This is a genomic window from Celeribacter sp. PS-C1 (assembly GCF_019429625.1).
GTDB lineage: Bacteria > Pseudomonadota > Alphaproteobacteria > Rhodobacterales > Rhodobacteraceae > Celeribacter.
The window spans coordinates 1-57671 of sequence record NZ_JAHXRW010000010.1 but is presented as its reverse complement, the minus strand read 5'-3'; the positions used below and the strand labels follow the sequence as shown (position 1 = coordinate 57671).

General features: G+C 59.3%; 50 protein-coding genes. 31 read left to right on the top strand and 19 right to left on the bottom strand.

Annotated features, from left to right (window positions below; translation table 11 throughout):
- The first annotated feature begins 9 nt into the window (after nt 1-9).
- The gene (locus tag J5Y17_RS14525; RefSeq protein WP_219785984.1) at nt 10-996 is read left to right on the top strand and encodes a D-glycerate dehydrogenase; all 987 of its coding nucleotides are present in this window, start codon (nt 10-12) and stop codon (nt 994-996) included.
- Nucleotides 997-1019: 23 nt separating this feature from the next.
- Here J5Y17_RS14525 and J5Y17_RS14520 read toward each other — a convergent pair whose 3' ends face one another.
- Nucleotides 1020-1451 (bottom strand): hypothetical protein, encoded by a 432-nt coding sequence (locus tag J5Y17_RS14520; protein WP_219785982.1) that lies wholly within the window; start codon nt 1449-1451, stop codon nt 1020-1022.
- A 471-nt stretch (nt 1452-1922) separates the two neighbouring features.
- On the opposite strand from J5Y17_RS14520, the gene J5Y17_RS14515 reads away from it, so the two are divergent.
- Both J5Y17_RS14515 and J5Y17_RS14510 read left to right on the top strand, forming a co-directional pair.
- Nucleotides 1923-2120: a CsbD family protein gene (locus J5Y17_RS14515; RefSeq protein ID WP_219785980.1), complete on the top strand. Its 198-nt coding sequence runs from the start codon at nt 1923-1925 to the stop codon at nt 2118-2120.
- Between the two features lie 3 nt (nt 2121-2123).
- Entirely contained in the window at nt 2124-2636 is a 513-nt protein-coding gene (locus tag J5Y17_RS14510) for a pyridoxamine 5'-phosphate oxidase family protein (RefSeq protein WP_219785979.1), read from the top strand.
- 50 nt (nt 2637-2686) lie between these two features.
- On the opposite strand, the gene J5Y17_RS14505 is transcribed toward J5Y17_RS14510, so the two are convergent.
- The 3 genes from J5Y17_RS14505 to panC form a co-directional block, all read right to left on the bottom strand.
- Complete coding sequence (locus J5Y17_RS14505; RefSeq protein WP_219785977.1) at nt 2687-3604, bottom strand: pirin family protein; 918 nt, start codon at nt 3602-3604, stop codon at nt 2687-2689.
- A 334-nt stretch (nt 3605-3938) separates the two neighbouring features.
- Nucleotides 3939-4760, bottom strand: a complete 822-nt coding sequence (panB, locus tag J5Y17_RS14500; protein ID WP_219785975.1) for a 3-methyl-2-oxobutanoate hydroxymethyltransferase — start codon at nt 4758-4760, stop codon at nt 3939-3941.
- A gap of 37 nt (nt 4761-4797) precedes the next feature.
- Nucleotides 4798-5646 (bottom strand): pantoate--beta-alanine ligase, encoded by an 849-nt coding sequence (panC, locus tag J5Y17_RS14495; protein ID WP_219785974.1) that lies wholly within the window; start codon nt 5644-5646, stop codon nt 4798-4800.
- A 199-nt stretch (nt 5647-5845) separates the two neighbouring features.
- On the opposite strand from panC, the gene J5Y17_RS14490 reads away from it, so the two are divergent.
- The gene (locus J5Y17_RS14490) at nt 5846-6298 is read left to right on the top strand and encodes a hypothetical protein (protein ID WP_219785972.1); all 453 of its coding nucleotides are present in this window, start codon (nt 5846-5848) and stop codon (nt 6296-6298) included.
- An 84-nt stretch (nt 6299-6382) separates the two neighbouring features.
- On the opposite strand, the gene J5Y17_RS14485 is transcribed toward J5Y17_RS14490, so the two are convergent.
- The 8 genes from J5Y17_RS14485 to xdhA all read right to left on the bottom strand — a co-directional run bounded on the left by J5Y17_RS14485 (nt 6383) and on the right by xdhA (nt 16240).
- Nucleotides 6383-6733, bottom strand: coding sequence for a carboxymuconolactone decarboxylase family protein (locus J5Y17_RS14485; RefSeq protein WP_219785971.1), 351 nt, complete (start codon nt 6731-6733; stop codon nt 6383-6385).
- Between the two features lie 175 nt (nt 6734-6908).
- Nucleotides 6909-7994: a BMP family ABC transporter substrate-binding protein gene (locus J5Y17_RS14480; RefSeq protein WP_219785970.1), complete on the bottom strand. Its 1086-nt coding sequence runs from the start codon at nt 7992-7994 to the stop codon at nt 6909-6911.
- A 43-nt stretch (nt 7995-8037) separates the two neighbouring features.
- A complete protein-coding gene (locus J5Y17_RS14475; RefSeq protein WP_219785968.1) occupies nt 8038-8964 on the bottom strand; it encodes an ABC transporter permease in 927 nt (308 codons plus the stop codon).
- Nucleotides 8964-10049: an ABC transporter permease gene (locus J5Y17_RS14470; RefSeq protein WP_219785967.1), complete on the bottom strand. Its 1086-nt coding sequence runs from the start codon at nt 10047-10049 to the stop codon at nt 8964-8966. Before J5Y17_RS14470 ends, J5Y17_RS14475 begins: the two co-directional genes overlap by 1 nt.
- Entirely contained in the window at nt 10046-11560 is a 1515-nt protein-coding gene (locus J5Y17_RS14465) for an ABC transporter ATP-binding protein (RefSeq protein ID WP_219785965.1), read from the bottom strand. The genes J5Y17_RS14470 and J5Y17_RS14465 overlap by 4 nt, the downstream gene beginning before the upstream one ends.
- The gene (gene xdhC / locus J5Y17_RS14460; RefSeq protein ID WP_219785964.1) at nt 11557-12480 is read right to left on the bottom strand and encodes a xanthine dehydrogenase accessory protein XdhC; all 924 of its coding nucleotides are present in this window, start codon (nt 12478-12480) and stop codon (nt 11557-11559) included. Before xdhC ends, J5Y17_RS14465 begins: the two co-directional genes overlap by 4 nt.
- Nucleotides 12477-14879, bottom strand: a complete 2403-nt coding sequence (gene xdhB, locus J5Y17_RS14455) for a xanthine dehydrogenase molybdopterin binding subunit (protein ID WP_219785963.1) — start codon at nt 14877-14879, stop codon at nt 12477-12479. The genes xdhC and xdhB overlap by 4 nt, the downstream gene beginning before the upstream one ends.
- On the bottom strand, nt 14879-16240 hold the full coding sequence (gene xdhA, locus J5Y17_RS14450) for a xanthine dehydrogenase small subunit (RefSeq protein ID WP_219785962.1): 1362 nt from the start codon (nt 16238-16240) through the stop codon (nt 14879-14881). Before xdhA ends, xdhB begins: the two co-directional genes overlap by 1 nt.
- A gap of 238 nt (nt 16241-16478) precedes the next feature.
- Here xdhA and dnaE point away from each other — a divergent pair, with 238 nt between their 5' ends.
- A complete protein-coding gene (dnaE, locus tag J5Y17_RS14445) occupies nt 16479-19997 on the top strand; it encodes a DNA polymerase III subunit alpha (RefSeq protein WP_219785961.1) in 3519 nt (1172 codons plus the stop codon).
- Nucleotides 19997-20974: a hypothetical protein gene (locus tag J5Y17_RS14440; protein ID WP_219785959.1), complete on the top strand. Its 978-nt coding sequence runs from the start codon at nt 19997-19999 to the stop codon at nt 20972-20974. Before dnaE ends, J5Y17_RS14440 begins: the two co-directional genes overlap by 1 nt.
- Nucleotides 20975-21077: 103 nt before the next feature.
- Here the strand turns inward: J5Y17_RS14440 and J5Y17_RS14435 are convergent, their stop codons facing one another.
- Nucleotides 21078-21290, bottom strand: a complete 213-nt coding sequence (locus tag J5Y17_RS14435) for a SlyX family protein (RefSeq protein WP_219785958.1) — start codon at nt 21288-21290, stop codon at nt 21078-21080.
- 143 nt (nt 21291-21433) lie between these two features.
- Here J5Y17_RS14435 and hisS point away from each other — a divergent pair, with 143 nt between their 5' ends.
- Genes hisS through hisG form a run of 3 tightly spaced genes read left to right on the top strand, consistent with a single transcriptional unit; the run spans nt 21434 to nt 24713 of the window.
- A complete protein-coding gene (gene hisS / locus J5Y17_RS14430; RefSeq protein WP_219785957.1) occupies nt 21434-22918 on the top strand; it encodes a histidine--tRNA ligase in 1485 nt (494 codons plus the stop codon).
- Complete coding sequence (locus J5Y17_RS14425; RefSeq protein ID WP_219785955.1) at nt 22918-24015, top strand: ATP phosphoribosyltransferase regulatory subunit; 1098 nt, start codon at nt 22918-22920, stop codon at nt 24013-24015. Before hisS ends, J5Y17_RS14425 begins: the two co-directional genes overlap by 1 nt.
- Complete coding sequence (gene hisG, locus J5Y17_RS14420) at nt 24015-24713, top strand: ATP phosphoribosyltransferase (RefSeq protein WP_219785954.1); 699 nt, start codon at nt 24015-24017, stop codon at nt 24711-24713. The genes J5Y17_RS14425 and hisG overlap by 1 nt, the downstream gene beginning before the upstream one ends.
- A 31-nt stretch (nt 24714-24744) precedes the next feature.
- Here the strand turns inward: hisG and lepB are convergent, their stop codons facing one another.
- Nucleotides 24745-25269: a signal peptidase I gene (gene lepB, locus J5Y17_RS14415; RefSeq protein WP_219785952.1), complete on the bottom strand. Its 525-nt coding sequence runs from the start codon at nt 25267-25269 to the stop codon at nt 24745-24747.
- A gap of 110 nt (nt 25270-25379) precedes the next feature.
- A complete protein-coding gene (locus tag J5Y17_RS14410; protein ID WP_219785950.1) occupies nt 25380-25799 on the bottom strand; it encodes a DUF1489 family protein in 420 nt (139 codons plus the stop codon).
- A gap of 140 nt (nt 25800-25939) precedes the next feature.
- Between J5Y17_RS14410 and J5Y17_RS14405 the strand changes: the two genes are divergently transcribed.
- The 15 genes from J5Y17_RS14405 to J5Y17_RS14335 all read left to right on the top strand — a co-directional run bounded on the left by J5Y17_RS14405 (nt 25940) and on the right by J5Y17_RS14335 (nt 45965).
- Nucleotides 25940-28204: an adenosylcobalamin-dependent ribonucleoside-diphosphate reductase gene (locus J5Y17_RS14405; RefSeq protein WP_219785949.1), complete on the top strand. Its 2265-nt coding sequence runs from the start codon at nt 25940-25942 to the stop codon at nt 28202-28204.
- Nucleotides 28205-28592: 388 nt separating this feature from the next.
- Entirely contained in the window at nt 28593-29330 is a 738-nt protein-coding gene (locus J5Y17_RS14400) for an SDR family oxidoreductase (protein ID WP_219785947.1), read from the top strand.
- Between the two features lie 125 nt (nt 29331-29455).
- Entirely contained in the window at nt 29456-30544 is a 1089-nt protein-coding gene (locus tag J5Y17_RS14395; protein WP_219785946.1) for a substrate-binding domain-containing protein, read from the top strand.
- Between the two features lie 225 nt (nt 30545-30769).
- Nucleotides 30770-32395 carry an IclR family transcriptional regulator gene (locus J5Y17_RS14390; RefSeq protein ID WP_219785945.1) on the top strand — a complete coding sequence of 542 codons (1626 nt, stop codon included), beginning with the start codon at nt 30770-30772 and terminating at the stop codon, nt 32393-32395.
- A 247-nt stretch (nt 32396-32642) separates the two neighbouring features.
- Complete coding sequence (locus J5Y17_RS14385; protein ID WP_255572106.1) at nt 32643-33422, top strand: EthD domain-containing protein; 780 nt, start codon at nt 32643-32645, stop codon at nt 33420-33422.
- 670 nt (nt 33423-34092) lie between these two features.
- Complete coding sequence (locus tag J5Y17_RS14380) at nt 34093-35070, top strand: ABC transporter permease (RefSeq protein ID WP_219785944.1); 978 nt, start codon at nt 34093-34095, stop codon at nt 35068-35070.
- Between the two features lie 42 nt (nt 35071-35112).
- Nucleotides 35113-36171, top strand: a complete 1059-nt coding sequence (locus J5Y17_RS14375; RefSeq protein WP_219785943.1) for a substrate-binding domain-containing protein — start codon at nt 35113-35115, stop codon at nt 36169-36171.
- Nucleotides 36172-36258: 87 nt separating this feature from the next.
- Nucleotides 36259-38799, top strand: a complete 2541-nt coding sequence (locus tag J5Y17_RS14370) for an ATP-binding cassette domain-containing protein (protein ID WP_219785941.1) — start codon at nt 36259-36261, stop codon at nt 38797-38799.
- A gap of 32 nt (nt 38800-38831) precedes the next feature.
- A complete protein-coding gene (locus J5Y17_RS14365; RefSeq protein ID WP_219785939.1) occupies nt 38832-39596 on the top strand; it encodes an SDR family NAD(P)-dependent oxidoreductase in 765 nt (254 codons plus the stop codon).
- A 55-nt stretch (nt 39597-39651) separates the two neighbouring features.
- Entirely contained in the window at nt 39652-40779 is a 1128-nt protein-coding gene (locus J5Y17_RS14360) for an alkene reductase (RefSeq protein WP_219785938.1), read from the top strand.
- A 69-nt stretch (nt 40780-40848) separates the two neighbouring features.
- Complete coding sequence (locus J5Y17_RS14355; RefSeq protein WP_219785937.1) at nt 40849-41307, top strand: nuclear transport factor 2 family protein; 459 nt, start codon at nt 40849-40851, stop codon at nt 41305-41307.
- Between the two features lie 401 nt (nt 41308-41708).
- On the top strand, nt 41709-42740 hold the full coding sequence (locus J5Y17_RS14350; protein ID WP_219785936.1) for a TRAP transporter substrate-binding protein: 1032 nt from the start codon (nt 41709-41711) through the stop codon (nt 42738-42740).
- A gap of 90 nt (nt 42741-42830) precedes the next feature.
- Complete coding sequence (locus J5Y17_RS14345) at nt 42831-43415, top strand: TRAP transporter small permease subunit (protein WP_219785935.1); 585 nt, start codon at nt 42831-42833, stop codon at nt 43413-43415.
- Between the two features lie 2 nt (nt 43416-43417).
- A complete protein-coding gene (locus tag J5Y17_RS14340) occupies nt 43418-44755 on the top strand; it encodes a TRAP transporter large permease subunit (RefSeq protein WP_255572105.1) in 1338 nt (445 codons plus the stop codon).
- Between the two features lie 40 nt (nt 44756-44795).
- Nucleotides 44796-45965 carry an NADH:flavin oxidoreductase/NADH oxidase gene (locus J5Y17_RS14335; protein WP_219785934.1) on the top strand — a complete coding sequence of 390 codons (1170 nt, stop codon included), beginning with the start codon at nt 44796-44798 and terminating at the stop codon, nt 45963-45965.
- 108 nt (nt 45966-46073) lie between these two features.
- Here J5Y17_RS14335 and J5Y17_RS14330 read toward each other — a convergent pair whose 3' ends face one another.
- Nucleotides 46074-46889, bottom strand: coding sequence for an IclR family transcriptional regulator (locus J5Y17_RS14330; RefSeq protein ID WP_219785933.1), 816 nt, complete (start codon nt 46887-46889; stop codon nt 46074-46076).
- A gap of 17 nt (nt 46890-46906) precedes the next feature.
- Entirely contained in the window at nt 46907-47716 is an 810-nt protein-coding gene (locus J5Y17_RS14325) for an IclR family transcriptional regulator (protein ID WP_219785932.1), read from the bottom strand.
- Between the two features lie 336 nt (nt 47717-48052).
- Between J5Y17_RS14325 and J5Y17_RS14320 the strand changes: the two genes are divergently transcribed.
- The 3 genes from J5Y17_RS14320 (at nt 48053) to J5Y17_RS14310 (ending at nt 52407) form a co-directional block, all read left to right on the top strand.
- On the top strand, nt 48053-49639 hold the full coding sequence (locus J5Y17_RS14320; protein ID WP_219785931.1) for a GMC family oxidoreductase: 1587 nt from the start codon (nt 48053-48055) through the stop codon (nt 49637-49639).
- Between the two features lie 91 nt (nt 49640-49730).
- Entirely contained in the window at nt 49731-50825 is a 1095-nt protein-coding gene (locus J5Y17_RS14315) for a substrate-binding domain-containing protein (protein ID WP_219785930.1), read from the top strand.
- Nucleotides 50826-50898: 73 nt separating this feature from the next.
- Nucleotides 50899-52407, top strand: a complete 1509-nt coding sequence (locus tag J5Y17_RS14310; RefSeq protein ID WP_219785929.1) for an aldehyde dehydrogenase — start codon at nt 50899-50901, stop codon at nt 52405-52407.
- Between the two features lie 67 nt (nt 52408-52474).
- Here J5Y17_RS14310 and J5Y17_RS14305 read toward each other — a convergent pair whose 3' ends face one another.
- Together J5Y17_RS14305 and maiA are read right to left on the bottom strand one after the other, a co-directional pair.
- Nucleotides 52475-52951: a MarR family winged helix-turn-helix transcriptional regulator gene (locus tag J5Y17_RS14305; protein ID WP_219785928.1), complete on the bottom strand. Its 477-nt coding sequence runs from the start codon at nt 52949-52951 to the stop codon at nt 52475-52477.
- A gap of 83 nt (nt 52952-53034) precedes the next feature.
- Complete coding sequence (gene maiA, locus J5Y17_RS14300) at nt 53035-53655, bottom strand: maleylacetoacetate isomerase (protein ID WP_219785927.1); 621 nt, start codon at nt 53653-53655, stop codon at nt 53035-53037.
- Between the two features lie 218 nt (nt 53656-53873).
- Here maiA and hmgA point away from each other — a divergent pair, with 218 nt between their 5' ends.
- The 4 genes from hmgA to J5Y17_RS14280 form a co-directional block, all read left to right on the top strand.
- Nucleotides 53874-55175 carry a homogentisate 1,2-dioxygenase gene (gene hmgA / locus J5Y17_RS14295; RefSeq protein WP_255572112.1) on the top strand — a complete coding sequence of 434 codons (1302 nt, stop codon included), beginning with the start codon at nt 53874-53876 and terminating at the stop codon, nt 55173-55175.
- Between the two features lie 83 nt (nt 55176-55258).
- The gene (gene fahA / locus J5Y17_RS14290) at nt 55259-56527 is read left to right on the top strand and encodes a fumarylacetoacetase (RefSeq protein WP_219785925.1); all 1269 of its coding nucleotides are present in this window, start codon (nt 55259-55261) and stop codon (nt 56525-56527) included.
- 2 nt (nt 56528-56529) lie between these two features.
- Nucleotides 56530-57480: an MBL fold metallo-hydrolase gene (locus J5Y17_RS14285; RefSeq protein ID WP_219785924.1), complete on the top strand. Its 951-nt coding sequence runs from the start codon at nt 56530-56532 to the stop codon at nt 57478-57480.
- 7 nt (nt 57481-57487) lie between these two features.
- On the top strand, nt 57488-57671 hold a 184-nt coding region (locus tag J5Y17_RS14280; protein WP_304518554.1), incomplete at its 3' end, for a CoA-transferase.

Here is a 57671-nt window from a genome sequence, read left to right as displayed (position 1 = left end):
GTTGCGGTCATGGCCAAGGGACGTCTGAAGGTTGTGGTGACACGGGCATTGCCGGAACAGGTCGAAACTCGGATGAAAGAGCTCTTTGATGTCGAGCTCAATCACACGGACGAAAAGTTGGACAAAGCGGCGCTGGTTAAGGCGATGCAGCGGGCCGATGTTCTGGTCCCCTGTGTGACGGATCGGATCGATGCGGGCATGTTGGGACAGGCGGGGGAGCGCCTGAAACTGATCGCCAACTATGGGGCGGGTGTCGATCATCTCGATGTCATCACGGCTCAGAACCGGGGCATTCTGGTATCGAACACGCCCGATGTGGTGACCGAGGACACAGCGGATATGGCGATGGCCCTCATGCTTGCCGTGACGCGCCGCATCCCCGAAGGTCAGGCGGCGATGCAATCCGGTGTCTGGGAAGGATGGGCTCCGACCGCCTTTTTGGGACAAAGGCTGACGGGCAAGCGGCTTGGCATTCTGGGCATGGGGCGGATCGGTCGGGCCTTGGCACTTCGCGCGCGGGCCTTTGGTTTGTCGGTGCATTACCACAATCGCACCCGGCTGCGACCAGAGACCGAAGCGGCTTTTGAGGCGACCTGGTGGGACAGTCTCGACCAGATGCTGTCTCGCGTTGACATCCTGTCGATCAACTGCCCGCACACGCCTGCGACTTATCACCAGATCAACGCGCGGCGCCTTAAGCTGATGAAACCGACCGCAGTGATCGTTAACACCTCGCGTGGCGAGGTGATCGACGAAAACGCCCTGACCCGTGGCTTGCGGGCGGGCGAAATCGGAGGCGCGGGTCTCGATGTGTTCGAGCACGGGCATCAGATTAACCCGCGTCTGCGCGAACTTCCCAATGTGGTGTTGCTGCCGCATATGGGCTCGGCCACGCTTGAGGGACGGATTGAGATGGGCGAAAAGGTGATGCTCAACATCCGCACCTTCTCCGACGGCCATCGCCCTCCGGATATGGTCGTGCCCGCCATGTTGTAATGTGCTGATGGGCGATCAGGGGCCTACGGTTCGTCACAGGACTGAACACCAAGCCGGATTAATTCCGCGCCGCTGATCTTGTAATAGCCGTTCACCTTGGTGTGGCCCTGTTCGAGATACCACTCCTTGATCGGGGCCGGATAGAACTGAGCAATGAAGATGCTCCATTCCTTGAACTGCTCTCTTGTGAGCTTGCCCGCAAAGCGTTGCGGGCCGTGAAAGCCAAAACGCGCGTCTCCGACGACGCAAGTGTTTTCCAGTCCGAGATACATCGTGCAAGAAGAGAGGCAGAACCCCTCGCGTATTTCGATTTTCGTCCCCTCTGCCTGCAACTGCTTGATCTGTTCGAACCGCTTTCTGACGCTGCCTCCGGGGTCATTGCGGACGATCAGTGTGTTTTCATCCGCCGCATGTGGAGGCGTGTTGGCCCACGCGGGGGGCGTGGTGACACTCATGAAAAATGCGGCTGTTGACACGCAGACATGAGCCACCTGTCTGGGGACGTGAATAGTCATTTCGCACCTCGAAAGGATTCAGTGAATTGATATTTCAGTGAATTATGCGGCGACCTCAGAGGTCATCCGCGCAGGTCTTTCAAAGGACTTTCTGGCCAAAAAGAGAGTTTGGCCTAAGAACCAGCTTACACGAAATTGGGAGATTTCGGTAGCTATGGTGGAGAATTCGTGGGTCTTTTCTGCGGTGCAGAAGGGGGCAGAGCGCATCATCGCAGCCCATCTTCGAGATTTTGCACGAAAATAAGTCAATCCGACCTCATGTGTCTGATTGTTGATTCTATAAGAACAGCCGGACACGCAAAGTTTGCGAGGCTTCTGACCTGACCGTCTCAAGATAGTCTCTGCGATTAGGTCGGAACTCTCGTCGGGGCGCAGACGTTTTATTCCCAGACAGAGAAAGGAGGCTCTCAAATGAATTGGGACCAAATCGAAGGCAAGTGGAAAGAAATGCAAGGCCGCGTTCGTGAGGAATGGGGCCAATTGACCGACGACGATCTTTCCGAGGCGCAAGGCAATCGCGAACAGCTTGAAGGCAAGCTTCAGCAGCGCTACGGCAAGACGAAGGAAGAGGCGCGCAAGGCTGTCGACGATTTCCTAGCGAAGGTGTAAGCCATGTCGCGTCTGGACGAATTCCGCGAAAACCCCGCTCATATGCTCTGGCAAGAGCTTGGCGATCTGCGCGCCGGGATGCTCGGCATCGCAAGCGCGCAGGACGCCATGCAGCCGATGAGCCATTTCCCGGATGCGGCCGCTGGCAAGCTCTGGTTCATCACCTCGGATGAGACCGATCTGGTGCGCCACGTTGGCACCGGCGATCAGGCGCAGTTCTGCGTCACCTCGCAGGACCAATCGTTTTTCGCCTGCCTGACAGGGGCGATCCGCCAAAGCACGGACAATGAGAAACTTGATGAGCTTTGGTCGCCCGCGGCGGCTGCTTGGTTCGAGGGTGGGCGTGACAACCCGCATGTCTGCCTGTTGGAGATGACGCTGTCGGAGGCTGCGCTTTGGGCGGCGACCGGAAATCCGCTTGCGGTGGGGTTCGAGATGCTCAAGGCCAATGTGGCCACGGACACGATACCGCAGGTGGGCGAACACGTCGTGATCGCATTCCCGCACGCGGCCTAACCGACAAGATTGAAAGCAAGCGCGCCATCCTCTGGCGCGCTTGTTTTATCTCAGTGATCGCGCTGATCGCGAATGAAGGTGCCGTTGTTCAATTCCTCGAACGCCTGTATCAACTCCTCACGCGTGTTCATCACAATCGGGCCGTGCCACGCCACCGGCTCTTTGATCGGCTGACCGGAAATCAACAGGAACCGCACGCCCTCTGGCCCGCTGTTTACCACGATCTCATTGCCCGTGTCGAAATTCACCAGCGTCCGGTTTCCTGACATGTCGCGGATGTTGACCTCTTCGCCATTCACCTCTTTTTCGACCCGCACGCCGTAGGGCTGCGAGGCATCGCGGAAACTCGCGCTTCCGGCGAAGATATAGGCGAAGGTGTTGGCATAGGTATCGACAGGCAAGGTCTTGCGCGTGTTCGGGGGCACAGACACATCAAGATAGAGCGGATCGGCGGCGATACCATCGACCGGCCCGCGCTTGCCCCAGAACGATCCCGTAACGATCTTCACCTTGGTGCCATCGTCGTCGATGATCTCGGGGATGTCGCTGCCTTGGATGTCCTGATAGCGCGGCGCGGTCATCTTGAGCGAAGAGGGCAGGTTCGCCCAAAGCTGAAATCCGTGCATCTGCCCAGTGGCATTCCCGCGCGGCATTTCCTGATGCATGATGCCGGAGCCGGCCGTCATCCATTGCACGGACCCTTTGCCCAAAACGCCCCGGTTGCCAAGGCTGTCGCCATGTTCAACCTCGCCGTCCAAGACATAGGTGATCGTTTCGATGCCGCGATGCGGATGCCAGGGGAAGCCCTTTTCGAACTTCTTGGGATCATCGTTGCGGAAATCGTCGAACAACAGAAACGGATCGAACTCGCGCGGCTTGTGAAAGCCGAAGGCGCGATAGAGATGCACGCCCGCACCTTCGAGCGTGTATTGACCTTCAGAGGTCGATTTAACGGGACGGAATGTCATGGTGAGACTCCTCTATGTTTGTCTCATCATGTGGGCATTTGGGTGTGTGCGTAAACGGCTTTGTGCGAACGGGTTTTGTGCGGAGGCGCGCAGAAAGGCGTCGAATGAGTATTTTACCTGCAATGAAGAGGTGCGCCCCGACCGCCAGTTCATAGCGCAGTGGCGTCTCCGGAAGGGTTTCGGCCCACGGGCCGGGGCGTCTTCATCGCAGACGGTCATCTGCTCTCCAGCCTGTACCGTCCCCTTTTGTCACATATGAACCTTAACGCGCGGCTAACGGGTCTTCATTGCGGCCCAAATACTCAAAGAAAAGCGCCCCGAAGGGCGCTCAATCTTATTTCTTTGAACCGTAGACGTTGTCCTGCGTCGGGAAAGCGCGGGATTTGACGTCTTCGGCATAGGAGGCGATGGCGTCCTCAATGGCCTCGCCGACCGCGCCAAATTTCTTGACGAATTTCGGCACCCAGTCGTTCAGGCCCAGCATGTCTTCCATCACCAAAATCTGTCCGTCACAGGTTTTCGAGGCGCCGATCCCGATGGTCGGCACGGTAATGGCTTGTGTGATTTTCTCCGCGAGCGGTTCGACCACGCCTTCGACCACCACAGCAAAGGCGCCAGCTTCCGCGACGGCCACTGCGTCGTCGATATGGAATTGCCACTCGTCTTCATCGCGGCCCTGGGTTTTGAAGCCGCCCATAATGTTGGTGGATTGCGGCGTCAGGCCGATGTGGGCCATCACCGGAATGCCGCGCTCGGTGAGGAATTTGATCGTCTCAGCCATGCGCGCACCACCCTCGAGTTTGACGGCCTGACACTGGGTTTCCTTCATGATTTTCGCAGCGTTGCGGAAGGCCTGCGACGGGCTTTCTTCGTAGGTGCCAAAGGGCATGTCGACGACGACCAGAGCGCGTTTTGTGCCACGCACCACCGCTTTGCCGTGCATGATCATCAGTTCGAGAGACACGCCCACGGTGCTCTCCATACCGTGCATCACCATGCCGAGGCTGTCGCCCACCAGCAGGAAATCACAGTATTTTTCGGCAATCGCAGCGGTGTGCGCGTGGTAGGCGGTCAGCGACACGATGGGATCGGCGCCTTTCCGTGCGCGCAGTTGCGGCACGGTCACACGGCGGATGGTTTCGGTTTGAGATGACATGGCGTTTCCTCCTCACGCAGGGTCGTCGACCCTTTGTTTACATCGGGTGCGCGACCCTTTGGTCGATCAGTAGCACATCGCCAAAGCGGGCGGCCAGAAGGATCACCACGGGACGGGTGATCGCGCCCGGCACTTCGGCAAGTGTCTCGGCATCGCGTACATCGACGCTTTCCAGTTTGGCGCGCGGTTCGCGGGCGATGAAGTCGCGGATTTCTTGTTCCAGATCGGGCCCGGAGCGCCCATCGGAGACCTCGTAATCGGCAAAAGCCAGTGCTTTGTTCAGTATCAGTGCGGCTTGTCGATCTTCGGGCGTCAGGCGCACGTTGCGCGACGACATCGCCAGCCCGTCCACCTCGCGCACGGTCGGCACGCCGGTGATCTCGATCGGCATATCCAGATCGCGGACCATGGTCTTGATGACCTGAAGCTGCTGGTAATCTTTCTCGCCGAAAAACGCCTTATCTGCGCCGGTGGTGTTGAACAATTTCGTCACCACGGTGCAGACGCCTTTGAAATGGCCGGGACGCAGCGCGCCCATCAGCACTTTATCCAGATCTTCGGTCAGTACGGTGGTCTGTTTCAGCGGATGATACATTTCCTCGACGGATGGGCAGAAGACCGCATCGACGCCTTCGGCCTCAAGCATCGAAAAATCGCGAGGCTCATCGCGCGGGTAGGCGTCAAGATCGGCGGCCTCGCCGAATTGCGTAGGATTGACGAAGATTGAGGCGATGACACGGTCAGCGTTGGCCTTTGCCTCGCGCACCAGCGTCATGTGGCCCTCGTGAAGATAGCCCATGGTGGGCACCAAAGCGACGGTTTCACCCGCTGTCTGAAAGCCCCTGACGGCCTCGCGGATGTCCTGTTTCGTGCGACAGATCTTCAATGTCAGCCCTCCCGAAGCCTGCATTCGGGCGGAGACTACAAATTGCAGGACGGGGCGGCAAGCCGATCAGCGGAGGCCCGTAGCAAGAGATCTGCGGCTTTAACCTTTTACCACGGAATATTCGCCTGATTTCCGCATTCTTGACACGATTTGTTGAGAATTTGGCGACGGTAAATGTTAAATCGGGGGATTAATTCCTATGGGCACCTTTGGAAAAACGCTCAGCATTATTGGGGCTGTGGTGGGGATGGTGATCTCCGTTCTGGTCTATGCAGAAATTTCGAAAACTCAAAAAGGGGTTCAGACCGCCTTGGTGGACAGTTTTCAAGGCCCTTCTTTCTTCAACGGTTCCTCGAATGATGATCTGCCGAAGCTCACCACAGAACGGGTAGCAGCGCCGAAAAACGGTTCCGAAGCGCGCAGCTTCGAGATCGAAATTATCGACGATGTGGCGGATCTTGAAGACGGCGCGGGTGAGGCCGCTGTCGCCGAAGTTCAGGGGCTGCCCGAGGACGCCACACTGAGCGAAAAGGCGATGTATTATTTTGAACGTGTGAGCGCATGGCTCTTTGGTGAACGCGAAGAGAAGGTTCACATGGAGTGCAAAGTGAAGCGTGATGGGGGCAAGGTCTGCTCCGTCGTGCGCAAATAACGACGTAATCAATCTGCGAAAAGGATGCTCATCCCGATGCGATTGAAAAGGCGGCCCCGTTTGAGGCTGCCTTTTTCTTTTGCCTTAGGCGCCCTCTTTCAAAGCGGCCATCTCGTCCCAGCATTCCAACGCTTTGGCCGCATACATCAACACCGGTCCGCCGCCCATCTGGATGTTCATGGCCAGCATCTCGAGCAATTCCTCCCGCGTGCCGCCGTGTTTCATCAGGGCTTCGACGTGAAAGCCCACGCAGGGGTCGCAGCGCACGGAAATGGCCATGGCCAGCGCCAGCAATTCCTTGGTTTTATGATCCAGCACATCGCCCGCAAGTGCAGCCTTTGACATGGCTCCGAAGCCCTCCGGAATGTTCGGGTTGGCTTTGTTCAGGGCGCGCAAGGCTGTGCGCATGCTTTCGTTCTTTTCGACCCAAGACATGGGGTTCTCCTTGTTCGCTGTTCTTCATCAGGCCGTGCTTCGCATATGCAGCATGGCGCGGCTTTGATCCGGGTCAAAACATATTCCGATGTAAAAATATCTTTAGGAGCCAAATGCATATGAAAAAGGCCCGCACAGTTGGCGGGCCTTTCAGGATTGCGATATTTGGCCGCGCTTATTGCGGGATCTCGCCGGTCAGACCTTCGACGTAGAAGTTCATGCCAGCCAGCGTGCCGTCATCTGCGGTCTCGCCCTCGGCCAGCCAGACAGAGCCGTCCTGCTTGTTGATCGGGCCGGTGAACGGCTGATAGGAGCCGTCGGCGATCGAGTTCATGACTTCAAGTGCGGCGGCTTTCACGTCTTCCGGAACTGCGTCGGAAATCTCACCGATGCCGACCATGCCCGCGCCGATGCCGTCCCAGGTGTTGTCGCTTTCCCAGGTGCCGTCGATGACGGCCTGAGTGCGTGCGATGTAATAGGGGGCCCAGTTGTCGATGATCGAGGAGACGCGCGGCAGCGGGGCGTATTCACCCATGTCGGAGGCCTGACCAAAGGTGATCACATTGCCAGCCTTCTGGGCTGCGGCCTGCGGTGCGGTGGAATCGGTGTGCTGAAGGATCACATCGGCGCCTTGGTCGATCAGGGCCTGTGCAGCGTCCGCTTCTTTCGCCGGATCAAACCATGTGTAGGCCCAGACCACGGAGAATTCGACGTCCGGGTTCACTTTTTTGGCGTGCAGGTAAGCGGAGTTGATGCCGCGGATCACTTCGGGGATCGGGAAGGAGCCGATGTAGCCGATTTTGTTCGACTTGGTCATCATGCCTGCGATGGTGCCTTGAACGGCGCGGCCTTCGTAGAAGCGCGCAGAATAGACGCCCACGTTGTCGGCGGTTTTATAGCCAGTGGCATGCTCGAATTTCACGTCCGGAAATTTGGAGGCGACATTGATAGTCGGGTCCATGTAGCCGAAGGAGGTGGTGAAAATCAGGTCCGCGCCGGACAGCGCCATCTGGGTGATCGCACGTTCGGCATCGGCGCCTTCGGGCACGTTTTCCTGGTAGATGGTCTCGACCGCATCGCCGAAATGCTCTTCGACGGCCAGACGGCCCTGGTTGTGCTCATAGGTCCAACCACCGTCGCCGACGGGACCGACATAGATAAAGCCGACCTTGGTCTTGTCCTGCGCGAAGCTCGGCGCAGCCAAGCCCAGCGTAAGGGCGGAAGCTGCGGCGGCAGCGGTCAGCAACGTTCTACGTTTCATGGAAATCATCTCCCCTGTTGTGTGATGAATAAGGCTCGCGAAATTACGAGCTGTGAAAAATGCGCCCGAGCATCGCCGGCGCGTTGGAGGCACCATGGCGTCGCGCGGAAATGACGACAAGCACCAGAATTGTCGCAAGGAATGGCGACATCGACAAAAGCTCGACGGGGACTTTTGCGCCCGCCGCCTGAAGGTTGAGCTGCAACACGGTGATGCCGCCAAAGAGGTATGCGCCGATCAGCACGCGCCCTGCGCGCCAGCTTGCAAAGACCACGATGGCCAGCGCGATCCAGCCGATGCCGGCGGTGATCCCATCTGTCCACTGCGGCACGCGCACGAGGCTGATGTAGGCGCCACCAAGCCCCGCCATGGCGCCCCCGAACCCGATGGCAGCAAAACGCACCAGCTTGACCTTATAACCCAACGCGTGCGCGGCAGCGTGGTTTTCACCGACGGCCCGCAGGACAAGCCCCGCGCGGGTGAATTTGAGAAAGGCCCAGATTGCCACCACTGAGAGAAGGCTCAGGTACACCACGGCGTCATGCTGGAACAGGATCGGCCCAAGGAAAGGAATGTCCTGCAACAAAGGCACATGCAAATCCGGCAACGAGGGCGGTTTGATGCCCACATAATTCTGGCCCAAGAGTGAAGCGAGCCCGAGCCCCATGAGTGTCAACGCCAGACCCGCAGGCACCTGTGTGGTGAGGAAAATCTGGGTCAGGATCGCGAAGAGCATCGACAAAGCCATGCCGCCCAAAGCTGCCGCGACAAAGCCCAACGTCGGAGACCCGGTTTCGACCGCCGCGATAAAGCCGCAGACTGCGCCGGTGATCATCATGCCCTCGACGCCGAGGTTCAGCACGCCGGATTTTTCCGTCACCATTTCACCCAGAGCGGCCAAAAGGATCGGGGTCGAGGCGACCATGAGAGAGGCCAGAAGGATGACGGGATTGATGCCACCAAAGTCCATTACGCGCTCTCCTTTTTGACGATCATCACGCGGTAGTTCACTAGGATGTCCATGGCGAGAAGGATCATCAACAACATGCCCTGGAACACCTGGATTGCCGCCGAGGGCAGACCCAGCATGAACTGTGCCAATTCGCCGCCAATAAAGGTGAGTGCGAGGAGCAAGCCGGCCAGCAGGATGCCGATCGGGTTTAGTCGGCCGAGGAATGCAACGATGATGGCGGTAAAGCCGTAGCCTGCGCCAAAGTCGATGGAGATTTGACCTGCGGGACCCGTCACTTCGAACAGGCCGGCCAGACCGGCCAGCGCGCCCGCCGTGCCGAGGCAAAAGACGACCAACAGCTTGTCTTTGACGCCTGCAAACCGCGCCGCGCGGGGGCTTTCGCCGGTCAGGCGGATTTGGAAGCCGAGCATATGTTTGTTGATCAACACATAGGCCGCCACAACGGAGGCAAAGGCCGCGACCACCCCCCAATGCGCGCCTGTGCCTGTGATCAGCTCCGGGTTCGACATTGCGGGGATCTGGCTCAGGTTGCGCGAACCGGGAAAGCCGTTGCCCTCCGGGTTGCGCAGGAACCCGAGCGCGGCGGAGGCCAAAATCTGTTCCGCCACATAGACCAGCATCAGGGAGACGAGGATTTCATTGGTGTTGAATTTTGTCTTCAACAGCGCCGGGATCATCGCCCAGAGAAACCCGCCGAAGGCGCCCGCGATCACCATCAGCGGGAAAATCCACCACGCGTCGAGCGGATAAAGCGCTAAGCCCACGGCAGCACCGGTGAGCGCGCCCATGATATACTGCCCCTCAGCGCCGATGTTCCAAATGCCAGCCTTGAAGCCCAGAGACAGGCCGATGGCGATCAGGATCAGCGGTCCGGCTTTGACCAGCAATTGCGGGCGTGAATATCCGGCGAATTGCTCATTGAAGAGCGGATCCCAAAAGATCGTGCGAATGGCCGCGACCGGGTCCTTGCCCATGGCGGCAAACAGCAATCCGCCAAGGATCATCGTCAAAACGACCGCCAAGATCGGGGTGGCGATGGTCCAGATTTTAGAGGGTTCGGGACGTTTGACGAATGTAATCATAGCTCCGCCACCTCCATATCATGCGCGCCGCCCATCATCAGGCCGATTTCATCGACGGTGAGGCCTTTGGCGGGGCGCGGGGCGGTCAATGTGCCCTCGTTCAGGGCTGCGAAATGGTCGGAGATTTCCATCAACTCATCCAAGTCCTGCGAGATCACCACGAGGCCCGCGCCGCGTGCTGCCAGATCAAGGAGCGCCTGCCGGATGTCCGCCGCCGCGGAGGCATCGACGCCCCAGGTCGGCTGGTTCACCACCAAAATTTTCGGTTCCTGAAGCACTTCGCGTCCGATGACGAACTTCTGCAAATTGCCGCCGGACAAAGACCGCGCTGCCGAGCCTGGGCCGGGGGTGCGCACGTCAAAGGCTTTGATAATTTCTCGGGCAAAGTCTTCGGTCTTTTTCCAGTTCAGGAAATTGTTTTTGCTGAGCTTTTTGCGGATCGTAGCGGTCAGTGCCGCGTTTTCCGTCAGGCTCATGTTGGGGGCCGCGGCATGGCCAAGGCGTTCTTCGGGGGCGGCCAAAATGCCGATCTTGCGCCGCGCATTCGGGCCCAGATGGCTCACATCCTGACCTTCAAACATGACGGCACCCTTGCCAGTGCGGGCCTCGCCCGACAGCACCGACAGCAATTCGTCCTGACCGTTGCCTGCCACACCGCCGATGCCCAGAACCTCGCCGGCCCGCAGCGTCAGAGAGACGTTCTTGAGCTTTGTGCCAAAGGGGTTCGCGGGCGCGAAGTCGAGGCCCTTGACCTCCAACAACACATTGCCCGTCTCGCCGCCTTCGCGCGACGGCACATGCAGCGTCTGTCCCACCATCATCTCCGCCATGCTGCGCGCTGTGGTGACCTTTGGATCGCATTCGCCAACCACTTTGCCGAGGCGCAGGATCGTAGCCCCATCGCAAAGCGCGCGGATTTCTTCGAGCTTGTGCGAGATATAGAGGATCGAAGTGCCCTCGGATTGCAGTTTGCGCAGGGTCTTGAACAGAATCTCGACCTCTTGCGGAGTGAGCACCGAGGTTGGTTCGTCCATGATCAAAAGCTTCGGGTCCTGCAGCAAACAGCGGATGATCTCGACCCGTTGCCGCTCGCCCGCCGACAGGTCGCCAACAATCCGATCGGGGTCCAAAGGCAAGCCGTAGTTTTCCGAAACCTCGCGAATGGAGGCGGCCAACTCGCGCATTTTCGGCGGATTTTCCATGCCAAGCGCGACGTTTTCGGCCACGTTCAGCGCCTCGAACAGCGAGAAATGCTGAAACACCATGGCAACGCCTGCGGCGCGGGCGGCCTGCGGGTTCTGCGGCGCATAGGAGCTGCCGTGCAGTTGCATCGTGCCTGCGTCCGGCTTTTCCAGCCCGTAAATCATTTTCACAAGCGTCGATTTTCCCGCGCCGTTCTCGCCCAAAAGGGCATGGACTTCGCCGGTGCCGATGGAAAAACTGACATCGTCATTGGCGCGCACGCCGGGATATTCGCGGGTCAAACCCACGACTTTCAAAAGCTCCGTCACCCTGTCCGTTCCCCGTAAGATTCTGTGATCTCTCGCCCCGAGATTACTTGGGCCGCGACCCCAACCGCAATGGCTTGGGGATGTTTCCCAAGGTCAGGTTGCCCAATCGGACAGCAAATGCGTGCGATTTGGGCGTCCGCATGGCCAAGATCGCGCAGGCGGTTGCGAAAGCGCGCCCATTTTGTGTGCGACCCGATTAGCCCGGCGAAGGCAAAGCCATGTGTCAGCGCTCGGTGGCACAGCTCCAGATCGAGCGCATGGGAATAGGTTAGGATCAGGTGTTCGGCCTCTGGCGGCGCATAGGTCATGAGCGCTTCCGGGTGCTCGGACACTAGTTGCGTCACGCCTTCAGGGATCACGTCGGGGAAGCGATTGGCGGCGGTGTCGATCCAAGTGATCGCCAGATCGGGCAGGGGCGCGAGTGTTGCGACGATGGCCCGCCCGACATGTCCCGCGCCCCAGACCCAAAGGGGCCGCGTGGCGCGGGTGATCGGCTCGACCATCCAGTCGCCGTGAAGCTTCGGCGTCACATGACCCTGCGCGCGGGCCTCGGCGAGGGCTTTCTTGACCGCGAAAGGCATGGTGCCGGGGCCGCGCGCGAAAACATCCTCCGGGACGGCGGCCAGATTTTCGAACACCTCTGTCAAAAGCGTCACCGCCCCGCCGCAGCATTGCCCCATCGCGGGGCCAAGTGGCAGGCGTTGCAGACGCGGCGCGGAAAACGCGTGTTTCGCCGCCTCATATTCCAAGGTGCCGCCGCCAATGGTGCCGGACTGGCCAAATCCCTGCCGCGCTTGCCACACCAACATGGAGGCGCCGACTTCGCGCGGTGCAGATCCCTGCACCTCGGCCACAACCACGCGGGCGACGCGGTTGTGTTTGGCGAGTGCTGCGCTCAGGGCATCGCGATCAAAGCTCACGCTTTTGCCCTTTCAATCGCGGCGAGGCATTCCTCGGGCGTCGCGGGGGCATTGAGCGCCGGGTAGTTCGGGCCGCAAGCCGCGCAGGCGTCGGAGAGTGCCAAGAAGGCGGAAATCCCCAACATAAACGGCGGCTCGCCCACCGCTTTGGAGCGATAGATCGTCTCTTCGCGGTTGCGACCGTCCCACAGATCGACGTTGAGCACATCTGGAGCGTCGGAACAGGCGGGGATTTTATAGGTCGAGGGGGCGTGGGTTTTGAGCACGCCTTTGTCGTCCCACACAAGCTCCTCGGTGGTGAGCCAGCCCGCGCCCTGAACATAGCCGCCTTCGATCTGGCCCTTATCAATCGCCGGGTTCAGCGAGGCGCCAGCATCATGCAAAATATCCGCCCGCAGGATACGGTTTTCGCCTGTCAGCGTGTCGAGCGCGACTTCAGTGATCGCGATGCCGTGTGCGAAGTAGAAGAACGGGCGACCCTTGCCCGCAATCCGGTCCCATTCGATCTTCGGCGTCTTGTAGAACCCGGTCGCGGAGAGCGAGACGCGGTTCATATAGGCGAGGCTGAGCAGCTCGTCGAAATCCATCTCATGGACGCCGAAATGAACCTTGCCCTTGGCCCAAGTCACATCGCTTTCCCCAAATCGGTCGAGGATAAAGACTTCAAGCCGGGTGCGGATGCGGTCGCAGGCGTTCTTGACGGCCATGCCATTGAGGTCGGTGCCCGAAGAGGCGGCGGTGGCCGATGTGTTGGGCACTTTGGCGGTGTCCGTCGCGGTGATCTTGACCTTGTCCAAAGAGACGCCGAATTCCGTGGCGGCGACTTGCGCGACCTTCTGGAACAGGCCTTGCCCCATTTCCGTGCCGCCGTGGTTCAGGTGGATCGAGCCGTCGTTGTAGATATGAACCAGCGCGCCTGCCTGATTGAGGTGGGTGAGCGTGAAGGAGATGCCGAATTTAACAGGCGAAACACCCAATCCTTTTTTGATGATCGGGCTCTCAGCGTTCCATTTTTCGACGGCCTTTTTGCGTGCGGCATAGTCGGAGGTCTTCAAGAGTTCCTCGGTCATGCCGTGCAGGATAAAGTCCTCGACCTCTTGACCATAGGGCGTCAGCTTGCCGCGCGGCGTGACTTGCCCGCCTGCGTGTTGCGGATGGGCGTCCAGATGTTCGACGCTGCCCTCGGAGGTCGGTTCGCCCTCAAGCGACAGCACATGATCCTCCGGTACACCATCGCCCGCCGTGGGCGTGACCATCTCGTCGTAATAGTTGAGCTTGCGCACCTCAATGGGGTCTTTGCCAAGCTCATGCGCGATGTGATCGACCACGCGTTCGATGCCCAAAACACCCTGCGGCCCGCCAAAGCCGCGATAGGCAGTGTTGGACTGCGTGTTCATCTTAAGGCGATGACTCTCGATCCGCGCGTTCGGTAGGAAATAGGCATTGTCGGCGTGCAACATCGCCCGGTCGGCGACCGGCAGCGTCAGGTCCATCGACCAGCCGCCACGAGTGATTTGCAGGAAATCAATGCCGAGGATGCGGCCCTCGTCGTCAAAGCCGCAGGTATAGGAGATGCGGAAATCGTGGCGCTTGCCGGTGATCACCATATCGTCGTCGCGGTCGTAACGCATTTTACACGGCTTGCCGGTGTCACGCGCCGCGATGGCACAGGCAATGGCGAGCCAGTTGCCCTGGCTCTCCTTGCCGCCAAAGCCGCCGCCCATGCGCCGGGTTTCGACTCGCACGGCATGCATCGGCACATGTAGCGCATGCGCAACTTTGTGCTGAATTTCAGAGGGGTGCTGAGTCGAGGAATGCACCAGCATATCGCCGCCCTCTTGCGGCACGGCGGCGGCGGCTTGGCCTTCGAGGTAGAAATGCTCCTGCCCACCGATCTCGATGGTGCCTTCGATTCTATGCGGCGCTTCGGCGATGGCTGTCGCAGCGTCACCGCAGCCATAGATGCGCGGGCCGTCTTCGAAGCGGCTGTCGGCCTCCATCGCGCTGTCGTAATCCAAGAGCGCGGGGAGTTCCTTATACTCGATCTGGCCCAGTTTGGCGGCCTTGCGTGCGGCCTGATGCGAGGTGGCGACGACGAGGAAAATTGGCTGGCCGATGAATTGCACCTCACCGGAGGTCAAAAGCGGCTCATCCCCCAGAGAGGGCGAACAATCCGGCACATGATCGCCGAAATCTTCGGCGGTGTAGACACGCACCACGCCGGGGGCGGCGCGCACGGCGGACAAATCCATCGCGGTGATCTCACCATGCGCCACAGTCGAGAGACCAAAGGCCAGATGCAGTGCACCGGCGGGCAAGGGGATGTCGTCGATATACCGCGCCTGACCCGTCACATGGAGTTTCGCGGCGTCATGCGGAAGAGGGGAGCCAACAGACATTATGCGCCCTCCTTCACATCAAGAACCGAGGTGGTGAGGCCCTGGCTTTCGGCGAAATAACGTTTGAGCATGTTTTGCGCGGCGGTGAGGCGATAGGCGGCGGAGGCGCGCATGTCGCTCATCGGCGTGTAATCCGTGGCAAATGCGGGCAGGGCGGACTCGATCGTGTCCATGCTCCACGGTTGGCCAATCAACGCGTCCTCCACCTCTTTCGCGCGCGCGGGCGTTCCGGCCATGCCGCCAAAGGCGATGCGCGCGGCGGTGATTTTGCCCTCCGAGACCGTCATGTTGAAGGCGCCACAGACGGCGGAAATGTCCTGATCGAAGCGTTTCGACAGTTTATAAACCTTGAGGTCCGTGAGGCCGGATTTCGGCACCGTGATGCTTTCGACGAACTCGGACGTGCCGCGATCCTGTTTGCCGTAAGCGATGAAGAACTCCTCAAGCGCAATGCTCCGCCGCTCCTCTCCTTTGCGCAGGGTGAGCGATGCATTCGCGGCAATCAGCGGTGGCGGGCTGTCGCCAATCGGGGAGCCGTTGGCGATGTTGCCGCCAAGCGTCGCGGCGGCGCGCACTTGGGTGGAGGCAAAGCGGCGATACATCTCCGACAGAGAGGGCGAATAGGGTTTGAACAGCGCGATCAGATCGGCAATCGGGGTCATCGCGCGGATTTCAAACGCCTCATCCGTCTCGGTGATGCCCCTGAGGTCTTCGACCCCGTTCAGGAAAATCACCTCATCCAGATCGCGCATTTGTTTGGTGACCCAAAGGCCCACATCCGTGGCCCCCGCAATGAGCGTCGCGTCAGGGCGCAGCGCGTAGATCGCGGCCAATTCGTCGGCGCTCTCAGGGCGTTCGACAATGGCGGGCGCGGGGAAGGGGATGTGCTCTAACTCTTCCGGAATGGGTGCGGTTTCGGCCTTTTTCGCGGCGCGCAGAATGGGCGCGTAGCCGGTGCAGCGACAGAGGTTTCCGGCCAGAATATCCTCGTGATCGGTCTCGCCGCGTGCATGTGCGGTCGCCAGCGACATGACGATGCCGGGGGTGCAAAAGCCGCATTGGCTGCCGTGTTCTTGGATCATCGCGCTTTGCACCGGGTGCAGCGTGTCGCCTTTCGACAGACCCTCCACCGTGGTGACCGATTTGCCGTGAAGCTGCGGCAGAAACAGGATGCAGGCGTTCAGAGGTTTTTTGCCGCTCTCGTCCTCCACCATCACAGTGCAGGCGCCGCAATCGCCCTCGTTACACCCTTCTTTCGTGCCGGTGAGGCCGCGGGTGTCGCGCAGATAATCGAGGAGGGTTCGGGTCGGTGCGTCGCTTGCCGTGACAAGCGTGCCGTTTAGCCGAAAAGTGATCTCCATACGTCAGACCAGCCGCTTTCTTGTTCAAAACACGCGCCCGATGCGGCGGAAAGCGCGGGTGATTGCCAAAAGAAAACCGTTCCGAGGCAGATTATGCAAGGGATTCTCGCGCCCGGTCGCGTAGATTTTGTTCTTTTGATCAAAATATATGCGAGGCTGCGGCGCGCGAAACGAGCTGTGGAAAAGACACGTTTTGCTCTTGGCGAGGCTCGTCGCCATGCGTTAGCTTGGGCCGCAAATGAGCAGTCCGACCTTCATCCACCTCCGCGTTCACACCGAATATTCCCTTCTCGAAGGGGCGATGCGGCTCAAGAAATTGAGCGGCATGGTGACGGATATGAACATGCCCGCCGTCGCCGTCACGGACACCAATAACCTTTTCTGTGCGTTGGAATTTTCCGAATATGCCAAAGGCGCAGGTGTGCAGCCGATCATCGGCTGTCAGGTCGATGTCGCCTATCACGAGGCCGCCCCCGGTGAGCGTCAGAAATTGCCCGCGCCGGTGGTGCTTTTGGCGCAAAACGAGACGGGCTATGAGCATCTGATGAAGCTCAATTCCTGTCTCTACGTGGACAAACACGAGGGCATTCCGCAGGTCACCATCGAGGAGTTGGAGCGCTACTCTGGCGGGCTGATCTGTCTGACAGGCGGTTCGGACGGGCCGGTGGGGCGGATGATCCGCGAGAACCATGAGGATCAGGCTCGCGCTCTGTTGGAGCGTTTGAAGGCGATCTATCCGAACCGGCTTTACGTAGAGTTGCAGCGTCATCCGGGTGAGGATGGCGGGTCGACTGAGGCCGAGCGCCTGACTGAGCGGCCCTTTGTCGAATGGGCCTATGATCTGGGGCTGCCTTTGGTGGCCACGAATGACGTCTATTTCCCGAAAAGCGATATGTATGAGGCGCATGATGCGCTGATCTGTATTGCCGAGGGCGCTTATGTCGATCAGGTCGAGCCGCGTAGACGCTTGACGCCGCAGCACTATTTCAAATCGCCCGCGGAGATGGCGACGCTTTTTGCTGATCTGCCGGAGGCGCTTGAGAACACCGTCGAGATCGCGAAACGCTGCGCCTTCAAAGCCTACAAACGCGACCCGATCCTGCCGAAATTCGCGGATGACGAGGTTGAGGAACTACGCAAACAGGCCTGGGAAGGTCTGGACAGACGCCTTGCCGTGATCGAAGCGGCGGTGCCGCGCGAAGAGTATGAAGAACGGCTCAAATTCGAGCTGGGGATCATCGAACAGATGGGGTTCCCGGGCTACTTTTTGATCGTGGCCGACTTCATCAAATGGTCGAAGGACAACAACATCCCGGTCGGGCCGGGGCGGGGTTCGGGAGCTGGCTCTCTCGTTGCCTATGTGTTGACCATCACCGACTTGGACCCGCTGCGCTATTCGCTTCTTTTCGAACGGTTTTTGAACCCGGAACGTGTGTCGATGCCCGACTTCGACATCGACTTTTGCATGGACCGGCGCGAGGAAACCATCCGCTACGTGCAGGAGAAATACGGGCGCGACAAGGTGGGGCAGATCATCACCTTCGGTGCGCTTTTGTCCAAGGCCGCAGTGCGCGACATTGGTCGGGTGCTTCAGATGCCTTACGGGCAGGTGGACCGCCTGTCGAAACTGATCCCGGTCGAGGGCGTCAAGCCCGTGTCGATCAAACAAGCGCTCGAAGACGAGCCGAAACTGCGCGAAGAGGCCCGCAACGAAGAGGTCGTGGACCGGCTTTTGACCTATGGCCAACAGGTCGAGGGTTTGCTCAGAAACGCCTCCACCCACGCCGCGGGTGTTGTGATCGCGGACCGTCCAACCGACGAGTTGGTGCCTTTGTACCAAGACCCGCGCTCCGACATGCCGGCCACCCAGTTCAACATGAAATGGGTCGAGCAGGCCGGTCTGGTGAAATTCGACTTTCTGGGTCTGAAGACCCTGACCGTCATTCAGTCCGCAATGGACCTGATCTTCAAATCCGGGCGGCCCCTGCATGTTGCCGCAGATGGCACCGAGCTCTACGAGCCGCCAGAGGGCGGGGAGAACCAGATCAACCTCATCCCGCTGGATGATGCGGCGACCTATAGGCTCTACTCGGATGCGAAAACGGTCGCTGTGTTCCAAGTCGAGAGCTCGGGCATGATGCAGGCGCTTCGTCAGATGAAGCCGACCTGTATCGAGGACATTGTGGCGCTTGTGGCGCTCTATCGTCCGGGGCCGATGGAAAACATCCCGACCTATTGCGACGTAAAACACGGGCGCAAGGAATTGGAATCCGTCCACCCGACCATCGATCACATCCTCGCCGAGACGCAGGGCATCATCGTTTATCAGGAACAGGTGATGCAGATCGCGCAGGTCATGGCGGGCTATTCGCTTGGCGGCGCGGACCTTTTGCGTCGCGCGATGGGCAAAAAGATCAAAGAGGCGATGGACGCCGAGCGCCCGAAATTCGAGGAAGGCGCGGCGAAGAACGGCGTTGATAAAAAGAAGGCCTCCGAGGTTTTCGACCTTCTCGAAAAATTCGCCAACTACGGGTTCAACAAATCCCACGCGGCGGCCTATGCTGTGGTGTCCTATCAGACCGGCTGGCTCAAGGCGAACCACCCGGTGGAGTTCATGGCCGGTGTCATGAACTGCGATATTCACCTTACCGATAAGCTGGCGATTTATGCCGAAGAGGTGAAACGCGGGCTTGAAATCGAGATCGTGCCTCCCTGTGTGAACCGCTCTTTGGCGTCTTTTGACGTGGTGGATCAGAAACTGGTCTACGCGCTGGGCGCGCTGAAAAACGTGGGCTCCGAGGCGATGCAATTGATCGTGCGGGCGCGTGTTGAGGGCGGCAAACCGTTTGTCACGCTCTATGATTTTGCCCGGCGCGTCGATCTCAAGAAAGTCGGCAAGCGGCCCTTGGAAATGCTCGCCCGTGCAGGCGCATTCGATCAGCTCGACAGCAACCGCCGCCGGGTCTTCGACAGCCTTGAGCAGCTCGTGCAATATTCCGCCGCGATCCATGAGCAAAAGGCCTCGAGCCAAGTGTCGCTCTTTGGCGATGCGGGTGAGGACCTGCCCGAACCGCGCCTCTCGCCCGTGGGCGATTGGGTCGCGTCAGAGCGGTTGATGGAGGAGCATAAAGCCATCGGGTTTTACCTCTCCGGCCACCCGCTCGACGACTACGCAAGTGCCTTGAAACGCAAGAAAATCGGCACGATTGCCGAGGTGCAGGCCAAGGCAGAGGCCGAAGGCGGCGCGATCATGAAAGTGGGCGTCTTGGTGTCGGGGTTCCGTCCTATGAAATCCGGCAAGGGCACGCGCTATTTCCGCATGAATATCTCGGACAGCACCGGCCAATTGGCGGGCATCGCGATGTTCCCGAAAAAGGGCGAATATGAGCCGTCCTACGAGATTTTCGAGAAACACGATAAGCTGGTGATGACGCTCGAAGGCCGCTTCAACGACGGCCAGTTTGATCCGATGATCCGCTCCGTCGCGCCGATGGATGCGATTGTCGCGGATGCCGGTGGTGCGGGGCTGAAGATCTACTGCGAAGACACCAGCGCGGTCATTCAGGTCGGCGAATTGCTGACCCGCGTGACGCAGGAGGCGAAACAGCCGCCAAAAGGTGCGATTTCGTTCTGCATCATGGCGCCGGATTATCCCAACGAGGTGGACATCGACGTGCCGCAGCCCTTTGTCATCACACCAGAGGTGAAGGGCGCGATCAAATCCTTTGACGGCGTGATCATGGTCGAGGACATGTGATGCGCACTCTAGTGTTGGTCTCTTGTGCGCTGGGGCTTTCGGCCTGTCAGATCAAAACACCCGCGTTTCTCGCGCCGCCGACCGAGGTCGACGCGCCTGTCGCGAATGTGGCGACTGCAAGCGAGACGTCTGACGTTCTGACCTCCGAAGATGCCGATGCTGAGGAGGATGCGTTTGAGGGTGGGGAGCGCGCGGATGTGAAGCTCCTCGAAGAGACGCCGGACCCACTTTCGGCGGAGATCGTCGCAGAGGCCGACCGAATCCTCGCCGAAACCACTGAGGTGCGCCGCGCGGGGCTTGGCGGCATGTTCGCTTTTCTGAAACCGAAACACGTTGCGGCGCCGGTCGAAGAGGTGGCGCTTCCGGTGGAAGAGGGGTTCGAGGCGCGTCCGGAGACCCATGGTGTTGCACCCTCTGTTGCGGAGCCATCCGAACTCGCAGCCCCCAAACCTCTCTTTGGATTTCTGAAACCCAAGTCTGGTGATGGCCCGTCCTCGACCGTCAATTCCGGCGAGGTCCTGCCCTTTGGAGATGTCGGCATCAATTGCGAGATCCGACCCCGTGCTATGGGCCGGAAAGTCGATCAGTTCCCGCGTGAGGGCCGCCCTGTTTGGCAGCTCTACGACAGCGACCCCACAAGCACCGAACCGCGCAGCCAATATATCACAGGGTTCGCCGACGGCTGCGCCCGTCAGGTCACGGCGGCTTTAACAATGTTCGGCGCGGCGGGGCTGCATGAGGTTTTGCGCTATTCTGATCATTCCGAGCGCGATTGGTCGCGGGCGGACAAGACCTATGAGCGGATCAAGCGCCAGACCTGTGGTGTTGGTCGTGGCAAATATTGCCCGGCGGAAAGCCTCGATGCGCTGGAGCGTCAGGTCGCCTTCGTCTCCGTTTATCCTTATTTCGGGGCGGAGGAGGACTGGTTGGAGCTCTTGCTTCATGACGGTCAGGTGATGAGCGAGGAAATGCGGTGAGGGATCATGAGTGCCAGAATTTGCGGACGCATTCGAACGCGTTTGCGAGCAAACGCTGCCTCGAATGCCCTTGTCGTTACAGTTTGCGAGGCAAACTGTAACCTCACCAGTGCGGCGGGCGTTGATCGGCCAGAGGCACGGTGCCCTCGCTCTCCGACTGACGCAGCGCTTCGGCCTCCATCAACATCCCAAGACGCCGCTCGGCCTTCTCCAGAATACCTTCCTGCTGCGCCACGATGTCGGACAGTTCCTCGACGGTCTTGGTAAGATAGGCGATCTGTTCTTCCAAGGCGGTGATGCGGGTCTCGTCTGACATGGCGGGATCTCTCTCTTTTGGAGCCGGGAATGGCACAGATAAGCCTATGTCATAAGGATTTCATGCCGTCCACCGGCGTCGCGCCTTGCCCCTGAGCCGCCCGTGCGATATGCCGCCCGCGACAGTGAGCAAAAGGACCGGCCATGGCCAAGCCCAAGAAAACCCCGCGCCCCAAGGCAGAGACGCCCAAGGGCTTTCGTGATTACTTCGGCACAGAGGTGAGCGAGCGCAAACATATGCTCGATCAAATCGCTGAAGTCTATCACCATTACGGGTTCGAGGCGCTTGAGACCTCTGCGGTGGAAACCGTCGAGGCGCTGGGCAAATTCCTGCCGGATGTGGACCGCCCGAACGAGGGTGTCTTTGCTTGGCAAGAGGATGATTCCGACTGGGTCGCTCTGCGTTACGACATGACCGCGCCTCTGGCCCGTGTGGCGGCGCAATATCGTCAGGACCTGCCGTCCCCCTATCGTCGCTTTGCGATGGGGCCGGTGTGGCGCAACGAAAAGCCCGGTCCGGGCCGTTTCCGCCAATTCTACCAGTGTGATGCCGACACCGTGGGGGCGCCCTCGGTGGCCGCCGACGCAGAAATCTGCGCGATGCTCTCGGATTGCCTTGAGAAAGTCGGCATTCCGCGCGGCGATTACATTGTGCGGGTGAACAACCGCAAAGTGCTGGATGGCGTTCTGGAAAGCGCGGGCCTGCCGGACACCGAAGAGTTCGCCGCCACGCGTGGAATCGTTTTGCGGACCATCGACAAACACGACAAATTCGGCGACGCTGGCGTCATGGCTTTGCTGACCGAAGGGCGCAAAGACGAGAGCGGCGATTTCACCAAGGGCGCAGGTCTCGCCACGGCGCAGGTCGATCTGATCCTCGGCTTCGTCAACGGACGCCAGGACAGCAATGCCACCACGTTGGATCGCTTGGGCGAATTGGTCGGCGAGGCCAAAACCGGCCAAGAGGGCGTCGCCGAACTGCGCGAAATCGCGGAGCTGCTCGAAGGCCAAGGCTACGGCCCCGACCGCATCGTCATCGACCCCGCCGTGGTGCGGGGCCTGGGCTATTACACCGGCCCGGTTTATGAGGCCGAGCTGACCTTTGAGGTCACCGACGAGAAAGGCCGTGTGCGCGAGTTTGGCTCTGTCGCGGGCGGCGGGCGCTATGACGATCTGGTCAAACGCTTTACCGGCCAGGCCGTGCCTGCAACGGGCGCCTCCATCGGGGTCGACCGTCTCTTGGCAGCGCTGCGTGCCACAGGCCGGATCGGCTCCAAAGCGCAAGGCCCTGTCGTAGTCACAGTGATGGACCGCGACCGCATGGGCGACTATATGGCGATGGTCTCCGAACTGCGTCAGGCGGGCATTCGCGCCGAGGTCTACCTCGGCAACCCGAAGAACTTCGGCAACCAACTCAAATACGCCGACAAGCGCGAAAGCCCGGTGGCGATTATCCAAGGCGGTGACGAAGCCGAGCGCGGGGTCGTTCAGATCAAGGACCTGATCCTCGGCACGAAGCTGGCGGAAAGCGCCTCTGTCGAAGAGTGGAAAGACCGCCCGAACCAATACGAAGTGCCGCGCACAGACATGGTCGCGAAGGTGCGCGAGATCATCGAGAGCTATTCCTGATGGCTCGCGTCGAAATCACCAAAGCCGCCATCAAGGCCGAGGCCGCGCGCCTCAAAGCCTTCTTCGAGGCGGAGGGCGCTTTGCCCGTCGAGATGGACATTCTTCTGCCTGCCGAGGTGCTTTTGGACCTTTACGGCGAGGACATCCGCGCCCGCGCCTATATGACCCAAGACCCCGAGCGCGGCGAAATGATGCTGCGCCCGGACTTCACCGTGCCGGTGGTGCAGGAGCATATGTCGAACGGCGCCGAACCCGCGCGCTACACCTACGCGGGCGAAGTGTTCCGCAAGCAAGAAGACATGCCCACGCGCGCCAATGAATATTTTCAGGTCGGCTATGAAGTCTTCGATGGCTCCGATCCGGCGGCTGCCGATGCCGAGGTTTTCGCGAATTTCGCCAATGTGCTGTCCGACAGTGGCTTGCGCGCCGCGACCGGGGATATCGGCATTCTGAAAGCCGCCGTTGCGGGGCTGAAAACCACAGAACGCCGCCGTGCCGCTTTGCTGCGCCACATCTGGCGTCCGCGCCGGTTCCGCGCGCTGATGACGCGGTTTTCCGAGGCGGGCACCACGCTCCGCCTGCAAAACCTTGAGCGCGTGCGTGCCAATCTGGCCCAACCTGAGGCGCCTTTTATCGGTCTGCGCACGCAGACGGAGATCGACACGCGGATCAAGGCGCTCGAAGAGGACGCCGCCGAGCCGCCGATTTCCGCAGGTGAGATTGAACTTTTGGACGACATCCTGTCGCTCAAGGAAACCCTGCCGCATGTGCTGTCTCAACTGCGTGACATCACCGTGGACCTGCCGGCCATTTCCGATGCCGTCAGCCTTCTTAGCCGTCGTACGGATGCTTTGGCGAAGCGTGGTGTCGATGTCGACAGCCTCGATTTCGAGGCCTCCTATGGCCGCACCTCGATGGAATATTACGACGGCTTCGTCTTTGGTTTCTACGCCGAAGGACGCCCGGACCTGCCACCCGTGGCGACCGGCGGGCGCTATGACGCGTTGACTGCGGTCTTGGGGCAGGGGCGGTCCATTCCGGCCGTGGGCGGCGTGATCCGCCCGAATGTGCTTCTGAGCCTGAAAGGAGGCGCATGATGGTGGTCAAACTGGGCGTGCCCTCCAAGGGCCGGTTGATGGAAAAGACCTTTGAATGGTTTTCCGAGCGCGGCGTGATGTTGTCGCGGGCCGGAAGCGAGCGGGAATATTCCGGTGCGGTCGAGGGCATTGAGGGCGTTGAGCTTGTGCTTCTCTCGGCCTCCGAGATTCCGCGTGAACTGGCGGCGGGCCGAATCCACATGGGTGTCACCGGTTCCGATCTGGTGCGCGACAAACTTGCGAGTTGGGACAGCAAGGTGATCGAAATGGCGCCGATGGGCTTTGGCCATGCGGACCTGATCATCGCCGTGCCGAAGGCCTGGGTCGATGTCGATACGCTGGACGATCTCGATGCCGCCGCCGCCGCTTTTCGCGCGCGTCACGGGTTCCGCCTGCGCATTGCGACGAAATATCACCACCTGATCCGCGAGTTTCTGAAACAGAACGGCGTGGCGGATTACCAACTCGTCGACAGCCAGGGCGCGACTGAAGGCACGGTGAAAAACCTCACCGCCGAGGCCATCGCCGACATTACTTCGACGGGCGAGACCCTGCGCGCCAACCACCTCAAAATCCTGAGCGGCGACCCGGTGCATTGTTCTCAGGCCACGCTGTTCAAATCCCGCATGGCGCATTGGACGGATGACACCCGCGCGACGCTGGTGACGCTTAAGGATATGTTGGGGCTGGGGGACTGAGGATTAGAACTGACGGCGAGCGTCGCCCAGTTCATTCCTCTTCGAACACGCCGATCAAACTGTTCAACGCGATAAAACCGCGTCCCATCGGACTTGGGAGGCGACTGTCCGCAGCATTGTCGCGATTGTCGCCAAGGACAAAGACGTGGCCCTTTGGCACGGTAAAAAGGGCTGCCGTGTCGAGCCGCGTGTCGCTCACATCCAGAACTTCATAACTTGTCCCGTCCGGCAGTGTTTCGCGCGTGAGAGAGACGTCACATTCTGTTTGACCGTCGCAGGCATCTTGGGCGATCCGCATGTCATCTTTTCCGGTGAGGCGAAAGCTCTGTCCTCTTTCACGTTTCAAAGCCGTGCCATTCAAAAAGACCTCGCCCTCGATCAGCTGGATCTGATCTCCCGCCAGGCCAATGATGCGGAACAGAAAGACCAGACCGTTTTCCGCGAATGCAATGGACTGGCCGCGCTGTGGCTTCAAAGTGTCGTTGTAGAGACGCGCGATTGGACAGTCTCCCGGCGCGAAGGTCGGCAACATGGCACTGGAGCTTGTTTGAAACATGTGATGTTCGCCAAAAGCGCATTTTAAGCAGATGCAGGCTGCACTGGCGGGGGAGGTGAAAAGGGATGTGAAAAAAAGAACCGTCAGGAAACGCAACACTTTGAAAGCCTTTAAACGATCCCGATCTCGGCCAATGTCTGTGCCAATTCCGCAGGCAGCTCAGGTTCGCTCTTGCGACCCTGCGGCAGATCGGCGGGGGCGTCTTCGGGTTTGAGGTAGCGCCAGCCCTGAAACGGGCGGCGTTGGGCGTTTTGGGTGCGGATCAGCGGTTTCGCCAGCTCGATGCGACAGCGGCGCACGCCGTCATGGCCGATCACCTCATGCAGTCCGACGATGGTCTGACGCGCCTGAATCACGCCTTTGATCACCCAATAGAGTGAGCCTCCGTTCAGCAGTTTCTCTTCCTGCTTCGGCCACATGCGTGTCACATGCCCGCGGCTCGCGCCCGGGGTGGCTTCGATATAGGCGTTGAGCTCTTCGAATGTGTCGATGCCCACGCAGAGTTTTACGAGATTTATGTAGTCAGCCATCAGATTGCTCTAAGTGTGGTATAGATCATAGGTCGGAAGATTGATTCGACAAGCCGTTCCCCTGCGTGGTTGCGCCTTTGATCACACGGCATTAAGACCGACGCCCTCTCTATGACCCATCAAGACCGGAAAAGACTGCCATGACCCGCTTTGCCGCCCCCATCGCCGAACAGATTTGGGATATGAAATACCGCCTGAAAGAGGCCGATGGCACGGCGTTGGACCTCTCCGTGGAGGACAGCTGGCGCCGTGTGGCGCGGTCCTTGGCGTCTGTAGAAAAAGACAGCGCCGCGTGGGAAGAGAAATTCTACCACGCGCTCGAAGATTTCAAATTCCTGCCGGCGGGGCGCATTCTCGCGGGCGCTGGCACGGGCCGCGCGGTGACGCTGTTCAACTGTTTCGTCATGGGGACGATTCCGGACAGCATGTCGGGCATTTTCGATATGCTCAAAGAGGCCGCGCTCACTATGCAGCAGGGCGGCGGGATCGGCTACGATTTCTCCACCATTCGCCCGAAAGGCGCGGATGTGATGGGCGTGGCGGCGGATGCCTCCGGGCCTTTGTCCTTTATGGATGTCTGGGACGCGATGTGTCGGACGATTATGTCGGCGGGCTCACGTCGAGGTGCGATGATGGCGACCATGCGCTGCGATCACCCGGATATCGAGCGTTTCATTGAGGCGAAACAGGACGCAGCACGACTGCGGATGTTCAACCTCTCGGTGCTGGTGACCGACGACTTCATGGAAGCGGTGAAGGCCGACGGTCCTTGGGAATTGAAGTTCGGCGGCAAGGTCTATCACACCGTCGAGGCGCGTGATCTTTGGAACAAGATCATGAAGGGCACCTATGACTATGCTGAGCCCGGGGTGATTTTCATCGACCGGATCAACAAGATGAACAACCTGTCCTATGTCGAAACCATCGCGGCGACCAACCCCTGTGGAGAGCAACCTCTGCCGCCTTATGGCGCTTGCCTCTTGGGCTCGATCAACCTTGCGCGTCTGGTCAAAACGCCTTTTGAAAAGGGCGCAGAGATGGACGAGGCGGCGCTGTCCGATCTGGTCGCGACCGCCGTGCGGATGATGGACAATGTGGTCGATGCCTCGCGGTTCCCGCTGGAACAGCAGGCACAGGAAGCACAGGCGAAACGTCGCATCGGGCTTGGTGTCACCGGGCTGGCAGATGCTTTGCTGATGATCGGTCAGCGTTATGGCTCTGAAGAAGCCGCCGCGACCTGTGAGAAATGGCTCAAGATGATCGCGCGCGCTTCCTACCTCGCCTCCGCTGAGTTGGCGAAAGAAAAGGGCGCTTTCCCGCTGTTCGAAGCCGACAAATATCTGGCCTCTGGGTCGCTTGAGCATATGGATCAGGACGTCAAAGAGGCCATTCGTCAAAATGGCATTCGAAATGCGCTTTTGACCTCCATCGCGCCGACCGGCACCATTTCGCTCTATGCGGGCAATGTGTCCTCGGGGATCGAGCCGGTGTTTGCCTATGCCTACACCCGTAAGGTGCTGCAAAAGGACGGCTCGCGCACGGAAGAAGAAGTTGTCGATTACGCGGTCAAACTCTTCCGCGACAAATTCGGTGATGCGGAGCTGCCCGAGTATTTCGTCAACGCGCAGACGCTTGCACCGCTGGATCACGTCCGCATGCAGGCGGCGGCGCAGAAATGGGTCGACAGCTCGATCTCCAAGACGATCAACTGCCCCGAAGACATTGCCTTTGAGGACTTCAAAGAGGTCTATATGGAGGCCTGGGACAGCGGCTGCAAAGGTTGCACGACCTATCGCCCGAACGATGTGACAGGCTCCGTTCTATCGGTCTCCGAGAGTTCCGAGAAAGCGCCGGAGCAAGAGGTCGGTGCCGAAGTCGTCTATCTCTCCGAGCCGCTCGATCGTCCGCAACAGCTTGAGGGCAACACCTATAAGGTCAAATGGCCGGACAGCGAACACGCGCTCTACATCACCATCAACGATATCGTCGTCGGCGGGCATCGTCGCCCGTTTGAGATTTTCATCAACTCGAAGAACATGGAGCATTTCGCCTGGACCGTGGCGCTGACCCGGATGATTTCGGCCGTGTTCCGGCGCGGCGGCGATGTGTCTTTCGTGGTCGAGGAACTCAAGGCCGTGTTCGACCCGCGCGGCGGCGCGTGGATGAAGGGCAAATATATCCCGTCCATTCTCGCGGCCATCGGCGGTGTCATCGAAACACATCTGATCGAAACCGGCTTTATCGAAGGCGAAGGCATGGGCCTCAAAACCGACCCGCAAGCAGAGGTCGTGGCCGTCGGCGAACGCCCGCGCGGCAAGGCTTGTCCATCGTGCGGCCAATACGACATGCGCATGGTCGAAGGCTGCATGACTTGCGGGTCTTGTGGTCATTCGAAATGCGGGTGAGTTGCGGGGGATGTGAGGCCCGCCCATAGGTAACTGTTTACGGAGTGTTTTGGCCACTCCGACTAAGTTGACAAAACCACCGGAAGCTGAGGCTTTCGGTGGTTTTTTATTTCGTTTGTCTTGCGATGGTTTGGCGAGGTCTGCCGAGGGCCTTCGGCTTGGGGGCGCGACGTCGTCAGTGGCGCGCGCTTAAATGCGTCCTGCGCTTCGCGAGTATCTATCTAAAAGTTGCCCTAAAATAATTAAACATTTGCTATTCAATTTTCCAATGTTAAAAATGATTCTGGATGATGTCGGGCGAGAGGTCCGCTGTGAGGAGGCACATCCGCATCGCAGATTGCGTTTGGAGGCGTGGTCTTGCGGTGAAGATTTTTTAGGAGGAGAGATCATGAATGTTGCTGGCAAGGTCGTCTTGATCAGTGGGGCGGCTCGAGGCATGGGCGCGACCGAGGCGCGAGACTTCGCGGCGGCAGGAGCAAAGCTCGTATTGGGTGATGTTCTTGAGGATGAGGTGCAGGCTCTGGCGGCCGAGTTGGGAGAGGATGTTGCGATTGCGGTGCGTCTCGATGTTACAAAATCTGAAGATTGGCAGGCGGCAGTGGCCGCGGCGAAGGCCCAATTTGGGCGTATCGACGTGCTTGTGAACAATGCCGGGATTCTGCGGTTTTCTGATATTGTCAGCTGTTCGGATGATGAGTGGGAGCAGGTGATCGGCATCAATCTTAGCGGCACTTTCAAAGGTATACGTGCAGTTACGCCGCTCATGGAGGATGGCGGCGGCGGGTCTATCGTCAACATCTCTTCGACGTCCGGGCTCAAAGGGTTTTCCGGCGTTCCGGCCTATATCGCGTCGAAATTCGGCATTCGCGGCTTGACGAAGGCGGCAGCTGTCGAGCTTGCGTCAAAGGGCATTCGGGTGAATTCGGTCCATCCCGGAAACATCAACACAGACATGGTTGATGGGCTCTACGCAGATTATCGGCATGTTCCGATGAACCGTGTGGGCGAGCCCGGCGAGATCAGCAAGCTGGTGATGTTCCTGGCCAGCGATGACAGCTCGTTCTCCACCGGCGCCGAATTTGTTGCGGATGGTGGGGAAACCAGCGGCATGCCGAATTTGTTCTAAGCCTGCGCTGGAAGGTTATTCTCATTAAGTCATTAGTTAATGGCAAAATCAATTTGCCATTCATCAAAGGGTTCGGTGCTGAAAGAGGAGCGGCGCCGTGGCCTTCATCAAGGGAGGAAAGAGAAATGCACAAAACGTATCGGGCGACCGGTCTCGGAATTGCCGCGGCCACGGTTGCGACCCTTTGGGCGCAAGGCGCGCTTGCGGAGGACTTCGTCTATGTGAACGAACATGTCGACATTACGCCGTTGTGCGGGGAGGAGCCGATCCGTGTCGCTCTGGTCGATGGCTATGGCGGCAATTCGTGGCGCCGAACGGCCTTTGCCGAAATCGAGGACGAGGCCTCGAAATGCGAGAATATCGTCGAGGTGACCTACGCCGAAGCCGGAGGGGATTTGCAGGCCTATAGCGCCGCGATCAACGGGTTCGTCGCCCAAGGCTATGAAATCATCGTGGCCTATACGGACTTTGGCGATGCGGCGATCCCGGCCTATCGGTCCGCCCAGATGGCCGGGACGACGATGGTGCCGTATTTCTCGGATCTGAGCGGTCAGGTTGGGGTCGATTATGCTGCGAACCCGTTTGAGGATGCGTTCCGCGCCGGATCAATCTTTGGCGAGTGGGTTGGGGAGACCATCGGCGAGGGCAAGACGGTCTTCCTCGGTGGTCTGGCTGGATCTGCCTCGTCGGTGACCTTCCTCGAAGGCTATAAAGAGGGCCTGAAAGCCTATCCCGAGGTCGAGCTTTTGGATGACAATTTCATCGTCACGAACTGGAACCCTGCAGATGCGCAAAAAGCGGTGGCGGGTTTGATTGCGAAATATCCCGAGATTGACGCGATTGCGACGGATTACGGGGTGACCAGTCTTGCGGCCGTCAAAGCCTATCAGGCTGCAGGTTTGCCCGTGCCGGCGATGGCGTTCATTGCGACCAACAATGAATACAGCTGCAAATGGATGGAGGCCAAAGAGAGCGGAGATGTCTGGCCGCAACTCGCGCTGAGCGGAACCACCGCTGATGTTCGGTTTGCTTTGCGGGCGGGTCTGGCGGCGCGCAATGGGCTTGAGGCTCCGGAGCCGAGGGCGCTGGTTGCCTTCCCGTTTGCTGACAGCGCGGCCGGTGTCGATCCGCTCTGCGACCCAGAGCTGCCGCCGGATGCAGATCTGTCCTCGTCTTTGCCGATGGACAAAATGGTGGCGCTTTTTGAGCAGTGAGGCCGCATGACCTGACGCTCTGACATCGCCGGATCGCCTTTTACGGGCGATCCGGTTTTCTGTTTCGGTGAAACACGTGTTTCGATTTGCATGTTCTGCCGATGTCACGCGGCGGACAAAGCTGTTACCAAAGGGGAACCTACGTGCGGGATATGTTCTTGACCGTTCCGTGGAGTATGGTCGAATGACATCAACGAAGAGCTGGAACTTGGGTGGCACCACGAGATGACAAAGGAAAACGGCGCAGTTCGGGGCATCAAATCCGTCGAGGTGTTCGGAGATATCCTGTCCGGGATGATTCATGCGGGTGAGCGGACCTCTCTTGATGGCGTGGCGGATGCGTCCGGGCTATCGACCGCGAAGGTGCGGCCCTATTTGAACAGTCTTCAGCGGACCGGTCTCGGGGTTTATGATCCGATGTCCCGGCAATATTCCTTTGGTCCACTGGCCGCCTTGCTTGGTCAACGGCGTATCGAGGCGCTGGCGCGGCGCTACGGTTTTCTGGATGCGGCGCGTGGTATTGCGCGAGAACGCGACCTTTTCGCGGGTGTTGTGTTTTGGGCTGGGATTGGGCCAACCGTGGCTAGTGTGATCCCGTCCCGAATGGCCTCCGACAACAATGTGATGCCCGGCACAGTCTACAGTGTTACCGGCACCGCATCGGGACGGGTGTTCATGGCATTTTCCTCCGATCCGCGCGTGGCGGCGCGTGCAGAAGCAGAGCTGGCAGGCACGGCCTGTCCGCGCGGGGTTGGTGAACTGCGTGAGGATGAAGATTTCACGGAGGCTGTGGAGGAGGTGCGCCGGGATGGATACTGCTTCATTCGCGACGCTTATTTCCCAGGGTACAATGGCATGGCCGTTCCGGTCATGGATGAGGACGGGGAACTGGTCTGCGCAATCGTTGTGTCCGGGACCGCAAAGGTGTTTCCAAAGGAGATTGCGCGTCGTCTCGCGGAGCGCATTCGAACCGAACTGGCGGAGCGGATTGCGGCCAAGCCATCTACGATTTCGGCGCCAGAGGTGACGCGGATCGATCCGGTGCGCAAAGAGCTTTTTGAGCCGGTCGATGCCGCCGCGGATGAGCGGCGCGGGGTTGGCTCGGCAGAGACTGCGGTCCAGATTTTGCGCGCGATGACGGGGCGGGCGGGGCCGATGAGGCTCAAGGAAATCTGTGATCAGGCTGGGCTGGCCGCTGGCAAGGCGCATAGCTACATGGTCAGCCTGCGTCATGCGGGTCTGGTGGAAAAGGCGCCCGGCTCGACGCAATATCGCCTTGGGCCGTTGACGGCCGAGATGTTGCTTGTGCGTTTACACAGCTATGATGCTTTTGCTGCGGCGCGTGCCCTTGTGCGGCGCTTGTCGCGGCAAACGGGTTTGATGTGTTTTCTAACAACGTGGGGCAGTTATGGCCCGGTCGTCGTGCATATCGAACGTGGCCAGATGGCGCGCCATTCCGATATCTATCTGGGCCGCGGCATGCCGCTAAGTAGCTCTGGCACCGGGCGTTTGTTCCAGGCCAATCTCAGTCAACAGGTCTTGGCCCCAGCGGTGGCCGCCGAGATGGCAGTTTATCCGCAGTTGAGAGCGCGCGCGCCCAGTCCGGAGGATCTTTCGGTGATGCTGGAAGAGATCCGGCAGACGGGATATGCGACGTTCGAGACCGGCCCCGTTGTGGGGCTTCGCTCTCTGGTGGCGCCGGTGCGCAACCATGTGGGAGAGATGTGGTTTGCGGTGACCTTGACGGGCGCAATAGACCGGGTGCGCGCCGAGGAGGATGCTTTGCTAGAGCAACTTCTGTCGGGCGTTGCGGCGATCTCTGCCGATTTGGGATATGCTGTGCCCAAGTAAGGATGCGCTCGGGCTCCTGTCCTATCTCCCAATTTTCTTCCTCATTTCCATCTGGTGACAGTCAGGTGCGGATTGCGGCTGCCTGAAACGCTTTCGGGCAGGGAGAAAGAGCGCCAGTCATTTCTAAATAATTTGCTTTAAGCAAAGTAATTTGCAAATATCATAATTGCCCGCCGCTGAATTGAGGCGTTTCTGAAGGTTCTCGGGCTGACCGATTGGAGCTATTTGGAGGGGTGTGTTTCTCGACATGAGTGCAGATCTGCGTCTGAGCGGAGGGCTGGGTGATGAGCCCGTTTTTAAACTTTCTGAACTTACGAGGAGGAGTTCGCACATGATGACAAGGTTTGGTCTGCTGACGAAAAAGCAGGGAATGCCGTCACAGGATTTCAATCAGCATTGGGAGGGTGTTCATGGGCCGATGGCCTCCAGATTTTCTGGCTTGCGCGGGTATTGGCAGCATGCGGTGACCGACAAGGAACAATTCGGCATCAGCCATGCGCGGGGAATGGATTGGGATCTGGACGGGTTCTCGGAGCTTTATTTCGATGATGAAGACGCGATGATCAGTGCGGTGAATGATGACTCTTTTGCGCCGGCTTTGTCAGATGAAACTGATTTTCTGCAAGATGTTAAGATTGTCGCTTGTGAAAAGCACAAGGTTGTCGAAATGGACTTGGATGATGGCCCTTACATCAAGAGAATGACGCTTTTGAAGCGGTTGCCGGGGGTAAGCCCCGAGCGCTTTCGTCAGGAGTGGCTTGAGACCCATGCAAATTTCGTGCGCCGTTGGCCGGGTGTGTTGGGGTATCATCAAAATCTTGTGGTGGGTCGATATCATGGGTCGCGCACTGAGCAGGCAAGTCATGATGAGGTGCCAGTCGATGGGATCGTTGAGTTCTGGTTTCGGGACAAAGAAGCTGCTGCAGAGCTCTACGCCAAAGACATCGTGACGGAAACGCAGGAACACGCGAAGGTCTTTCTTGATACGATCACGCCCTACTTTGTGGAGAGCCGTCAGATCGTTTGATCATGCGAATCGCTCCGTGATTCGTGATGTCTGTTATTCGATATAGCTGAATCGATAATTCTGGCGTCCGGGATACCGGGCGCCATTTTTAATTTTGGGGGTTGCGCATGAGAGTGGATGCAAAAATTAGGCATTAGAACATCAATTCTACGATCTCATATAATTTTTCAGGCCGTGCATTTTTGGCGCCAGAATTCATGTGATGGGTTCGTTTCGCATGAGGGGTGACGCGCCATTTGTGTGGTGTGTGGGTGGTTGGATTTGTCGGTGGATTGGGTGTCCTATTTTTAGTTAAGCATTTGTTTTAAATAATATTATATAATTTCATTTGTCGCATTTTGGTTGCGTTGAAGCGTCTTCGGAATGGCCAAATTTAGCGCGTTTCCGTAGCGCTCTGAGGGGCTTTTAATCCATGCGTCTTCTCCCGCCCTGCAGGTCCTGAAATCCGAAAATTTAAAAAATTATACGATAATGGCAAATTTATTTGCGCATTACAAATAGTGTGCTACCCATGATGTGAGGGGCGCACACCCCTCAAAGGGAGGAAATCAGACCATGGCGACAGACCGCCTGGCGTGGTCCGCAAGCGCGGGCCGTGCCCCGAATTCTGCTGGCCTATGGCTGGCAGATGCGTCGCCGGTCTTTGCGTGTATCTGAGGGAGGACGCGTGATGAAAACTGCAAACAATGCACCCTATGGCACAATGCCGCCCAGCCTGTTCAGCCGTGATCGGCTGTCGTTCGAGCTTGGGACCGTGTTGCTGTCGACGCTGGCGCTGATCGTGCTGTGCATGATCTTCGCGCCCTCGAGCATCACCTCGGGCGCGCTTGCGGGAAGTCTGCCCTTCGCGGCCGTGGCGGTGATCGTCAGTCTTGGGCAGATGCTTGTGGTTCAGCAGGGTGGTTTCGACCTGTCTGTTCCCGGCGCCATCAGCCTCGCGGTTGTGATCTCGACACATTACCCTGCGGGCAATGACGCGGAACTCTTGCCCGCCGTCTTGCTGGCGCTGACCTTCGCGCTTGGCGCAGGTCTGTTCAACGGCATCTTGATCGGTGTCGTGCGTCTCAACGCTATCGTGGCCACCATTGGCACGAACGCGCTGCTTTACGGCGGTGTTATCGCGATTTCCGGAGGTGTGCCGCGCACGACTACGCCGCTTTTGTCGCGCATCGCAGGCGGTGAGTTTCTGGGGCTTGGCTATACGGTTTGGTACGCGCTCGCCATCGTTCTCTTGGTGTCGATCGTGCTCAAAAAGACTGTCGCAGGCCGCCGGTACGAGGGCATTGGTGCCAATCCGGCGATGGCACGTACCGTGGGTCTGCGCGTTCGTTCCTACGAAATTTCCGCTTACGTCAGCGCGCAGCTGCTCTACTGCCTGGCCGGGATTCTGCTGGCTGGTCTGACGAGCCAGCCGACCGCCTTTCTCGGCAACAGCTACCTGCTGCCCTCCGTGGCGATTGTCGTGCTCGGTGGGACATCCTTGATGGGCGGACGGGGCTTTCCCGTACCGACGGCGCTGGCAGCATTCTTCCTGACCCAACTGGGCCAGTTCTCGATCACCATCGGCGTGCCGTTCTCGGCCCAGACCATCATCCAAGCGCTCGCGCTGGGTCTTGGCATCGCGATCTATTCGTTCCGCCGCAACTGATCCCCGATTTTCACCGACACGGACTTTAGAGGAGGAGACACCGTGACACTTACATCCAGAAAGATTGCTTTCGCGGCCACAACGGCCCTGACCCTTGCCGCCACCGCGGCCTTTGCAGAGGACGTCCCGCCCTGGTGCGGGCCGGAGAGCGCAACGCTGGCCTTGCTCGACGGCAGCGGCGGCAACAGCTGGCGCCAGATCACCAGCGCCTCTGCGCGCGAAGAGGCTGAGAAGTGCCCGAGCATTACCGATTTCTTCTACGCCGACGGCCAGGGCGACACGCAGAAATCCATTTCCGACATCAAGAGCTTTGCGGCTCGTGGGGTCGACGCCATGGTGGTCTTTGGCGATGCCGGTCCTGCTGTGCTTCCGGCGCTCACCGCGGCGCATCGCGCAGGTGTGACGGTCGTGCCCTATCGTCAACAGGTCGGCGGCGAAGAGGGGGTGAACTACGCCAAATTCGTATCGGCCTCCTTCGTGAGCGATGGCGTGAATTTCGGCAACTTCATCAAGCGCGAATTCCCTGATGGCGCGAAAATGCTGTTCCTCAGCGGACCGGCGGGCAACAGCGTCGGGCTTGAGATGCTCGAAGGGCTGAATTCTGTACTCGATGAGCGCTACGAATACCTCAACCCCGCGCCTTTCCATGTGACCAACTGGGATCCGGCGCTGACGCAACAGGTGCTGACCGCCGAGATCGCGAAACACCCGCAGATCGATGTGATCATCTCCGACTACGGCGCGTCTCTGATCGGTGGTCTGCCTGCCTTTGAGCGCAACGGGCGGTCTATCCCCGCGATCACCACAGAATCCGTCAATCTTCTGGGCTGCTTCTGGCAGGACAAACAGGCCAACAACCCGGACTTTAAATTGCTGACCCGTGGCGGCGGCAATGAGAACGGGCGCTTGGCCGCACAATGGGCGATCGCACTGGCCACTGGTGGCACGCCGCCCGAGACCAGCGTCTACACCTCTGAGATTTTCGAGGACTCCGTCACGGGTGACCCGAGCGAGGTGCAATGCCGTCGCGATTTGCCAGGTGAGATTTACCTCTCGGCAAAACTGAGCCCGGAGAAGCAACTCGAGGCGATCAACCAATAAGACACGCCCGCGATCCCGGTCGTCATCGCGGCCGGGGTCCGGGGACACAAACGCATTGTCCAACTGCTCTGGAGGAGGGGGTAGGTCATGTCTATCGCAAGCAATATCGACGCGGCACGCACAGGGTCGCATATGGAGACCAACGTGCATTCTTTGGCAGAGGCGCCCATCACCATCGGGATGGCGGGCATTACAAAATCTTTTTCCGGCGTTTATGCGCTGACCGATGTGACGGTCGCGTTTCGTGCCGGCGAGGTCCATGCCGTTCTGGGGGAGAATGGCGCGGGCAAATCGACGCTCATGAGCATCATCTCTGGCGTGCTTCAGCCAGATCGCGGCGAGATCACTTTTGAGGGGCGTTCGGCCTCGCCCTTGACGCCCGAAAAGGCGGCGGAGCTGGGCATTGCGATTTCTTATCAGCACCCTGCAATCGTTGAAGACCTTTCGGTCCTGGAAAATCTACAGGTGTCTTTGCCGCCCGCGTTGTTCGAGGGCCGGAAGGCTCAAGAGGTTGCGCGCGAGGTCATGTCCGCCGTGGGGCTGGACGTGCCGCTCAATATGCGGGCAGAGGGGCTGACCATTGGCCAGAAACTCTTGCTTGAAATCGCCAAGGCGCTGGCCACAAAGCCGAAAGTGCTGATCCTCGACGAGCCGACGGCCTCTCTGGACAAAGACGCCTCGGACATGCTGTTCGAGCGTGTGCGTGCGGCGGCAGCCCGTGGCACGGCGGTGATCTATATCACCCACCGTTTGGCCGAAATTCGGCAGATCGGGCATCGCGTCACCGTTTTGCGCGATGGTCATGTGGCGGGCTCGGGTCTGGTACGCGATCTCTCCGACAGTGAGCTTTTGGATATGATCGTTGGGCGCAAGCTCGACTCCACCTTCCCTCCGAAGGCCAAGCCGATGCTGGGTCAGGCCAATCTGACCGTTAAAGGTTTGGGCGGACACGGGTTTTCCGATGTCTCTTTCGAGGCGCGGCCAGGCGAGATCGTGGGTATCGCGGGCGTTGCAGGCAACGGCCAGACCGAGTTGATGCGCGCGCTTGCGGGGCTTGATGCAGCGCATGGCGAGTTGAAACTGGCCGGGCAACGTCTCAGCCATAAAGATCTGATCCACGCTGCGGCCTTCATGCCTGCCGACCGTCTGGTCGAAGGGGTCGCCAAGTCCTTCTCAGTGCGGGAAAACGCGGCGTTGGGCGCCTTGGAGAAATTTGCCTCTTTCGGGTTCATGAGCCGTCGCAAGGAACATGCGTCCGTCGTTGATACATTCCGCGAGCTGTCGGTGAAAACACCTGGGCTTGAGGCCAAGATCACGGCGCTTTCGGGCGGCAACCAACAGAAGGTCGTTCTGGCTCGGGCGCTTTTGGAACAGCCGGGGCTGATTGTGGCCGATGAGCCGACGCAGGGCGTCGATGTTGGCGCGCGATTTGAAATGTATCGCATCCTGCGCGAGATCAGCGGTGCAGGGACGCCGGTGGTCGTCAATTCGTCGGATGCCGCTGAGCTTGAGGGGCTGTGCGACCGCGTGATCGTGCTGTCGAAGGGCAGGGTGGTCGCCACGCTGACCGGCGAGGATGTGGTCGAGGCCAAGATCGTGGCGGCAGCCGTCGGCGCGGATCATCATGCAGAGACAGGCGCAGAGCGCCGGGCTGATCAATCGCGGGGCGGCGCGCTGCGCCATTTCCTGCAATCGGACAATGCACCGGTTGTTCCGTTGTTGGCGATCATGGTCGGCCTTGCGCTCTATGGCTATAGCCAGAACGCCAACTTCCTGTCGTCGTTCAATGTCTACAACACTCTGATGCTGGCCACGACGCTGTGCTTTATCTCGATGGGGCAAACCATCGTCTTGATGTTGCGCGGCGTGGATCTCTCCGTTGGGCCACTGGCCGGGTTGTCGGTGGTGATCGCGTCTTTCTTTGTCAATGATGGCGCGTCCCTGCCGACGATGCTGACGGGGTTCGGGCTTATGCTGGCCGTGGCGGTTGTCGTCGGCCTCGCCAACGGCAGTCTCGTGCGCTACGCCAAATTCACGCCGATTGCTGCCACGCTGGCCATGTATATGGGGCTTCAGGGCATCAGCTTTTTGATGCGCGAGGGGCCGGGCGGCTACATCAGCTACGATGTCACCGCGATCCTCGGCGCACAGATCGGGCCGCTGCCCTGGGCCTTCGTCGCACTCATCGTCTGCGTGATCGTCGGGGAATATGTGCTGCGTAAAACCCGCATTGGCTGGCAAATCCGGGCCGTTGGCTCCGATGAGGAGGCCGCACGCCGGATCGGGCTGAACGTCAATCGCCTCAACATTCTGGGCTATGTCGCCACAGCGCTGTTCGTCTTCGTCGGTGCGCTGATGCTCATGGCGCAGATCGGCGTTGGCGATCCGCAGCAAGGCACCAGCTACACGCTCGCAAGTATCACTGCAGTGGTTCTGGGCGGTACGTCCCTGCGCGGTGGACGCGGCACCTTTATCGGCACGGCGCTTGGTGCGGTTCTGTTGACGGAAATCTTCACCGCCATCGCCTTCTTGGGGCTCTCGCAAACCTATCAATACGTCTTTCAAGGCGCGCTGATCGTATTCGCGGCGGTGATCTACACCACCCTGCGCGGACGGCCTCAGGCGTGAACGCTCAGCAAAGTTTAAGAGGAGGAAAAACTTTGGATACTCTCGACGGCAAAAACATCGTGATCACCGGCGGCACGGGCGGGCTTGGGTTCGCCATCGCTGAACGGCTGATGACGTCGGGTGCGAATGTCGTGCTGGCGGACCTGCCGGGGGCCGATGGGGCGGGCGCACTTGCCGCTCTGCCCCAAGACAAGGGGCGCGCCATTTTCGTCGCGATGGATGTCTCCGATGCAGATGACGTGGAACGCGCCGCCGCCGAAGCCGAGGAGCGTCTCGGTCCCATTGACGGTGTCGTTGCGAACGCCGGCATCGCGCCGCCGACCGATGCGTTCGACTACGATGCGCAGTCCTGGCGCCGCACTATGGGGGTCAATGTCGATGGCGTCTTCTTCACCGCGCAGAGCTTTGCCAAGCGCATGAAGGCTGCGGGTCGGCCCGGCAGCATCGTGATGATTTCGTCGATTGCGGGCTTTCGCGTCGTCAAACCGGAGCGTCACGCCGCTTACGGCACAAGTAAAGCCGCAGTGGCGCATCTCGCCTCTCTTTTGGGGGTGGAATGGGCGCCGCACGGCATCCGTGTGAATGCCTTGGCCCCCGGCTATACCGCCACGCAAATTCTGAAAAAGGCGCAAGAGAACGATCCGGAGATGATGGCCAATTGGCTGTCGCAGGTTCCGATCGCGCGCCTTTTGGAGCCGGCGGAAATCGCCAACGGCGTTGCGTTTCTGCTGTCCGATCTGGCCAGCGGCGTGACCGCCACAACCCTTTCCGTGGACGGGGGCTATCGACCGGCCTGAGCGCCACGCCGCCTTTCGCAGATTTCGAAAACCACAGTCAAAACAGGAGGAAACCATGACTGTTGCAGTAGCAAATCAAGAGACCAAGACAAGCACGCTGTTCGAGCCCGCCCAACTGGGCGCCTGGGACCTGACCAACCGGGTGGCCATGGCGCCGATGTCCCGCTTTCGGGCTGACGCAAAAACCTGGGTGCCTGCGGACTACACCGCCGAATATTACGGCCAGCGCAACACCTGCGGCATGCTGATCACCGAAGCGACGCAGATGTCGCCGGACGCCGTCGGCTATCCGCGCTCGCCTGGGATTTACAATGCCGAGCAGACCGAGGTCTGGAAAGGGATCGTTGACGCGATCCACGCGGGCGGCGCCAAGGCGGTCATTCAACTTTGGCACACCGGGCGCATTTCCCATGCTTACAACCGTCCGACGGACAATCCGCATCCGATGGGGCCGTCTCCGGTCAAGCCCGTGACCGAGATGATCACTGATGAACACGGCATGGTGGAGATCCCCACGCCGCGCGAAATGACCAAGGATGACATCCAGTATGTCGTGGACATGTATGCCGAAGCCGCGCGCAACGCCAAAGCGGCAGGGTTCGACGGGATCGAGATTCACGGCGCCAATGGCTATCTGATCGACCAGTTCTGCGCCTCGAACATCAACAAGCGCACCGATGAATACGGTGGGTCCTACGAGAACCGTCTGCGCTTCCTGCGCGAGATCATCGAGGCCATTGCGACCGTCTACGACAAGGGCAACATCGGCGTGCGCTTCTCTCCCTACGGCACTTTCAACGATGTTCATGAAGAGGACCCGCTTGCGCTCTTTACGGCACAGGTGAAACAAGCCGAGGCCTCCGGCGTGGGCTATGTCCATGTCATCCGTCCTGAAGTTACGGGCGACAATGATGTGCAAGAGGCCTTCGATCATGCCGACGTGATCGGTGTGGCGCGCGATCTCTATTCCGGCGTCATCATCGCGGCTGGTCAATATACGCGCGAAACCGCCGAGCAGGAGATCGCATCGGGACGTGCGGATATTGTGGCCTTCGGGCGGCCCTTCGTGTCGAACCCCGACCTGATTTCGCGGATGAAAGCGGGCACTGAACTGGCGCCGCTCAATCGCGACACGCTCTATATCCCGGGCCGCGCGGGCTACATCGATTATCCCGAAGCCTGAGCGACCGGATCGGGCGCGCGGGAGCCGCGCGTCCGCCACAGAATTCCATAGAAATCGGAGGAGAAAATCATGGATATTGAACAACGCATTCAGCGCCTAGAGGACATTCAGGAAATCGAGAAGCTGACATTCCAATATGCGGCGTATTGTGACGACAACTACAACCCCGACGGAATCGCCAACTGTTTCACGGAAGATGGCGTCTGGGTCGTGGATGGCGAAGGCGGCTCCAACAATGGTCGCGAGGAAATCCGCGAGCATTTCCGTCAGCTGTCACAGCACATCTCTTGGGCGATCCACATTGTGACCAACATGCGCATCGATGTGCATGAGGATGGCAAAAGCGCCACCTCGCATTCCTATCTGCTGTGCTTCTGCACCATCGGAGAGGATGCCGTGGTGCTGACGTTGAACTACACCAATCAATTCGTGAAACAGGATGGCAAGTGGTTCTTCAAAGAGCTGCGTGGCAGCACCCATCAGGTCTCGAACTGGGATCAGGGCTGGGTGAAGCAAAAGTTCCGCTAAGGGCGGTTCTGTTAAGGCAGGCGTCCTAGCCGCGAAACTCCGGAGGCCTGTCTTGGCCCGCCGTCCGTGTCCTCCACGACGGCGGGCATCTTATTGGGAAGATTTTTTGGGGGGAGAGCTTTTCGCTCTGCTTCACGCCCGTCGATCTCGTGGGTGACGCCGCAACACTATGTTTCAAAGCCATTTTTGCCTCAGTGATGTCGGGCCTTGCTTGGTCTTTCTGGGATGTTCTGTGGCTCTTTGGGGTGTGTTTATGGTTGCGGTTGAAACTATATTCTTGACGAAATATTGGTTTATGGATAATCAATTTGCAATAATACAACTACACTGGGAGGTCGCGGGCCTAGTGGAAGAAACGCACACGACAACGCCGCCCGTTCTCTAGGAGGAGGAGACCAGAGATGAAACACTTCGCAATGATTGCTGCGGCAACGGCCGCATTCGCAGTAACCACGCCGGCCAACGCCTATGAGCTTCAGAGCACGTTTGGTTTGAACGTACCGTCGCTGGGTGAAAGCCCGAAGAATTTCGCGCGCATGGTTTCGGAAATGACCGGAGGTGAGGTCGAAATCAACGTGCATGGCGCGGGCGATTTCGTACCGCCCTATGAAGTGTTCGGCGCCGTCAGCTCTGGCGCGCTCGACATGGGTTTCGATTGGGCGGGTTACTGGAGCCAGCAAATCCCCGTCGCAAACCTCGTCGGATCGATGCCTTTCGGTCCCTCTCCCGAAGTGGCTATGGGTTGGATGTTCCACGGTGGCGGCAAAGAGATCATTCAAAAGGCCTATGATCCCTTTAATGTCCAATTCGTGCCCTGCCACCTCGTGGTGTCTGAGGCCGGTGGCTGGTTCAACAAGGAGATCAACTCGGTCGAAGATTTCCAGGGCCTGAACATGCGCATCGCGGGTCTCGGCGGGCTGACGCTGGCCAAACTGGGCGCAAACACCCAGACCGTTCCCGCAGGCGAGATCTATCTGAGCCTCGAAACCGGGCGCCTCGATGCGGCCGAATTCTCCGCCCCTTCGCTTGACGTGGGCATGGGGTTCCAGCGGGTCTCCGAGTACTACTACTTCCCGGGCTGGCATCAGCCGATGTCCTGGGACTCGATCATCGTGAACAAGGCGGTTTGGGAGAAGCTGGGCGAAGAAAACCAGAGCATTATCGAAGATGCCTGCCGTGCCAACATCACCTTCAACCTCGCGGATCAGATCAACGCCCAAGGGCCGGCGATCGCTCAAATCCGCGAAGCTGGAACGGAAATCCGCCGCTTCCCGGATGAGGTTCTGGCTGGCCTGCGCGAAACCGCCAATGTGGTTCTGGACGAGCAAGCCGAGAAAGATCCGATCTTCGCCGAGGCGCTCGCCTCCCTGCGCGCCTATATGGACGGCGTTGGCGAATGGACCGCGCTTCAGGTCCTTCCGGCGGCCGAATAAATCGGACAGACTGACATGTGACGCGGCGACCGTGGTCGCCGCTGTCGCGGTTTCGTCTGACCATTATGATAACACCGAAAGGAGGGGGCGATGACCAAGCCGACATCCGTGGTGCAAAAATTCCTGTGTTTCCCTGGTAAAATCGTGTCGTGGCTGGTGATCCCGCTGGCCCTGTCGATTGTCCTGTCTGTCATTGCGGCGCGTCAGGGCTGGTCGGTGCTGATCGATTGGGAGGGCTCCGTGCCCTTGTTTGGCGAGGCGTTGACCGTCAACAGTCTCGTCGATCTGCAATGGTATATCTTCTCAGCCATCGTCCTCTTTGGCGGGATCTGGGCGCATCTTGAAGATCGCCATGTGACGGTCGACTTTGTGGCGCTCGGGTTTTCCCCACGCCTGCGAACGATGATCTCGCTGTTCGGAAATCTCTTTTTGCTGCTGCCCTTGTGCCTGCTCGTCATGTGGTTCGGATCGAAATTCGCGATGACGGCCTTTGCAACGGGAGAGGGCTCCATTCAGGGCGGCCTGACCGCGCATTGGCTGATCAAAGGGGCGCTGCCGGTGTCCTTTGGTCTGTTGGGTGTCGCTGCTTTGCTCCGGGCCGCGCAGGCTCTGCGCCAGCTCATCACAAAACAATATGGCGACACCTATGACGCCACGCATACCACCGGAGACTGATCATGATCGCTGAGTATCTATGGCCCATTTTGATGCTTTGCTCGCTGGTTGCTCTGCTCTTCAGCGGGTTTGCCGTGGCGTTTGTTTTGGCGGGTGTCGGTATCCTTTTCGCTGTCATCGCGGATGTGCCGATGGTCTTCCTGTCGATGGGGGTGCAGCGCATCTATTCGGGCACACTGACTAATTGGTTGCTGGCCGCGATTCCTCTGTTCGTGTTCATGGGGCTTATGCTGGAAAGCTCTGGCATCGCTGAGCGCCTGATGCGGTCGCTGGCCGCACTCGCAGGGGGGCTGCCAGGTGGCTATGCCGTTGCGGTCGTCGTGATCGGCGTGGTGATGGCGGCCTCGACGGGGATCATTGGCGCCTCTGTCGTTCTGATGGGGATGATGTCTTTGCCGGCGATGAAAGCGGCCGGCTATGACATGCGGCTCGCAACAGGTGTTGTCGCCGCTTCGGGGACGCTTGGCATTCTGATCCCGCCCTCGATCATGTTGATCATTCTGGGCGATCAGCTGCGTGTGCCGATTGGCGATCTCTTCATGGGCGCGATCTATCCGGGGCTGATCCTCGCCGGGCTCTATTTTGCCTACATCCTGCTCGTGGCGATCTTTTCGCCGCACCGGATGCCTGCTCCCGAGCGACGCGACGGGGTGCCTTTGGGTAAGGCGTTTTTCGCGCTGATCAAAGACCTTCTGGCGCCGATGGTCCTGATCCTCGCGGTTCTTGGGACGATCATTACAGGGGTCGCGACGCCAACGGAATCCGCGGCAATCGGAGCGGTCGGGGCGACCTTGCTTGCGATGTTCACAGGGGGCCTGTCCTTTAACACGCTCAAGCGTGCTGTGTTTGAGACCACGAAAACCACGGCGATGATTGCCTTCGTGATGATCGGGGCGACCGTCTTTAGCCTCGTGTTTCGCCGCTTGGGTGGGGACGCGATGGTGGCGGATCTCTTCTCCTTCGGCGATGTCAGCCCCTATGTCACACTCGGTGCGATCATGTTCCTGATCTTTATTCTGGGGTTCTTTCTGGATTGGGTCGAGATTTCTCTCGTGGTCATCCCGATCGTGGCGCCCATCGTCGGTGGTCTTGATTTCGGCTTGCCGAGCAGCGACGTGATCCTTTGGTTCGCAATTGCTTTGGCGGTCAATCTCCAGACCTCGTTCCTGACGCCGCCCTTTGGATATGCCCTGTTCTATCTGCGGGGTGTGGACCGCTCGATACCGATCAGCACGATCTACAAAGGCGTGATGCCCTTTGTGTTGATCCAAATCTCGGCACTCATCCTCATTCTTGCCATGCCACAGCTGGTGCTCTCACTGCCGCTTTCCTTGCGCTAGGGCGAAAGCCGAAACGACCGTCGAAAAGAAAGGTCACGTTATGACCCTCGAACGCCAATCTTCTCATCTATTCCAGCCCCTGACCATTCGAGGGCGGACATTCAAAAACCGTGTGACCATTTCTCCGATGTGTCAGCACGCGGGATCGGACGGCTATGTGACCGACTGGCATGTGGTGCATTACGGCAAATTCGTTCTGGGCGGTGCGGCGCTCGTGCTGACAGAAAGCACGGCGGTCGCATCGGACAGTCGGGTCGGTGTCGATGACCTTGGCATCTGGTCGGACGATCATATCCCCGGCCTCAAACGTCTTGCCGATTTCGCCCATGACAATGGGGCGTTGATGGGCGTTCAGCTGGCGCATTCCGGTCGCAAAGCGTTCTCGCAGCCGCTTTGGCATGGCGGGCAGGCGATGCGTCCGGAAGAAATTGATGCGGCAGATGTGCCATGGCGTCGAGTGGGGCCGAGTGCCATCCCGGCCAGCACGGAATGGAGCACGCCTGAGGCTTTGACCGCCGAGGAGATCGCTCGGATTGTCGAGCAGCATGTCGATGCGGCCCGACGAGCGGATGCTGCGGGTATGGATGTTGTCGAATTGCACTACGGGCATGGCTACCTCGTGGCGAGCTTTCTGTCGCCCTTGGCGAACCAGCGTGAGGATCAGTATGGCGGCAGTCTGGACAACCGCATGCGCATCGCGGTCGAGATTGCCGAAGCCGTGCGGGCCGTTTGGCCGGAGGAGAAACCGCTTTTCGCGCGCCTCTCGTGTGTCGACGGTGCAGAAGGCGGCTGGGGTATGGATGAGACAGTCGTGCTCGCGGAGCGCCTCAAAGCCGTTGGGGGCGATGTGATAGACTGTTCGTCCGGTGGTCTGTCCGAGGAGACGCGGCGTTCGAATGTGCCGCGTGGCTTTGGCTTTCAGGTGCCTTTTTCCGAACGCGTCCGCCGCGAAGTCGATGTGAAGACACAGGCGGTCGGTTTGATCGTGGAGCCTCAGCAGGCCGAGGACATCATCGCCAACGGCCGGGCGGATTTGGTCGCCATCGGTCGCGCAGCGCTTGAAAATCCCTACTGGCCAGCGCTGGCGCAGCGCGAACTTGAGTCTGGCCTGTCCTTTGAGGGCTGGCATGAGCGCCATGGCGCATGGTTGGAAAAACGCGAGCCCGTGCTGCGCAAACTCAAGGCGGAGCGCGACGCGTCCGCTGACTGAGGTCGGGCGCGACACGTCTATGTGATATAGCAGCAAAAAAGAGGGGCGCTTGCCCCTCTTTGTAATTTGGGCTTCGCGATGCGCTGGCCCGAGTTGGTCAGAATGCTGTCAATGAGAAGCGCGGTGTCCCAGCTCAGCAGAGAGTCTCTGCGTCGTCGCCAGAAGCGCGGGGATAAAAGTGTCTTCAAGCGCGCTGTTGATATACTGGTCCTCTCCGATGATCGTCATCGCCAGAATGATCTGGCCGGAGTAGTCGAAAATCGGTGCGGAAAAGGCTGAAATGCCGGGTACGGGCGGGTCTTCGACCGTGGCAAAGCCTGCATCGCGGATTTGATCCAATTCCTTTTTGGACACAAAGCGTGCCTGTCCAACACGACCGCTCAAGGCGCCTTCGCGTTTTTCCTTGTTGATCGCTTCCTTGACGGCGGTCTCCGGAAGAAAGGCCGTAAAAATCTGGCCGCTGGCGGTGCCAGTCATCGAATAGACGGTGCCGGGGCGGGTGTTCATGTTGATCTGGCTGCCGCTTTCATAGACGTGAATGACGGTTGGCCCGAACGATCCCCAAACCACCAGCGCGACGTTTAGAGAGGTGCTCTTTGACAGCTCTTTGGCCGCGTCGCAGGCCATCTCGATGGGATCTGAGGCGCGCATGCGGGTCATGCCCAGATCAATGGCAAAATGCCCGAGGCGATAGCGACCTGTGTCTTCGTCCTGCTCGATCATGCCGATCTTGCGGTAGCTGACCAGATAGGCATGCGCCTGAGCCGGAGCAAACCCCGCGACTTTCGCGAGGTCTTTGAGCATCATGGGTTCGGCTTCGTCCGCCAGGGCGGCCAGAAGTTTGGCGCCCTGTTCGATCGACTGGACGCCGCGACCTTCGCTTTTGGTTTCTTTTGTGCGGGCGATGGGGGATGCTGTGTCCATACTGATAACCCCTCCTGTTATTCGGCTGCTGCCGAGGCTTGAGCGCCTGCGGACAGACCTTGTGCGACCGCCTTGAGGCGGGTCATGGCGTGAGATGTTTCGCTGACATCAAATTCACCGGCGGGGCCGATCAAAGTGGCGACCAGCGCCAGCTTGCCGTCTTTGTCGAAGATGGGGTGTGCGATGGCGTTGATGCCGGGGATCGGCGCACCCTCTGCCGTGGCACATCCATCGCGGCGCACTTTCTCCAGATTGTCGGCGTAGTCGCCATGGATGGGTTCGAGCCCGAGCGAGGCGCGCGACGTCTTTCGAGACAGTTCAATCGCGATCTGCCTTTCAACGGCGTCCGGATCCCCAAAGGCGGCAAAGATACTCCCGGTTGCGGTGCCAGTCACGGAAAACAAGGTGCCCGGTTTGACGTTTACCGTCGCGGGGCGCATGCCGGTGTTGACGTGGACGACCGTCGGTCCAAAGTCGCTCCAGGAAATCAGGGCGGACATTGGACCCAGTTCTTCGGTCAGTTCCTTGAGGGCCTCGACGGACGCCGAGGCGATCGGGGAGGTTTTAAGCCAGCCAAACCCGAGGCTCATGGCCATGGGGCCGATGTTATAGAGGCCGGAGGTGAATTCCTGATGGACCAAGCCGACGTGGCGCAGGCTGGTGAGATAGGCGTGGCACTGAGCAGGCGCCAGTTCGGCGGCATGTGCGAGGTCTTTGAGCATCATCGGGGCGCCGGCTTTGACCAGTGTTTTGAGGATGCGACCGCTCACTTCAATAGACTGGATGCCGCGGGCGCCGGAGCGAGGTTTTGTTTTTTTGGGTTCCATTTCGCCTTTATACCTTAGCACTCTTCCGGTGCAGCGCCTGTCCCGCTGCGCTGACTTTGGTCTGTTATCTATATACAGAATGATTCGTTCCGTCTCCAAAAAAATAAATTGTCGCAGAACGTGCTTTGCAAAACTGTGGGGCCATTCGTCCTCGCTTATGCCCTATCTAGGGTGCAATATCCCGACATTCTGGACATGCGTAGATTGGCTTCACGTTATTCATTGACCAATTAATTTGTTTATGGCAAACAAATGCGCAATAGTCGAAAGGGCTTGGAGGAGCGCGTCGACGCCAAGGAGTGGGCTGAACGCACAGAAGGCCCGAGGGAGGACATTATGGCTGATTATGTAATCGTCGGAGCAGGCTCCGGCGGAGCAGTTCTTATCAACAGATTGAGCGAAGACCCCAACGTCACGGTTGAGGTCATTGAGGCAGGCGGCTGGGACACCAGCCCGTGGATTCACATGCCGATGGGCTATTTCCGTCTGATGCAGACGCTGAAGCTCGACTGGGGCTATTACACAGTCCCGCAGAAACACGTGAACAACCGCACCATGTTCGTGCCGCGCGCGAAAAGCGTCGGCGGCTGCACGACCGTGAACGGCATGATCTATACGCGCGGTCACCGCACGGATTACGATCACTGGGCGCAGCTCGGTAATAAAGGCTGGGATTACGAAAGCATCCTTCCCTATATGAAGCGTGCGGAGAACTGGGGCGGCGGCGGCGATGAGGAGGTCCACGGTTTCGACGGGCCGCTCAAAACCACCCGCAACCCGATCGAGGCGGAACCCTGTGTCGCCTATCGCGACGCCTGCATCCAAGCGGGTATTCCCTATAACGAAGACCTGAACGGTGGCGACCAATACGGCGTCGGCCCCTGTGACGGCACCGTGCGTGACGGCATCCGTTCGAGCGTCTCGCGTTGCTACATCACGCCGATCAAGCATCGCAAAAACCTCACCGTGCACACCAAAGCGATGGCCTCCAAAATCATCGTCAAGAACGGACGTGCCGTCGGTGTCGAATTCGTTCAGGGCCGCCAGAAAAAGACAGTTTGGGCCGATAAAGAGGTCCTGCTCTGCGGTGGTGCGTTCAACTCGCCGCATTTGCTGCAACTCTCGGGCATCGGTGATCCGGAGCATCTGCGCAGCATTGACGTCGATGTCGTGCATGACCTGCCGGGCGTTGGCCGCAATCTTCAGGACCACCTCGCAAGCTCCGTCAAACAGGGTCTGTCGAAACCGGTGTCGCTCTTGGGGCAGACGAAACCCTACGCGGCCGCACTTGCTCTCTTGCAGTATTACACGACCGGCAGCGGACCGGTCGCCGGTCACGGGGTGGAGGTCATGTCCTTCATCAAGACCCGTCCCGACCTGATCGCTCCGGATGTGCAGACGCACTTTAACAACATCATGTATAAGGATCACGGTCGCGAGATCATCAATGTTGAAGGCTGCATGCCCTATTTCAACATCTCCCGTCCGCAAAGCCGAGGCACGGTGATGGCGCGTTCGAACGATCCGTTCAAACTGCCCGAGCTTGATCCGAACTTCCTGTCGGTACCAGATGACCTTCGCGTTCTGCGCGATGCGTTGAAGATGACGCGCGAAATTCTGGCGCAACCGGCTTTTGATGCGATCCGTGGTGACGAGTATCTGCCGGGCAAAGGCGTTCTGTCTGATGCCGAACTTGATGAATACATCAAGGAAGATTGCAACAGCGTCTATCACCCGGTTGGCACCTGTAAGATGGGCAATGACACGATGGCTGTCGTGGATGACGAGCTGCGCGTGCGCGGTGTGGATGGCCTGCGGGTTGTGGATGCATCCGTGATGCCGACCTTGACGAGCGGCAACACCAATGCGCCGACGATTATGATCGGCGAAAAGGCTGCCGATATGGTGCGCGCTGCGGCCTGAGGGTGGCGCGACGCAAGGCATAAGAAGAACAAAAAACGTTGTAGGGAAGGGGGCTTGGCCCTCTCCCGTTCATCGGTCAGAGGAGGAGACCATGACACGACTTAACTTGAAGAAGGCTGCAAAACTTGGCGCAAGCGGTGCTGCGCTGGCTTTGGCGGCAACGGCCGCGATGGCGGACACCGTGCGCGTCGATCAGGGCGCGGACATCACGGAGCTTTGCGGGTCCGACCCGATCCGCGTGGCGCTTGTCGATGGCTGGGGTGGTGACACCTGGCGCAAGATCACCTTTGCCGAGCTTCAGGATGAAGCCTCGAAATGCCCGAACATTACGGCAGAGGATCACTCCGACGCAGGCGGAGATCAGCAGACCTACAGCGCGGCCATCAACGGCTACGCGACGCAGGGCTACGAGATCATCATCGCTTTCACCGACTTCGGCGAAGCGGCATTGCCGACCTACCGTATGGCCAATGGCAACGGCACGACGATGGTGCCGTATTTCAATCAGATCCCCGGTCGCGTGGGCTTTGACTATGCGGTGAACCCCTATCAGGACTCCGTGGCCATCGGCAAACAATACGCCGAATGGATGGCCAACGCTCTGGACGGCGAAGGCAATGTGTTGATGCTGGGCGGCCCTGCAGGCGCCTCCTCCTCGACCAACTTTATGAATGGTTTCAAAGAAGGTCTGGCGGAGCATCCTGGGCTGACTCTGATGGATGAGAACTTCATCGCCACCAACTGGAACCCGGCGGATGCGCAAAAAGCGGCTGCGGGTCTCATCGCCAAATATGGCGATAGCATTGATGGCATCGCGTCCGACTACGGTGTGACCACGCTGGCAACGATCAAAGCCTTTAAACAGGCGGGCGTCGAAGTGCCTGCGCTGGCGACCATCGCCACCAGCAACGAGATGAGCTGTATGTATCTCGAAGCTATCGAGAACGGTGACGCGTGGCCCTATCTGGCGCTTGACGGATCGACCGCAGATGTTCGCTTTGCACTGCGTCAGGCCGTTGCTGCCCATAACGGCATTGAGTTCGACGAGCCGCTCGGCGTGGTTCCTTATATCTATGCCGACAGCACCTCCGGCATCGTGCCGAAATGTTCCGACACGGCTCCGCCGGATGCCGATCTGTCCTCGCTTTTGCCCGAGGAAAAGCTGAACGCCCTGTTCCAGCAGTAAGTCGGTTCTCTCAAAACCAGACCGTGCCATATGGGTGGCGCGGTCTTTCCACAGATAATTTTGGAGCGCACACATGACGAAAGTCTTCACAATTTCCGACCCGCTCGCCTCTGTCAGCGCCGAAACGCGCGCTTTCCTTGGCCAGAAGCACAAGCTGTTCATTGGCGGTGACTCCGTTGACGCCGTCGATGGCGCCCGTCGCGATGTGGTCGATCCGGCAACCGGCAAGGTGATTGCCAATGTCGCCGACGCCAGCCCCGAGGACGTGAACCGCGCCGTGGCCGCAGCCCGCAAAGCCTTTGATGGCGGCGTGTGGGCCGAGACGAAGCCGCTTGAGCGCGTGAAACTCCTTTGGCGCATCGGCGAGCTGATCGACAAATATTCCGAGCAACTGGCCGAACTCGACACCCTCGATGAGGGGTCTCCCTATGGCGTCGTGAAAAACGGCTATATCGCAGGTGCTGCCGAGCATTTCCGCTATTTCTCTGGCTGGGCCAACAAGATCACCGGCGACACGCTTCCGGTCAGCCTGCCCGGCGATTGGCATGTCTACACCACTCGCGAGCCCGTGGGTGTTGTGGGGCAAATTCTGCCGTGGAACGTGCCCTTCCTGATGATGGCCTGGAAACTCGCACCGGCTCTGGCGGCAGGCTGTACTGTCGTCGTGAAACCGGCCGAAGACACACCGCTGTCGGCGATGCTCTTTGCTGAGATTTGCCGCGAAGCGGGTGTGCCGGAAGGTGTCGTGAACATCGTTACCGGCGACGGCAAAATCGGTGCGGCCCTTGTGGATCACCGAGACATCGACAAAATCGGGTTCACCGGCTCCACCGCAACCGGCCAAGCCATCGTGCGCGCCGCCTCCGGCAACCTCAAGCGTGTCAGCCTCGAGCTTGGCGGCAAGAGCCCGGTCTTCGTCTTCCCCGATGCGGATATCGACGGGCTGATCCCGCAGGTCGCCGAAGCGGTGTATCTGAACAGCGGCCAAGCCTGTTCCGCAGGCTCGCGTCTTTACATCCATGAGGATGTCTATGACCGCGTGATCGAAGGCGTTGCCGCCTATTCCGAAGGTCTCAAACTTGGCCACGGCCTCGATCCGGCGACCAACATGGGGCCGATCATTTCGCAAAAGCAATATGAGCGTGTGAACGGTCTGCTGGAAGCCGGCGTCAAACAAGGCGCGAGCATGGTCGCCGGCGGTGACGCGGGCATGGAGGGCTACTTTGTACGCCCGACACTTCTGCGCGATGTGACCCCCGAGATGACGGTCTACAAAGAGGAAATCTTTGGCCCGGTGATCAGCGCGATGAAGCTCAACACTCGCAACATCGACGAGCTGGCCCGCGAGGCGAACAACACCGAATACGGTCTTGCCGCGTCGATCTGGACCAAGGATCTGCCGCTGGCGCATAAGCTGGCTGCGAAAATCCGCGCCGGTACGATTTGGCTCAACGCTCACAACATGATCGACCCGTCTATGGGCTGGGGTGGCTTCAAGCAATCCGGTTGGGGCCGCGAAATGGGCCGCTCTGCGATGGATATCTACACCGAACAGAAAACGGTCGCGATGAAGCTCGGCTGATCTGGTCACGATCACAAAAAGAAAGGGCGCTCTTGGCGCCCTTTTTCATTTGCCGGTATGTCGTTGATTAGCGGTCCGGTTCGATATTGCGCAGCGTGGCCATGATCGCACGCAGCTGGCGATCTTTTTCGGGGCCGAGTGCCGCCTTCAGGCGCGCGTCGAATGCGTTGGCCTCCCGTCCCAAGTCTGCAAACACAGTCTGTCCTTTTTCGGTCAGGCTCAGGATTTCCGCGCGTTTGTCCTCTGGACTTTCAGCGCGGGACAGAAGCCCCTCTTGTTCCATCGCGGCCACTGCCCGGCTCACACGTGTTTTTTCTTCATGCGCAATGTCGCAGATCGCGCGCCCGGTCAGCCCGCCATAGCGTCCGATGATCGCCAGAACTCGCCATTGCGTGCGGGTCAAGCCGTAGCGGGCGCGGTAGATGGATTGAAAGGCTTTCCCGGTCACCTCCGCCGTCTGGTTGAGAAGAAAGGGCAGAAAATCCTCCAGATCGAAATCGTCGGGTCTCTTGTCGCTCTGCGGGGAAGGGGGCGTTTGGGTCATGGGGCTCGATGTGACTGTGAGGTGCGCGAAGAATGCCAAGACGCGCGGCGGTTGTCATCCCGCCTGCGTGATTTGATGTGCGATCAGTCTTTTGGTGTGGCATCCGGGTGGGCGGCCTGAACGGCGGGGAGGGCTTCGAGGCGCTCCATGATGCCAGAGAGGCGCGGGAACGCGGTCAGGTCGATGCCCCAGCGCCGCGCATTGTACACCTGCGGCACAAGGCACAGATCGGCGAGCGTGACGGTGTCGCCGAAGCAATAGGTGTCTTCGCCCAACATCGCTTCGAAGTCCCTCAGACCGGCCTCGATGAAATGCTGCATCCAGCCTTCCATCGTGATCGCACCGCCAGAGGCCGTGACGGCATGTTTCGCGACGCGCAGATTGCACACCGGATGCACCTCCATGGCGATGGCGTAGGCCAGCGCCCGGACGCGCGCGCGACCAACGGGGTCTTTCGGAAGAAAGCCGCAGTCGCGTGTCTCGTCGAGATATTCGATGATTGCGAGAGATTGTGTGAGGCTAAGCCCGTCGATCTCAAGTGCTGGGACGAGGCCCTGCGGATTGCGCGTAAGATGCTCTGCGCTGCGTTGTTGTCCGTCCACAAGGTTGATCGGCACGCTGTCCCAGCGCAGCCCCGCGATTCCGAGGGCAATGCGCACCCGATAGCTCGCTGAAGATCTCCAGTAGTCATAAAGCGTGGTCATGCAGTGCCCTTCCGTTTTGTCTGTCGTGCGGCATATTTATTCGATAATTGCGAACAGATTATCATTTTTCGTTGCGTCAGCAACTAATTCATGTTTTGCTGCACGCAATAAAAACGCACAGTTGGAGGATCGACCTCATGAGCACGTTCGAACATCCGAATGGATTGAAAAGTGCTGCCGGTCTGCATGGGCTGCACAATGACCCGAATGCCGGCTACATGCCCGGTTTTGGCAATGATTTCGAAACCGAAGCCCTGCCAGGCGCACTGCCGCAAGGCATGAATAGTCCGCAGAAATGCGCCTATGGCCTCTATGGCGAACAGCTCTCGGGCACCGCCTTCACGGCGCCGGCGCATCAAAACGAACGCACTTGGTGTTACCGCATCCGCCCGTCAGTGAAGCACACGGGCCGATTCTCCCGAATCGATGTGCCCTATTGGAAGTCCGCCCCGCATGTGGATCCGGACGTAGCCTCGCTTGGGCAGTATCGCTGGGACCCGATCCCGCATTCTGAGGAAGACCTGACTTGGGTCACCGGTATGCGCACAATGACCACGGCGGGTGATGTCTACACGCAGGTCGGCATGGCGGCTCATGTCTATCTTGTGACGACCTCGATGGAAGACGAGTATTTCTACTCTGCCGACAGTGAGCTTTTGGTCGTGCCGCAAGAGGGGCGTCTGCGCTTTTCGACTGAACTCGGTGTGATCGAACTTGAGCCGAAAGAAATCGCCATTCTGCCACGCGGTCTCGTTTACCGTGTCGAATTGCTCGATGGCCCGGCGCGTGGATTCGTCTGTGAGAACTACGGCCAGAAATTCGAACTGCCGGGCCGCGGCCCGATTGGCGCGAACTGCATGGCCAACAGCCGCGATTTCAAATCACCCGTCGCCGCTTTCGAAGATCGCACCGCCCGCTCGCGCGTGGTGATCAAATGGCAGGGTCAGTTCCATGAGACCTTTATCGACCACAGCCCGCTCGATGTCGTGGCTTGGCATGGCAACTACGCGCCGGTGAAATACGACCTGCGCAACTATTGTCCGATCGGGGCGATCCTCTTCGATCACCCGGACCCGTCGATCTTCACCGTTCTTACCGCGCCGTCGGGCGTGCCGGGCACTGCGAACATCGACTTTGTGCTGTTCCGCGAGCGCTGGATGACGATGGAGGATACCTTCCGTCCGCCGTGGTACCACAAGAACGTGATGTCCGAGCTGATGGGCAACATTTACGGCGAATATGACGCCAAGCCGCAGGGCTTCGTGCCGGGCGGAATGAGCCTTCACAACATGATGCTGCCGCATGGCCCGGACAATGACGCGTTTGAAAAGGCGACTTTCTCCGAGCTGGCGCCCCAGAAACTCGACAACACCATGTCCTTCATGTTCGAGACCCGTTTCCCACAGCATTTGACCGGTTTTGCCGCCAATGAGGCGCCGATTCAGGACGAATACATCGATTGCTGGGACAGCCTCGAAAGCCATTTCGATGGCACGCCCGAAGGCAAATGGGACAAGTGATCGTCCGGAGTTTCGGCTGATCAGATATCGAGCGTCGCCCTGTTGGGCGCGCTCAGACACATACAATCAGGATTGGATTTACTATGACCCTGAAGACGAGTTGGGTCGCGAGCGCAAACAGCGCGACGACCGACTTCCCGCTGAACAACCTGCCCTACGGCGTGTTCTCCATAAACGCTTCTGCGCCGCGCTGTGGTGTGGCTATCGGGGACATGATCCTTGATGCGGCCGCCTGTGAAGCCGCTGGGCTAATCACCCTCGAAGGTGGGCCTTTGCTGCAATCCGGCGTGTGGAACCCGGTGATGGAGGCGGGCGCTTCCGTCTGGACCGCTCTGCGTGCCCGCTTGACCGAGTTGCTTGTGGACGGGGCGTCGGAGCAATCCGCAGTTGAGCCGCATCTCGTTCCGATGAAAGATGCGACGCTTCATCTGCCGTTTGCCGTGACCGAATACACGGATTTCTATGCGGCGAAGAACCATGCCTTCAACGTAGGCAGCATGTTCCGCGATCCGGAAAACGCGCTTCCGCCGAACTGGCTGTCGATCCCGATCGGGTATAACGGACGCGCCTCGTCCGTCGTCGTTTCCGGTACGCCGGTCACCCGCCCTTGGGGGCAGCTCAAAGCGCCAGACGCTGCGTTGCCGCGATTTGCGCCTTCTGAGCGTTTCGATCTCGAACTGGAATTCGGCGCCATTGTCGGTCAGCCGTCGAAGGGGATGGTTTCGGTCGCTGAAGCCGATGACATGATCTTCGGATATGTGCTTCTGAACGACTGGTCGGCGCGCGATATCCAGGCTTGGGAATACCAGCCCTTGGGCCCGTTTCAGTCCAAAGCGACCGCGACCACGATCAGCCCGTGGATCGTCACCAAGGCTGCACTGGAGCCTTTCCGGACCTCGACGCCGGAGCGTGAACGCCCTCTCTTGCCCTATCTGAAAGAGCCGGGGCCGATGCTCTATGATATTGATTTTGAGGTCAGTATTGCCCCGGAAGGCAAGGCCGAAACGGTCCTCTCGCGCACCAACTACGATCAGATGTACTACTCTGCCGCTCAGCAGCTTTGTCACCACACCAGCTCTGGCTGCGTAATGCGGGTGGGCGATTTGTTGGGCTCCGGCACCATATCGGGAACGGCGAAAGACAGCCGTGGCTCGCTTCTGGAGATGAGCTGGGGCGGCAAGGAGCCGATCACGCTCGACACAGGTGAGCAGCGCAGCTTCCTCGCGGATGGAGACACTTTGACCTTGCGCGGTGCCGCACAGGGCGAAGGTTATCGCATCGGTTTCGGGGACTGCACCGGGCAAATCCAGCCCGCAATTGATCTGCCCGCATGGGCACAGGAGGAGAACTAATCATGGCAAAAGCATTCGCATCGCAAGGCGACATGGAAGAAAAGAAAATCAGCTTCACCGAAGTGGGTGAGGGGCTTTACGCCTTCACCGCCGAGGGGGACCCGAACACCGGCGTGATCATCGGCGACGAGAGCGTGATGATCGTCGAGGCGCAGGCCACCCCGCGTCTGGCGCGCAAGGTGATCGAATGTGTGCGTTCCGTGACGGACAAGCCGATTTCCCATGTCGTTCTGACCCACTATCACGCCGTCCGCGTGCTCGGCGCCTCCGCTTACGGTGCGCGCGAGATCATCATGTCCGACACCGCCGCCGCTATGGTTGAAGAGCGCGGGCAAGAAGACTGGGACAGCGAATTCGGTCGTTTCCCGCGCCTGTTCCAGGGCCATGAGGAAATCCCCGGTCTGACCCGCCCAACGACGACGTTCTCTGACCGTATGACGGTTTATCTCGGCAAGCGCCGCGTTGACATCATGACGCTGGGTCGTGCGCATACCGCCGGTGATGCGGTGATCTGGGTGCCGGATCAGGAAGTGATGTTCACGGGCGATATCGTCGAATACCATTCTGCCTGTTACTGTGGTGACGGTCACTTCAACGATTGGTCTGAGACACTCGCCAACATCGCTGCCTTCGAGCCGAAATCCATCGCGCCGGGTCGCGGTGACGCGCTTGTGGGCGAAGAGATGGTGGCAGCCGCCATCGCCAACACCGCTGATTTCGTCGAGAGCACCTACAAACCCGTTGCCCGCATCGTCGCCCGTGGCGGCTCTCTGAAAGAGGCATGGGATGCGGTGCGCGCGGAATGCGATCCGAAATTCGCAGATTATGCGATCTACGAGCATTGCCTGCCGTTTAACGTGGCGCGTGCCTATGACGAAGCCCGTGGCATCGATACACCGCGGGTCTGGACCGCCGAGCGCGATCAGCAGATGTGGGAGGCCCTTCAGGGGTAAGCCACAGATGAACAAGGTTTATTCTTCTGCTCAGGAGGCCCTTGAGGGCCTCCTGTTTGACAATATGCTGATCGCCGCGGGCGGTTTCGGCCTTTGCGGCATCCCTGAGCTGTTGATCGACGCCATCGTCGAGAGCGGCGTCAAGGACCTGACCGTGGCCTCTAACAACGCAGGCGTCGACGGGTTCGGTC

Bases quoted from the DNA above. Each gene is read 5' to 3' on its own strand.
- J5Y17_RS14380 (WP_219785944.1), top strand. From the start codon at position 34,093: ATGAAAACTGCAAACAATGCACCCTATGGCACAATGCCGCCCAGCCTG.
- J5Y17_RS14350 (WP_219785936.1), top strand. From the start codon at position 41,709: ATGAAACACTTCGCAATGATTGCTGCGGCAACGGCCGCATTCGCAGTA.
- J5Y17_RS14435 (WP_219785958.1), bottom strand. From the start codon at position 21,290: ATGTCAGACGAGACCCGCATCACCGCCTTGGAAGAACAGATCGCCTAT.
- J5Y17_RS14335 (WP_219785934.1), top strand. From the start codon at position 44,796: ATGACCCTCGAACGCCAATCTTCTCATCTATTCCAGCCCCTGACCATT.
- lepB (WP_219785952.1), bottom strand. From the start codon at position 25,269: ATGTTTCAAACAAGCTCCAGTGCCATGTTGCCGACCTTCGCGCCGGGA.
- xdhA (WP_219785962.1), bottom strand. From the start codon at position 16,240: ATGGAGATCACTTTTCGGCTAAACGGCACGCTTGTCACGGCAAGCGAC.
- J5Y17_RS14320 (WP_219785931.1), top strand. From the start codon at position 48,053: ATGGCTGATTATGTAATCGTCGGAGCAGGCTCCGGCGGAGCAGTTCTT.
- J5Y17_RS14315 (WP_219785930.1), top strand. From the start codon at position 49,731: ATGACACGACTTAACTTGAAGAAGGCTGCAAAACTTGGCGCAAGCGGT.
- J5Y17_RS14475 (WP_219785968.1), bottom strand. From the start codon at position 8,964: ATGGACTTTGGTGGCATCAATCCCGTCATCCTTCTGGCCTCTCTCATG.
- hisG (WP_219785954.1), top strand. From the start codon at position 24,015: ATGGTGGTCAAACTGGGCGTGCCCTCCAAGGGCCGGTTGATGGAAAAG.
- J5Y17_RS14525 (WP_219785984.1), top strand. From the start codon at position 10: ATGGCCAAGGGACGTCTGAAGGTTGTGGTGACACGGGCATTGCCGGAA.
- J5Y17_RS14285 (WP_219785924.1), top strand. From the start codon at position 56,530: ATGGCAAAAGCATTCGCATCGCAAGGCGACATGGAAGAAAAGAAAATC.
- J5Y17_RS14370 (WP_219785941.1), top strand. From the start codon at position 36,259: ATGTCTATCGCAAGCAATATCGACGCGGCACGCACAGGGTCGCATATG.
- J5Y17_RS14340 (WP_255572105.1), top strand. From the start codon at position 43,418: ATGATCGCTGAGTATCTATGGCCCATTTTGATGCTTTGCTCGCTGGTT.
- J5Y17_RS14410 (WP_219785950.1), bottom strand. From the start codon at position 25,799: ATGGCTGACTACATAAATCTCGTAAAACTCTGCGTGGGCATCGACACA.
- J5Y17_RS14390 (WP_219785945.1), top strand. From the start codon at position 30,770: ATGACAAAGGAAAACGGCGCAGTTCGGGGCATCAAATCCGTCGAGGTG.
- J5Y17_RS14395 (WP_219785946.1), top strand. From the start codon at position 29,456: ATGCACAAAACGTATCGGGCGACCGGTCTCGGAATTGCCGCGGCCACG.
- J5Y17_RS14490 (WP_219785972.1), top strand. From the start codon at position 5,846: ATGGGCACCTTTGGAAAAACGCTCAGCATTATTGGGGCTGTGGTGGGG.
- J5Y17_RS14440 (WP_219785959.1), top strand. From the start codon at position 19,997: ATGCGCACTCTAGTGTTGGTCTCTTGTGCGCTGGGGCTTTCGGCCTGT.
- J5Y17_RS14520 (WP_219785982.1), bottom strand. From the start codon at position 1,451: ATGAGTGTCACCACGCCCCCCGCGTGGGCCAACACGCCTCCACATGCG.
- hisS (WP_219785957.1), top strand. From the start codon at position 21,434: ATGGCCAAGCCCAAGAAAACCCCGCGCCCCAAGGCAGAGACGCCCAAG.
- J5Y17_RS14345 (WP_219785935.1), top strand. From the start codon at position 42,831: ATGACCAAGCCGACATCCGTGGTGCAAAAATTCCTGTGTTTCCCTGGT.
- J5Y17_RS14485 (WP_219785971.1), bottom strand. From the start codon at position 6,733: ATGTCTTGGGTCGAAAAGAACGAAAGCATGCGCACAGCCTTGCGCGCC.
- J5Y17_RS14325 (WP_219785932.1), bottom strand. From the start codon at position 47,716: ATGGAACCCAAAAAAACAAAACCTCGCTCCGGCGCCCGCGGCATCCAG.
- J5Y17_RS14355 (WP_219785937.1), top strand. From the start codon at position 40,849: ATGGATATTGAACAACGCATTCAGCGCCTAGAGGACATTCAGGAAATC.
- J5Y17_RS14400 (WP_219785947.1), top strand. From the start codon at position 28,593: ATGAATGTTGCTGGCAAGGTCGTCTTGATCAGTGGGGCGGCTCGAGGC.
- panB (WP_219785975.1), bottom strand. From the start codon at position 4,760: ATGTCATCTCAAACCGAAACCATCCGCCGTGTGACCGTGCCGCAACTG.
- J5Y17_RS14505 (WP_219785977.1), bottom strand. From the start codon at position 3,604: ATGACATTCCGTCCCGTTAAATCGACCTCTGAAGGTCAATACACGCTC.
- J5Y17_RS14405 (WP_219785949.1), top strand. From the start codon at position 25,940: ATGACCCGCTTTGCCGCCCCCATCGCCGAACAGATTTGGGATATGAAA.
- J5Y17_RS14480 (WP_219785970.1), bottom strand. From the start codon at position 7,994: ATGAAACGTAGAACGTTGCTGACCGCTGCCGCCGCAGCTTCCGCCCTT.
- fahA (WP_219785925.1), top strand. From the start codon at position 55,259: ATGACCCTGAAGACGAGTTGGGTCGCGAGCGCAAACAGCGCGACGACC.
- J5Y17_RS14385 (WP_255572106.1), top strand. From the start codon at position 32,643: ATGAGTGCAGATCTGCGTCTGAGCGGAGGGCTGGGTGATGAGCCCGTT.
- J5Y17_RS14360 (WP_219785938.1), top strand. From the start codon at position 39,652: ATGACTGTTGCAGTAGCAAATCAAGAGACCAAGACAAGCACGCTGTTC.
- hmgA (WP_255572112.1), top strand. From the start codon at position 53,874: ATGCCCGGTTTTGGCAATGATTTCGAAACCGAAGCCCTGCCAGGCGCA.
- J5Y17_RS14310 (WP_219785929.1), top strand. From the start codon at position 50,899: ATGACGAAAGTCTTCACAATTTCCGACCCGCTCGCCTCTGTCAGCGCC.
- xdhB (WP_219785963.1), bottom strand. From the start codon at position 14,879: ATGTCTGTTGGCTCCCCTCTTCCGCATGACGCCGCGAAACTCCATGTG.
- J5Y17_RS14425 (WP_219785955.1), top strand. From the start codon at position 22,918: ATGGCTCGCGTCGAAATCACCAAAGCCGCCATCAAGGCCGAGGCCGCG.
- J5Y17_RS14305 (WP_219785928.1), bottom strand. From the start codon at position 52,951: ATGACCCAAACGCCCCCTTCCCCGCAGAGCGACAAGAGACCCGACGAT.
- J5Y17_RS14515 (WP_219785980.1), top strand. From the start codon at position 1,923: ATGAATTGGGACCAAATCGAAGGCAAGTGGAAAGAAATGCAAGGCCGC.
- maiA (WP_219785927.1), bottom strand. From the start codon at position 53,655: ATGACCACGCTTTATGACTACTGGAGATCTTCAGCGAGCTATCGGGTG.
- J5Y17_RS14330 (WP_219785933.1), bottom strand. From the start codon at position 46,889: ATGGACACAGCATCCCCCATCGCCCGCACAAAAGAAACCAAAAGCGAA.
- dnaE (WP_219785961.1), top strand. From the start codon at position 16,479: ATGAGCAGTCCGACCTTCATCCACCTCCGCGTTCACACCGAATATTCC.
- J5Y17_RS14470 (WP_219785967.1), bottom strand. From the start codon at position 10,049: ATGATTACATTCGTCAAACGTCCCGAACCCTCTAAAATCTGGACCATC.
- J5Y17_RS14510 (WP_219785979.1), top strand. From the start codon at position 2,124: ATGTCGCGTCTGGACGAATTCCGCGAAAACCCCGCTCATATGCTCTGG.